General features: G+C 37.4%; 50 protein-coding genes, 2 tRNA genes and 1 riboswitch (2 of these 53 running past the window's edge). Of the genes, 41 read left to right on the top strand and 11 right to left on the bottom strand.

Features of this window, described 5'->3' with window-relative positions; translation table 11 throughout:
• The 3 genes from MF646_RS01045 to MF646_RS01035 form a co-directional block, all read left to right on the top strand.
• Positions 1-280 carry the final stretch of a carbohydrate ABC transporter permease gene (locus tag MF646_RS01045; RefSeq protein ID WP_250094625.1) on the top strand. The gene continues 572 nt to the left of window position 1, outside the view, so only the last 280 of its 852 coding nucleotides appear in the window; the start codon falls outside the window, past its left edge; the stop codon is at positions 278-280.
• A gap of 67 nt (positions 281-347) precedes the next feature.
• The gene (locus MF646_RS01040) at positions 348-1796 is read left to right on the top strand and encodes a glycoside hydrolase family 32 protein (protein ID WP_250094624.1); all 1449 of its coding nucleotides are present in this window, start codon (positions 348-350) and stop codon (positions 1794-1796) included.
• A 4-nt stretch (positions 1797-1800) separates the two neighbouring features.
• Complete coding sequence (locus MF646_RS01035) at positions 1801-2436, top strand: YesL family protein (RefSeq protein ID WP_250094623.1); 636 nt, start codon at positions 1801-1803, stop codon at positions 2434-2436.
• Between the two features lie 33 nt (positions 2437-2469).
• Here the strand turns inward: MF646_RS01035 and guaC are convergent, their stop codons facing one another.
• The gene (gene guaC, locus MF646_RS01030) at positions 2470-3453 is read right to left on the bottom strand and encodes a GMP reductase (RefSeq protein ID WP_250094622.1); all 984 of its coding nucleotides are present in this window, start codon (positions 3451-3453) and stop codon (positions 2470-2472) included.
• 444 nt (positions 3454-3897) lie between these two features.
• On the opposite strand from guaC, the gene MF646_RS01025 reads away from it, so the two are divergent.
• The 3 genes from MF646_RS01025 to pruA all read left to right on the top strand — a co-directional run bounded on the left by MF646_RS01025 (position 3898) and on the right by pruA (position 10857).
• On the top strand, positions 3898-6963 hold the full coding sequence (locus MF646_RS01025) for an efflux RND transporter permease subunit (protein ID WP_250094621.1): 3066 nt from the start codon (positions 3898-3900) through the stop codon (positions 6961-6963).
• 305 nt (positions 6964-7268) lie between these two features.
• Positions 7269-8837 carry a sigma-54 interaction domain-containing protein gene (locus MF646_RS01020; protein ID WP_338035461.1) on the top strand — a complete coding sequence of 523 codons (1569 nt, stop codon included), beginning with the start codon at positions 7269-7271 and terminating at the stop codon, positions 8835-8837.
• A gap of 388 nt (positions 8838-9225) precedes the next feature.
• The gene (gene pruA, locus MF646_RS01015; protein ID WP_250094620.1) at positions 9226-10857 is read left to right on the top strand and encodes an L-glutamate gamma-semialdehyde dehydrogenase; all 1632 of its coding nucleotides are present in this window, start codon (positions 9226-9228) and stop codon (positions 10855-10857) included.
• A 334-nt stretch (positions 10858-11191) separates the two neighbouring features.
• Here the strand turns inward: pruA and putP are convergent, their stop codons facing one another.
• Positions 11192-12718: a sodium/proline symporter PutP gene (gene putP / locus MF646_RS01010; RefSeq protein WP_250094619.1), complete on the bottom strand. Its 1527-nt coding sequence runs from the start codon at positions 12716-12718 to the stop codon at positions 11192-11194.
• Positions 12719-13220: 502 nt separating this feature from the next.
• On the opposite strand from putP, the gene MF646_RS01005 reads away from it, so the two are divergent.
• The 5 genes from MF646_RS01005 (at position 13221) to MF646_RS00985 (ending at position 17408) form a co-directional block, all read left to right on the top strand.
• Positions 13221-14138: a proline dehydrogenase family protein gene (locus MF646_RS01005; RefSeq protein WP_250094618.1), complete on the top strand. Its 918-nt coding sequence runs from the start codon at positions 13221-13223 to the stop codon at positions 14136-14138.
• A 126-nt stretch (positions 14139-14264) separates the two neighbouring features.
• The gene (locus MF646_RS01000) at positions 14265-14516 is read left to right on the top strand and encodes a biotin/lipoyl attachment domain-containing protein (protein ID WP_250094617.1); all 252 of its coding nucleotides are present in this window, start codon (positions 14265-14267) and stop codon (positions 14514-14516) included.
• A gap of 402 nt (positions 14517-14918) precedes the next feature.
• Entirely contained in the window at positions 14919-16001 is a 1083-nt protein-coding gene (locus MF646_RS00995; protein WP_250094616.1) for an acyltransferase family protein, read from the top strand.
• Between the two features lie 261 nt (positions 16002-16262).
• Entirely contained in the window at positions 16263-16439 is a 177-nt protein-coding gene (locus tag MF646_RS00990) for a hypothetical protein (protein WP_250094615.1), read from the top strand.
• 6 nt (positions 16440-16445) lie between these two features.
• Positions 16446-17408, top strand: a complete 963-nt coding sequence (locus MF646_RS00985; RefSeq protein WP_338035463.1) for an ATP-binding protein — start codon at positions 16446-16448, stop codon at positions 17406-17408.
• Positions 17409-17528: 120 nt separating this feature from the next.
• Here the strand turns inward: MF646_RS00985 and MF646_RS00980 are convergent, their stop codons facing one another.
• Positions 17529-17891, bottom strand: coding sequence for a hypothetical protein (locus MF646_RS00980; protein WP_250094614.1), 363 nt, complete (start codon positions 17889-17891; stop codon positions 17529-17531).
• A 320-nt stretch (positions 17892-18211) separates the two neighbouring features.
• Here MF646_RS00980 and MF646_RS00975 point away from each other — a divergent pair, with 320 nt between their 5' ends.
• From MF646_RS00975 to MF646_RS00930, 10 genes are all read left to right on the top strand, one after another.
• Positions 18212-19255 (top strand): ring-opening amidohydrolase, encoded by a 1044-nt coding sequence (locus MF646_RS00975; RefSeq protein WP_250094613.1) that lies wholly within the window; start codon positions 18212-18214, stop codon positions 19253-19255.
• On the top strand, positions 19252-20259 hold the full coding sequence (locus MF646_RS00970; protein ID WP_250094612.1) for an amidohydrolase family protein: 1008 nt from the start codon (positions 19252-19254) through the stop codon (positions 20257-20259). The genes MF646_RS00975 and MF646_RS00970 overlap by 4 nt, the downstream gene beginning before the upstream one ends.
• 230 nt (positions 20260-20489) lie before the next feature.
• Complete coding sequence (locus tag MF646_RS00965) at positions 20490-21248, top strand: carbon-nitrogen hydrolase family protein (protein WP_250094611.1); 759 nt, start codon at positions 20490-20492, stop codon at positions 21246-21248.
• 444 nt (positions 21249-21692) lie between these two features.
• Complete coding sequence (locus MF646_RS00960) at positions 21693-23333, top strand: PucR family transcriptional regulator (protein ID WP_250094610.1); 1641 nt, start codon at positions 21693-21695, stop codon at positions 23331-23333.
• A 24-nt stretch (positions 23334-23357) separates the two neighbouring features.
• Entirely contained in the window at positions 23358-24188 is an 831-nt protein-coding gene (locus MF646_RS00955; protein WP_250094609.1) for an ABC transporter permease, read from the top strand.
• Positions 24188-24982, top strand: coding sequence for an ABC transporter ATP-binding protein (locus MF646_RS00950; protein WP_250094608.1), 795 nt, complete (start codon positions 24188-24190; stop codon positions 24980-24982). The genes MF646_RS00955 and MF646_RS00950 overlap by 1 nt, the downstream gene beginning before the upstream one ends.
• A 26-nt stretch (positions 24983-25008) precedes the next feature.
• Positions 25009-26088: an ABC transporter substrate-binding protein gene (locus tag MF646_RS00945; protein ID WP_250094607.1), complete on the top strand. Its 1080-nt coding sequence runs from the start codon at positions 25009-25011 to the stop codon at positions 26086-26088.
• A 70-nt stretch (positions 26089-26158) separates the two neighbouring features.
• Complete coding sequence (locus MF646_RS00940; RefSeq protein WP_250094606.1) at positions 26159-26836, top strand: cysteine hydrolase family protein; 678 nt, start codon at positions 26159-26161, stop codon at positions 26834-26836.
• Complete coding sequence (locus tag MF646_RS00935) at positions 26811-28010, top strand: amidase (protein ID WP_250094605.1); 1200 nt, start codon at positions 26811-26813, stop codon at positions 28008-28010. The genes MF646_RS00940 and MF646_RS00935 overlap by 26 nt, the downstream gene beginning before the upstream one ends.
• Before the next feature lie 10 nt (positions 28011-28020).
• Positions 28021-28875, top strand: a complete 855-nt coding sequence (locus MF646_RS00930) for a fumarylacetoacetate hydrolase family protein (protein ID WP_250094604.1) — start codon at positions 28021-28023, stop codon at positions 28873-28875.
• A 320-nt stretch (positions 28876-29195) separates the two neighbouring features.
• On the opposite strand, the gene MF646_RS00925 is transcribed toward MF646_RS00930, so the two are convergent.
• Entirely contained in the window at positions 29196-30797 is a 1602-nt protein-coding gene (locus MF646_RS00925) for a PucR family transcriptional regulator (protein ID WP_250094603.1), read from the bottom strand.
• 184 nt (positions 30798-30981) lie between these two features.
• Between MF646_RS00925 and MF646_RS00920 the strand changes: the two genes are divergently transcribed.
• The 11 genes from MF646_RS00920 (at position 30982) to MF646_RS00870 (ending at position 44126) form a co-directional block, all read left to right on the top strand.
• Positions 30982-32442, top strand: a complete 1461-nt coding sequence (locus MF646_RS00920; protein ID WP_250094602.1) for a CoA-acylating methylmalonate-semialdehyde dehydrogenase — start codon at positions 30982-30984, stop codon at positions 32440-32442.
• A gap of 30 nt (positions 32443-32472) precedes the next feature.
• Positions 32473-33840, top strand: a complete 1368-nt coding sequence (locus MF646_RS00915) for an aminotransferase (protein ID WP_250094601.1) — start codon at positions 32473-32475, stop codon at positions 33838-33840.
• Between the two features lie 228 nt (positions 33841-34068).
• The gene (locus MF646_RS00910; RefSeq protein ID WP_250094600.1) at positions 34069-35343 is read left to right on the top strand and encodes a M20 family metallo-hydrolase; all 1275 of its coding nucleotides are present in this window, start codon (positions 34069-34071) and stop codon (positions 35341-35343) included.
• A 95-nt stretch (positions 35344-35438) separates the two neighbouring features.
• A complete protein-coding gene (locus MF646_RS00905) occupies positions 35439-35675 on the top strand; it encodes a DUF3311 domain-containing protein (RefSeq protein WP_250094599.1) in 237 nt (78 codons plus the stop codon).
• Between the two features lie 26 nt (positions 35676-35701).
• The gene (locus MF646_RS00900) at positions 35702-37216 is read left to right on the top strand and encodes a sodium:solute symporter family protein (protein ID WP_250094598.1); all 1515 of its coding nucleotides are present in this window, start codon (positions 35702-35704) and stop codon (positions 37214-37216) included.
• 107 nt (positions 37217-37323) lie between these two features.
• The gene (locus tag MF646_RS00895; RefSeq protein ID WP_250094597.1) at positions 37324-38505 is read left to right on the top strand and encodes a M20 family metallopeptidase; all 1182 of its coding nucleotides are present in this window, start codon (positions 37324-37326) and stop codon (positions 38503-38505) included.
• A 17-nt stretch (positions 38506-38522) separates the two neighbouring features.
• Positions 38523-39653, top strand: a complete 1131-nt coding sequence (ald, locus tag MF646_RS00890; RefSeq protein ID WP_250094596.1) for an alanine dehydrogenase — start codon at positions 38523-38525, stop codon at positions 39651-39653.
• 877 nt (positions 39654-40530) lie between these two features.
• Complete coding sequence (locus MF646_RS00885) at positions 40531-41457, top strand: S8 family peptidase (RefSeq protein ID WP_250094721.1); 927 nt, start codon at positions 40531-40533, stop codon at positions 41455-41457.
• A gap of 212 nt (positions 41458-41669) precedes the next feature.
• Positions 41670-42320 (top strand): YdeI/OmpD-associated family protein, encoded by a 651-nt coding sequence (locus tag MF646_RS00880; RefSeq protein ID WP_250094595.1) that lies wholly within the window; start codon positions 41670-41672, stop codon positions 42318-42320.
• 25 nt (positions 42321-42345) lie between these two features.
• Positions 42346-43101, top strand: a complete 756-nt coding sequence (locus tag MF646_RS00875; RefSeq protein ID WP_250094594.1) for a HEAT repeat domain-containing protein — start codon at positions 42346-42348, stop codon at positions 43099-43101.
• Positions 43102-43223: 122 nt separating this feature from the next.
• On the top strand, positions 43224-44126 hold the full coding sequence (locus tag MF646_RS00870; RefSeq protein ID WP_250094593.1) for an AEC family transporter: 903 nt from the start codon (positions 43224-43226) through the stop codon (positions 44124-44126).
• Between the two features lie 62 nt (positions 44127-44188).
• Here MF646_RS00870 and MF646_RS00865 read toward each other — a convergent pair.
• Positions 44189-44263, bottom strand: a tRNA-Gln gene (locus MF646_RS00865).
• A 179-nt stretch (positions 44264-44442) separates the two neighbouring features.
• On the opposite strand from MF646_RS00865, the gene MF646_RS00860 reads away from it, so the two are divergent.
• On the top strand, positions 44443-44595 hold the full coding sequence (locus tag MF646_RS00860) for a hypothetical protein (protein WP_250094592.1): 153 nt from the start codon (positions 44443-44445) through the stop codon (positions 44593-44595).
• A gap of 266 nt (positions 44596-44861) precedes the next feature.
• Here the strand turns inward: MF646_RS00860 and MF646_RS00855 are convergent, their stop codons facing one another.
• Positions 44862-46451, bottom strand: a complete 1590-nt coding sequence (locus tag MF646_RS00855) for a Na/Pi cotransporter family protein (RefSeq protein ID WP_250094591.1) — start codon at positions 46449-46451, stop codon at positions 44862-44864.
• Between the two features lie 836 nt (positions 46452-47287).
• Here MF646_RS00855 and MF646_RS00850 point away from each other — a divergent pair.
• The gene (locus tag MF646_RS00850) at positions 47288-47530 is read left to right on the top strand and encodes a hypothetical protein (RefSeq protein ID WP_250094590.1); all 243 of its coding nucleotides are present in this window, start codon (positions 47288-47290) and stop codon (positions 47528-47530) included.
• A gap of 198 nt (positions 47531-47728) precedes the next feature.
• Positions 47729-48754, top strand: coding sequence for a LacI family DNA-binding transcriptional regulator (locus tag MF646_RS00845; protein WP_250094589.1), 1026 nt, complete (start codon positions 47729-47731; stop codon positions 48752-48754).
• Positions 48755-48864: 110 nt separating this feature from the next.
• Here the strand turns inward: MF646_RS00845 and MF646_RS00840 are convergent, their stop codons facing one another.
• Positions 48865-49077 carry an ATP-binding cassette domain-containing protein gene (locus tag MF646_RS00840; protein WP_250094588.1) on the bottom strand — a complete coding sequence of 71 codons (213 nt, stop codon included), beginning with the start codon at positions 49075-49077 and terminating at the stop codon, positions 48865-48867.
• Positions 49078-49232: 155 nt separating this feature from the next.
• On the opposite strand from MF646_RS00840, the gene MF646_RS00835 reads away from it, so the two are divergent.
• The 5 genes from MF646_RS00835 to MF646_RS00815 all read left to right on the top strand — a co-directional run bounded on the left by MF646_RS00835 (position 49233) and on the right by MF646_RS00815 (position 53646).
• Positions 49233-49643: a hypothetical protein gene (locus MF646_RS00835; RefSeq protein ID WP_250094587.1), complete on the top strand. Its 411-nt coding sequence runs from the start codon at positions 49233-49235 to the stop codon at positions 49641-49643.
• A gap of 197 nt (positions 49644-49840) precedes the next feature.
• Positions 49841-50572 (top strand): hypothetical protein, encoded by a 732-nt coding sequence (locus MF646_RS00830; protein WP_250094586.1) that lies wholly within the window; start codon positions 49841-49843, stop codon positions 50570-50572.
• A gap of 254 nt (positions 50573-50826) precedes the next feature.
• A riboswitch (SAM riboswitch) is annotated at positions 50827-50940 on the top strand.
• Positions 50941-51080: 140 nt separating this feature from the next.
• Positions 51081-52106, top strand: a complete 1026-nt coding sequence (locus MF646_RS00825) for a methionine ABC transporter ATP-binding protein (RefSeq protein ID WP_250094585.1) — start codon at positions 51081-51083, stop codon at positions 52104-52106.
• Entirely contained in the window at positions 52099-52767 is a 669-nt protein-coding gene (locus MF646_RS00820; RefSeq protein WP_250094584.1) for a methionine ABC transporter permease, read from the top strand. The genes MF646_RS00825 and MF646_RS00820 overlap by 8 nt, the downstream gene beginning before the upstream one ends.
• Positions 52768-52785: 18 nt before the next feature.
• On the top strand, positions 52786-53646 hold the full coding sequence (locus MF646_RS00815; RefSeq protein ID WP_250094583.1) for a MetQ/NlpA family ABC transporter substrate-binding protein: 861 nt from the start codon (positions 52786-52788) through the stop codon (positions 53644-53646).
• A gap of 73 nt (positions 53647-53719) precedes the next feature.
• Here MF646_RS00815 and MF646_RS00810 read toward each other — a convergent pair.
• Positions 53720-53794: transfer RNA gene (locus MF646_RS00810), tRNA-Gln, on the bottom strand.
• A gap of 632 nt (positions 53795-54426) precedes the next feature.
• Here MF646_RS00810 and MF646_RS00805 point away from each other — a divergent pair.
• A complete protein-coding gene (locus MF646_RS00805; protein ID WP_250094582.1) occupies positions 54427-55071 on the top strand; it encodes a phosphatase PAP2 family protein in 645 nt (214 codons plus the stop codon).
• Between the two features lie 204 nt (positions 55072-55275).
• Here MF646_RS00805 and MF646_RS00800 read toward each other — a convergent pair whose 3' ends face one another.
• The 3 genes from MF646_RS00800 to nspC all read right to left on the bottom strand — a co-directional run.
• The gene (locus tag MF646_RS00800) at positions 55276-55923 is read right to left on the bottom strand and encodes a ThuA domain-containing protein (protein ID WP_250094581.1); all 648 of its coding nucleotides are present in this window, start codon (positions 55921-55923) and stop codon (positions 55276-55278) included.
• A 12-nt stretch (positions 55924-55935) separates the two neighbouring features.
• Complete coding sequence (locus tag MF646_RS00795; protein WP_250094580.1) at positions 55936-56649, bottom strand: SDR family oxidoreductase; 714 nt, start codon at positions 56647-56649, stop codon at positions 55936-55938.
• Between the two features lie 351 nt (positions 56650-57000).
• A protein-coding gene (gene nspC, locus MF646_RS00790) for a carboxynorspermidine decarboxylase (RefSeq protein ID WP_250094579.1) crosses the window boundary here: on the bottom strand, positions 57001-57671 show its 3' portion. The gene runs 457 nt beyond the window's last position; the window shows 671 of its 1128 coding nt (coding positions 458-1128); its start codon lies beyond the right edge, outside the window; it ends in the stop codon at positions 57001-57003.

Genomic DNA, 57671 nt, shown 5'->3' with positions numbered 1-57671 from the left:
GCGCATTATCGTTCCAAATGCCAAGCCGGTATTTGCAACATCAGCGATATTGACCTTTGTTACTCATTGGAGCGATTTTATGTGGCCATTAATTGTGACAACCGGTGCATCAAAGAGAACGGTGCAAGTAGGGATTCAATATCTATTTACGGATAACAACATACAGTACGGAGAAATCATGGCTGCCCTATCGTTAACAACGATCCCTGTCATTCTAATCTTCTTATTTTTCCAACGCTATTATGTTCAAGGCATTACATCGAGTGGTGTAAAAGGATAAAAGTTGTTCTAAGAGGCGGTAGGAAAGTGGTTTACCGCCTCTTTAAAAAAAAGGAGAGGTATCTGACATGTACAACGAACGTTATAGACCGCAATTTCATTTTTCGCCGAAGGAAAATTGGATGAATGACCCGAATGGCTTAGTTTATTTTAAAGGAGAATATCATTTATTCTATCAGTATCATCCAGATGGCACAAAGTGGGGGCCCATGCATTGGGGTCATGCAGTAAGTAAAGATTTGATTCATTGGGATCACTTGCCGATTGCTTTGTTTCCTGATGAGCTTGGGACGATATTTTCCGGGTGTGCGGTTGTTGACTATGGCAATACGAGTGGCTTAAAAGACGGTGATGAGGATGTTATGGTTGCGATTTTTACGCAACATGAGGAGGGGAACCAAAAGCAGAGTATTGCTTACTCTCATGATAGGGGACGGACGTGGACGAAGTATCATAATAATCCGGTGATTGCTAATCCGGGGTTAAAGGATATCCGTGACCCAAAGGTGTTTTGGCATGAAGATGCAAACAAATGGATCATGTCACTTGCTTGCGGGAATCATATACGGTTTTATGGATCTTCTAATTTACTAGAATGGGAGCATATGTCCTCATTTGGAGAAGGGTATGGTGCACACGGGGGAGTTTGGGAATGTCCAGATCTAATTGAAGTACCCGTTAAAGGAAGCGAAGAAAAGAAATGGGTTTTAATTGTAAGTATTAATCCAGGTGCTCCAAATGGGGGTTCTGGGATGCAATATTTTGTAGGAGAATTTAATGGAAAGAGCTTCCTCCCTGATGAAAGCCCTGAAACGACGCACTGGGCAGATTATGGTCGTGACTTTTATGCTGCGGTTTCATGGCTTGATACACCAACGCAAGAACAGATCTGGATTGGTTGGATGAGCAACTGGCAATACGCTAATGAAGTCCCGACTCATCCGTGGAGAAGTGCGATGTCAATTCCACGTGTCGTCACATTAATGAAAACGGAAAATGGGTACAATTTAGTTCAAACGCCTGTTAAAGAAATAGAACAATTAAGAACACGCAAAACGATAGAAGAACATGATGTAATCACCCATAAAGAAAAACCATTAAAGTTATCAGGTGTTGGCCCTCTATTAGAAATGGATATAGAAGTGAAAGAGGCCCAAGCTGATACTTGGGGGATTCATGTTCGACACGGGGAATCTCAAACCACCATTGCTTTTCATTTGAAGAAAGGTCAGTGGTCTATTGATAGAACACAAAGTGGAGAGGTTGACTTCTCAACCGAGTTCCCAAGTAAAGACATCGCTCCATTCGAAAAAGAAGTAAATAAGGTCCAATTTTACCTAGATACCTCTTCGCTAGAAGTATTTTTGAATGATGGAGAAAGTGTAATAACGGAGCTCATTTTCCCATCACAAGAGGATGTAGAAATGGAATTGTTTGCTAGAAATGGTGAAGTAGCATTTGACCGTGTGAAAGTAACCAATTTAAAAGGAATCTGGGAAAAGGAAAGAGAGTTGTAGTGAAATGAATGTATGGGATGGAAAGACAGCAAAGACATTAAATAAGCTAACGAATATTGTTATTTTAAATCTGCTTTGGATTTTGTTTTCTATTCCAATCGTTACCATTGTACCAGCTACGGTGGCAATGGTTGGAGTTGTAAAAAAGTGGCACCTTGAGAAAGAAGAGCGAGTCTTAAAGCCTTTTTTACAGATTTTCCGAATGAAGTTGAGACAAAGCTTATTAATCGGTGTTCCATGGCTTATGATTGGTGCGTTGTTATTATTCGATTTGACTGTCTTTTTCAATATCCCACACGGGTTCGTTCGAATGGCACTTATTGTTATAACTAGTTTTGTCGTTTTATTATACCTTTTTACAAGTGTTTATCTAATCCCGGTTATGCTTAATGAAAATAACCTGAAAATAAAACCAATGATAAAACAAGCATTTGCACTGTCTTTTTATGATTTGCCTGTTTCGTTTTCAGTAGTAGTCATTACAGTATCGGCTATTTTTGTTGTCTCATTATTTCCAGTAACGATCATCTTCATAGGTGCTTTAACAGCTATGATTAACTATCGCTTTTGTCATAGGACGTTTCAAAAGGTTGAATCGCATAACATGACTAAAGCACACGTAAAGAAACACTGTTTTTAATGAACAGTGTTTCTTTACGTGTATTTCTAATACTTAGTACGTTTTGTCACCGTTAAAAATAGAATTCTTAACAATAACATAATCTACGTGACGGATTGAGTCTAATTTCGTTCCGCCTGCATAAGAGATAGAAGATTGAAGGTCTTGCTCCATTTCAGTCAATGTATCTTGTAAAGCTCCTTTATGCTCAACAACGATCTTTTTCCCTTCTACATTCTTCTTCTCACCTTTTTGGAACTCAGAAGCTGAACCAAAGTATTCTTTATAAAGCTTTCCATCTTTCTCGATTGTTTCTCCTGGTGATTCTTCATGTCCAGCAAATAGGGAACCGATCATCACCATCGTTGCACCAAAGCGAACGGATTTAGCGATGTCGCCATTTGTACGGATTCCACCGTCTGCAATAATTGGCTTACTTGCTGCCTTTGCACACCATCGAAGAGCTGCTAATTGCCAGCCTCCCGTACCAAAACCTGTTTTAATCTTCGTAATACATACTTTTCCTGGTCCGATTCCAACTTTTGTTGCATCTGCACCAGCATTTTCCAATTCTCTTACTGCTTCTGGTGTTCCTACATTTCCTGCAATGACAAAGCTTTCAGGTAAAAGTTTCTTAATATGTTGAATCATTTCGATAACTGCATTGGAATGACCATGTGCGATATCGATCGTAATGTATTCTGGTGTAAGCTTTTCATCGGCAAGTTGTTGAACAAAGCTATATTCTTCGTCCTTGACTCCAACACTAATAGAAGCAAACAAACCACGTGCATGCATATCTTTAATAAAATCAAGGCGCTTTTCTGGCTCAAAACGGTGCAACACGTAGAAGTAACCATTTTCAGCTAAGTAAAGAGCGATCTTCTCATCTATAATTGTTTGCATATTTGCAGGTACGACAGGTAATTTGAAAGAACGTCCACCTAACGTTGTCGTTGTATCACACTCTGAACGACTGTTAACAATACATTTTGCAGGGATTAATTGAATATCTTCGTAATCAAATACATTTTCCATAGGTATCCACCTCTAAATACGAATATTGTGGTTTGGGTCAAACGTAAATGTTCGACCCTTAGGTACTTTACAATAGTTTGAGGTGTATGTCAATGAATTAATGAAAATAGGCTTTCTTTAATAGAAAAGGCTTTCATTCAGGAGTGAAATAGGCTTCGATCATTCGACCTTATCATCCTTATCAACAACAGGGAAATTTTGTAAAAAGTAATATTGATTTAATTTCTGAAAGCTAATTATCGATACTGATTAGATTAGGTTGAATTGAAAGGTTCGAACATGTAAAGACAGGTCATCCTGTCTTTTTTTCATTGTGGTTAACTAAAGTCCTATGTATTATGTAAATTTTTTCTAAAAAGTCCTTTAATTATGAAAAAAGTAATATATTTTCTTAGAATTGCTCCTATAATAAAAAGGTATGTTAATAGATAAGGAGTGAAAGCTATGTCCTTTATTAAATTCCTTTTGGACAGAAAAATTGTGGTTGGGCTCATGGTCGTCTTTATATTTTTCATTGGTTTATTCTCAGTAACAAAATTAGATCGAGAACTGTTTCCTCCGATTTCCTTTGATATGGCATTGATTCAAGTGGATGCAGGAGAACTTGCAACAATGGATGTTGAACAACAAGTCACCGAGCCTATGGAACAAGTATTAAGTACTGTTGACGGTGTTGAGTCGTATGAATCCTCTTCCTATATTGGGCAAAGTGCAATAACGGTATATATAGAAGAGGGGAGAGGAGATGAAGTTTTTAAGGATATAGAAGCTCAAATGGCCTCACTTCAAACACAGCTGCCAGCTATCCACCAACTAGAAACATTTCAGTTTTCCACGGAACAGCCATTTGATTTCTTTATGTCAATTTCAAATGGATCGATGGAAGAAATGACGGAATTCGCAAAAAATGTAGTGAAGCCACGGCTGGAGGAATTGTCAGAAGTTCGCGAGGTAAAGTTTGATGGGCTAGAAAACTACGAAGTTTCCATACAATTTAATCAAGATACAATGGAAGAACTGAATATAGATGTAAACCAAGTCATTCCAATGATTCAACAGTCTAATCTCATTACTTCATTAGGAACATTTACGGAAGAAGAGAATGAGCCAACCATAAGGTGGGACACGACTTATGAAGGGATTGAGCACATTGAAAACTTGTTGATTCATACGGCCGATGGCATAAAGAATTTATCTGAAATAGCAGACGTTTCACTAGTAAGAAGTGATGGAAGTTCAGCAGTTTGGAAGGATGGCAGCAAAGATTTTATCTTTACACAAGTTGGACGTGTATCGAATGTGACACAAATTGAAATGGCAGAAGCGGTACGAAGTGAAGTCGAAAAAATTAAAGAAGAAGGTCTAGTAAGTGGTTTCGACTTTGAGTACATTGTGTCACAAGCCGACTATATAGAAGATGCCATTGATGGGGTAACTTATAATATTTTGCTCGGTGGACTACTCTCTATCTTAACACTCATCTTATTTCTAAGAAACATAAGAGCGACATTCATCATTGGAATTTCTATACCCGCTTCGATTTTACTAACTTTTTCAAGTATGTGGATTCTTGGATATAGCTTTAATATCATCTCTTTAATTGCATTAGGGTTAGGGATTGGGATGATGGTCGATGCTTCCATTGTCATTATGGAATCTATCTATAGAAAGAAAGAACAAGGGTTAGGTAATAGGGAGGCTGTCCTGAAAGGAATCAAAGAAGTAGCGACCGCAGTACTCGCTTCGATGCTTACGACTGTTGTAGTCTTTTTACCTATTGGGCTGTTAGGTGGAGAGACCGGTAAGTTCATGATGATCTTATCTGTCGTTGTTATTGTTACGTTAGTAAGTTCAGTCATTGTTTCTTTTACTCTGATTCCTTCGTTATCGGAAAACTTTTTAAAAGTTCGTACCACACAAAATGAAAAAAGGGAAAACCGAACAATTCGTGCGTATGGATCGATTCTTTCTTGGATGACGGAAAAGAAACGAAGAAGATATGGAGTCATAAGTTTGTTTGTGGCCATATTTATCGGTTCCCTTTTTTTAACAACAAAGATACCAATGACGATCATGCCTGATGTATTTAACCGTTATTCTGAGATTATGGTTACTCTTGAAAATGGGGTAACCCCAGCTGAAAAAGAGGAAATTGTTAGCGAAATGAACAATAGGCTGGCAACCATTACGGATGTAAAAGAGAATTTTGTCTTAGATCACGTCGAATATCTCTACGTTTTAATTAATATGACAACAGGTGATGACGTGACCGTTGAACAAAAAGAAGTCAATGAGCAAATTTTTAACGAACTAAGGCAGTTAGAAGAGTCTCATCCTATTCTCAGTGTGAACTCCGCGTTAGATGAAGGTGGGGGCGGTTTCCCAGTACAAGTAGAGATTGTAGGGGAAAACGTAGACCAACTATCCGAACTAGCTGAAGATTTAAAAGTCGAGATTAATCAAATCGATGGAATTGTTGGAGCGAAACGAACATTGGATAAGCAAGTTGAAGAGCAGCTCATTGTTTTAAACGAAGATCAAATGAAAGAAGACGGTGTAACAGCTATACAACTTTTTCATGAGATTCATGCTAGTCAAGCAAAACAACCAATTGGTCACCTATCTAATACTGATGCATCCCCTATTTATGTTGAAACAAAAAATTCAATCGAGAAAAAGTCAGATTTACTGGCTCTTGAAATAAACACACCACAAGGTCAGAAGCCTTTATCTGACTATATGGAGTTAGAGACGATTATGGCTCCGACGCAAATTGATCGAAAAGATGGGGAGCGCGTTGTAAAAGTTTTAGCAGATATTTCTGGGCGTGATTTAGGTTCCATTAATCGTGATGTTCAAGCGCTTATACAGCAGTTTGAAACCGCAGAGGGTTACACGATTTCCATTAGTGGGGATTTAGAGGCGCAGCAGGAAGCCATTCAAGAGATACTTCTTATTTTAGGAATTGCTATTTTCTTAGTATATGTTGTCATGGCTGTTCAATTTAATCATCTCGTTCACCCAATCATTGTCATGACGATCATTCCTATGACAATAACTGGTGTCATTCTTGGGCTGTTTATTACGCAAAGAGAGTTAAGCATCATGTCAGCCATGGGGGTAATCATGTTAATCGGAATTGTTCTAAACAATGCTATTCTTCTTATTGACCGAACGAAGCAATTGCGTTTTGAAGATAAGTCTGTTCATGAAGCGGTTATAGAAGCAGGGAAGAATCGAATTCGTCCAATTTTCTTAACAACATTAACGACGGTTGCCGGAATGTTTCCATTGGCTGTTTCTACAGGGGTTGCAAGTAATTATCAAGCACCGCTTGCAACGGTGGTTATTACTGGACTATTGTTTGCTACTTTGATCACGTTATTGCTGATTCCAGCTGTTTATATGTTATTTGATGATGTGGCAAGAGGGGTGAAGAGGGTTTTCCGGAGAGATAATAAAGAAAGGATAACGGAGCTAGTAGATAGAAATAAAGAGACTAAAGTTTGAGGAATAATTTTAGTTCGTTATGGAGGAATAGCCAAGGAAATTAATGGTTATTCCTTATTGAGGTTATAGTCATAAGCCACAAACTCACACATTAAGATCGTATTCAATAGAAATTATCAATTAGGATGATTTGCAATTTTAAAAAAACTTGTCGAAGGAGGTAGGATTACAACTACTTGATGAAGAAAAGTATAAAAACTTAGTAGAATTAAATATTTAAAGGCCTAAACAATTTAATGAATTAGGTTAATTATTTTTATGTTACCTTTTACAAAATCTTTGATTTTATTGGGGAGGTCTTCAATTTGCAAAATCATATGACTCTTGAAGCAATAGCACTACAATGGAATTGCGATTTGGAATATGAAAAAATGGATGTATATAGCCATACGACTCTCTTATCCGAAATTGATATGAGCGATGAAGGTAGAGATATTGCTTTAAAAGGGGCAGATGGTGACTATTGTGGATGGATTCCTTATTCAGTAATAATGAAAGAAGTTTGGAAACAATGGAAGTTAACAAAAGCATTTTATGAAACGTTTCTTAACTCGGTTGAATCTGCTGTTACAACTGTTGATTCTAATGGAAATATCATATACTTGAATCCTACCTCTGAAGCAATGTACGGGATTTTCCTTAATGAGGTGTGTGGCCAGTCTATTACAAATTACTTCGAAAAAGAGGCAATTGTTCTAATGTCGACGATGAAAGAACGACAAGGTGTTATGAGTAAATACAACCAGCCGCACCCTAATGTTCACGTACTAATTACTACATCTCCTGTCTATGTTGGTGAAGAAGTCGTTGGGGGAATATCAATAGAAAGAGATATTACCGAGATGGTTAAATTAAATGATAAATTATCTTCAACAACTGCATATTTGCATAACCTAGAAAGTGCAACTCAAAAGCAACAGAACCTATCGCCATTTAACAAAATTAAAGGGAGAAGTCCTGTTTTAAAAGAGGCTATTAATCTATCTAATAAAGTGGCTAAAACGGATGCCGCTGTGTTAATAACTGGGGAAAGTGGAGTCGGAAAAGAGTTGTTTGCTGAAGGAATACATAAAGCTGGAAATCGATCTAATAAGCCTTTTGTAGCAATTAACTGTGGTGCCATCCCCAACGCTTTATTTGAAAGTGAACTTTTTGGGTATGAACAAGGGGCGTTCACAGGGGCGATCAAAGGAGGGAAGAAAGGAAAATTTGATGCCGCAAAAGGAGGTACCATTTTCCTTGATGAAGTTGGTGAAATGCCACTTGAATTACAAGTTAAACTATTACGTGTATTACAAGAAAAGCATTATTACCGAGTTAGTGGAAATGAAGCCATTCCAACTGATGTCCGTATTATCGCTGCTACAAATCGAGATTTAGAAAAGATGATAGATGAAGGAAGTTTTCGGGAGGATTTGTATTACCGTTTAAATGTTATTTCAATATCTATACCACCATTACGGGAGCGGATTGAAGATGTACCTGAATTGATTCAATTATTCTTGACTGAATTCTCTCTCAAATACGCTATGCCGATTCCTGAAGTTAGCCCTGAGGTAATGTATAGTTTTATACAACACCCATGGCAGGGAAATATACGGCAGCTTCGTAATATTATCGAACGTGTTATTATTTTGGCTAACGACAATGAGGTAATTAAGCCCCATCATCTACCTAAGAATTTCATGAAGGAACATAAGCCTCCTGCTTTACAGAGACAATTTGAGAACATAGAAAAAATAAACGGGCAAGGTGAAGAAGAGATTCAATACGCATTACAAAAAACATATGGAAACAAAGCGGCTGCAGCGAAGTTATTGGGGATTTCACGTGCGACTTTATATAACAAACTAAAGAAGTATGAATTGCTGTAAGAGTAAAGGTGAGAACCGCGGGGTCTCACTTTTTTTGTGTGTAACAAGTTGCTTGTAAGTACGCACGTTTGTTTCTATTCAGATCCTATAACACTGCCATTTATGTAGGATAGTAAAGGGATTAAACGTAAAGCTTTATCAGTACATATCGTCAAGACTTCTTTGAAGGGGCAAACAGGGAACCCGATCTCTTAATCTTTTATACATAAGTGTAAAACGTTTACACTTATGTAAATGAACTGTATAGATTTCCCCAGTGATTTTGTGTGAATAATGGTTTTGGAAAGCCACTTTAGAGAAATTAAACTCTTTTTTACCTTTTGGCACAGATATTGCATTGTTTATAGGTGTATACAAGATAAACCACTCAGGAAGGAATGTGAAATGAATGAGTAACGGAATTTTCAAAATCCCAACACCGAAAAACGAGCCTGGCAATACATATGCTCCAGGTACAAAAGAAAGGGAAACATTAAAGAAAGAATTAAAACGCCAATCTGAAATCGTAGTCGATATCCCTGTGATTATCAATGGAGAAAATATAAAAACAGATACAGTGAAGCAAGTGGTTATGCCGCATGATCATCAACATGTTTTGGCAAACTTTTCACAAGCTGGAGAAAAAGAGTTGCGAGATGCTGTAGAAGCGGCAATGGCTGCAAAAGAATCATGGGCGAATATGCCATGGGAACACCGTGCATCCATTTTCTTAAAAGCTGCTGATTTAATCTCTGGACCATACCGTGACGTAATGAATGCTGCTACGATGTTAGGACAATCCAAAACAGCTTTTCAAACTGAAATTGATGCTGCACAAGAATTAGCAGATTTCTTACGTTTTGGCGTTGATTATGCTAATCAAATTTATCAAATTCAACCAGAAAGTGTGAAGAATATATGGAACCGTTTAGAATACCGCCCATTAGATGGTTTTGTATTGGCAATTTCTCCATTTAACTTCACAGCAATTGGTGGGAACTTACCATCAGCTCCTGCAATGATGGGGAACGTAGTCGTTTGGAAACCAGCAACAACTGCTTTATTATCAAACTACTACTTTATGCGTATATTAGAAGAAGCGGGATTGCCAAAAGGCGTAATTAACTTCGTACCTTCCAGTGGTTCACTAGTATCGGAAGTAGTATTAACAGACCCTCGTATGTCTGGATTCCATTTTACAGGATCAACTAGTACGTTCCAAACAATTTGGAAAACTGTAGGCGAAAACATTACAAATTATAAATCATATCCTCGTTTGGTTGGGGAAACTGGTGGAAAAGACTTTGTATTTGCTCATGAAACTGCACAACGAGATAAAGTAGTAGCTGGCCTTGTTCGTGGTGCTTTTGAATACCAAGGTCAAAAATGTTCAGCAGCTTCTCGTGCTTACATCCCTGCAAACATATGGGAGGAAGTGAAAGGTGGTTTAGTGGAAGAAACTGCTAAGCTTAAAGTAGGAGATATCCGAGACTTTACAAACTTCATGGGTGCGGTAATTGATAAAGCAGCTTTTGATTCAATCACAAGCTACATCGACTATGCTGCAGCTTCTGAAGAAGCAGAGATTATTGCTGGTGGTACTTATGATGATTCTGAAGGATATTTCGTTCAACCGACAATCATTGTGACAACTAATCCAAACTTCAAAACAATGGTAGAAGAAATTTTTGGACCAGTATTAACGATTTATGTGTATGAAAATAATCAATTAGAAGAAACATTGACTGCCGTAGATACAGCGTCTATGTATGCATTAACAGGCGCGATCTTTGCACAAGATCGTCAAGCAATTATGCACTTAGAACGCCGCTTATCTGGTGCAGCTGGAAACTTCTATATTAATGATAAACCAACTGGTGCGGTGATTAATCAACAACCATTTGGCGGTTCTCGTGGTTCTGGTACAAACGATAAAGCAGGTTCTGTATTTAACATGATTCGTTGGACGAGTCCGCGTATTATCAAAGAAAACTTTGCTCCAACTACAGAAATTGCATATCCATTTATGGATGCAGAATAAATTAAAATGAAGTGTCCTCGTTAAGTAGACATGGGAAATAATAAAATGACCTAATCGGCTTTAGCTCTATATTCCATAGGGCTGAGGCCTTTTAGGTGTTTTTGGTATCTGTCATTAATTATATTAATGGATATAACCCTCTATCCGCATCTGATAGGTTCTCAAATGTTGTTTATCTCACTTTTGATGATTTCCAGCGCTTCACACTTAAACAGACTAGGATAATATTTATTGGATACAAAAAAAAGCTCCCCCTTAAGTAAGACAACCTGTCTACCTTAAGGAGAGAAGTTCACTATGGAGCCGTCTACCTTTTTATCTTGCATAGTAGCCGTTATAAAGATTTATTATGTTCATGTTGCTGGTCACTAGGCTGATTAACTACCCGGTTAAATTCCTCTTTAATTTCAAAAGACGGGGCTTTATCAATAAGACTAACGATGACAATAGCAATCCATGCTAGGATGAACCCGGGAACAAGTTCATATAAGCCTATGTTATTTAATATTTCAATCTTTCCCCATAGTATAATCGTTAAAGCACCAGTTATCATACCGGCAAGAGCTCCATTTTTTGTCATTCGTCTCCAGAAAAGAGAGAGGATAATTACTGGACCAAATGCTGCTCCAAAACCTGCCCAAGCATAAGAGACAAGCTCTAATACATTTCCTCCGCTTTTAGCTAATATAACAGCAACAATCGAAATGAAAATGACAGACCCACGACTGACCCAAACAAGCTCTTTTTCACTAGCATTCTTTCTAAAAATCTGCTTGTAAAAATCTTCAGCAACTGCACTTGAGGAAACTAACAATTGTGAGTCAATCGTACTCATAATAGCTGCTAAAATTGCAGCGAGTAAGATACCAGCTATCCAAGGATTAAACAAATTTTGGACGAGGAGTATGAATACGCTTTCGGGGTTTTCTATTGGCACATCAAATTGTGTGATTGCGACGATTCCTACCAATCCAGCACCAACAAGGGAAAGGACAACCCATACTACAGCAATAAGCCTAGCTTTTGGAATTTCAGCAGCGCTTCTTATACTCATGAAACGAGTTAAAATATGAGGTTGCCCAAAGTATCCAACTCCCCACGCAAGCAATGAAACGGTTCCAATTATACTGAATGAAGTAGCGTTTGTTATCCATGAGTTCTCTTCAATTCCAACGGATTTCATAATATCGAGTAGGTCAACATTAACTTGTCCGATATTATTCCATAGTCCAGGCAAACCTCCGAGTGAAACAATGATTAATGCTGGGACAAATAATAACGCACATAACATTAAAATACCTTGAACGAAATCTGTTAGACTAACTGCAAGGAACCCACCGAGAAAGGTATAAGATACAATGACGATAGCTCCTATAAATAATGCCATGTTATAGTCAATACCAAATGCTTGCTCAAACAAGACAGCTCCCGCAACCATCCCAGAGGATGCGTAGAATAAAAAGAAGACTATAATTGTCACCGCAGAAATGATACGTAACATCTTTGTAGAATCTTTAAATCTATTTTCAAAATAATTTGGTATGGTAATTGAATTTACAACCTCGGTGTATTTGCGTAATCGTTTAGCTACGAACTGCCAATTGAGATATGTACCGACCGCTAATCCGATGGCGATCCACATTCCATTTAACCCTGATACATAGATCACACCAGGAAGACCTAAAAGTAACCAACCACTCATATCAGAAGCTTGTGCACTCATGGCAGCTACCCAACTATTTAAACTTCTTCCTCCTAAGAAATAATCGGAAATGGTATTTGTTCTCTTGTAAGTCCATAAACCAATACCTAACATTCCTATTAAATATACAGTAAATGTAATCATAGTGGCTGTATTCATTCAGTTCCTCACTCCTTTTCAAAAATTAAGGTTAAAATAGATAGACCGATAATTCCGATAAAAGGAACACAGACCCAAAGCCATGTCACTGATGAAAGACTATAATCCATTAGTACTCACTCCTTTCCTTTGAAAAATTTTATTTAATGAGTTTACTTTTTATATGCAATAACTATGCCAAAACTAATAATGGGTGTTCTATCATGTTTAACTATAGAATGCCTAATCTGTTTAGATGGTTGAAAATAACGATAGAAGGTGAGAACAACTAGTTTTTCACCTTCTATCGTTTTTTTAATAGTCATGTACAAGGTTCTTAGGTGAAAAGTGAATGATGGCGTTTACACATATGTATAAATTAGACGGTATTAAACAGATGTGTATGGATAGATGGTGGTATTTTAAAGAAATAGCCTGAATAATGCTGTTAAAAAAATGGCATGGGTTTTGCATAAGGGAAGGTAGCAAGCAAAAATTCTAATCTGATACTGGAGGGATCAAAATGATTTTACAACAACCAATGAAACTTTTCTTTATGTTTCTTTCACAAAATAAAGCACTGAATGTTGCTGCGAAAAGGTGGGGATTAAAAGTAGGGGCATCTCAAGTGGTAGCGGGGAAAAATATCGAAAGTGCAATAGCAAAAGTGAAAGAATTAAATAAACAAGGTTTAACGTGTACACTTGACCATTTGGGTGAGTTTGTAGATAGCAAGGAAGAAGCTACAGCAGCAACAGAATATTGTCTAAAGACACTAGATGCCATGGCATCTACAGGTGTTGACTGCAATCTATCACTTAAAATGACACAGCTTGGTTTAGATATAAGTGAAGACTTTTGTTTGGAAAATATGAGGCGAATTGTCGGAACGGCCAAACAGTATAACAACTTTGTAAGGATTGATATGGAGGACTACTCACATTGCCAGCAGACTTTAGAAATTTTAAAAGAGTTAAGGAAAGATTATGACAATGTTGGAACGGTTATTCAAGCTTATCTAATTAGAGCCGAAGAAGATATTAGAAGCTTAAAAGGGATTTCACTAAGATTAGTAAAAGGTGCATATAAAGAATCGCCTGAAGTAGCCTTTCAAGATAAAGCGAAAATCGATGAAAATTACTTTAATATTATCAAAAACCATTTACTAAGTGGAAGTTATACGGCCATAGCAACACATGATCATCATATTATTGAAAAAGTAATAAGCTTTGCAAAAGAGAACGGAATCAAAAACAGCCAATTTGAATTTCAGATGCTTTACGGTTTTCGGACAGATTTACAATTAGAGTTAGTGAAAAAAGGCTACACGATGCGTGTTTATGTACCGTTTGGACAGGATTGGTTTGGATATTTTATGAGGCGTTTGGCTGAACGTCCTCAAAATGTAGCATTCGCATTAAGAGGTTTATTTTCAAAATAGACAGTCAGAAAAGTTTTGGGAGAGGAATTTCTAGTAATCTTAATTTCTCGAGGTGACTAAATTTAGGCTGTTCATGGTTGAAGCTTCAAAATTTGGAGGATAGATTTATGAAGGAGGAAGCTACTTGTGAATACTTACCGTACAGTTGTTAGTGTTTGTAATGGTACGATTGATGAGATCTATGTAAATGAAGGGGCCTATGTACATGAATGGGAGCCTTTATTTCTACTTAAGACGAACGAGGGTGTACTGAAAAAAATAGAAATAGGGGGAGGTGGGAACATATCTTCTTTGAATGTGAAACAAGGTGATAGAGTCATACATGATATGACTCTGGCTATACTAAAAGAAGATGATTTTCCTAGTGGTTGTGATTAAAAATTACTTAGGTTAAAGAATGAATTTATCCTAGACAGAATGAAATGAAACTGAGTAATGGACACTTTTTTAAAGCTGTCCATTACCGTGTTCCTCTAATCCTCGCATTAAAAATTAGTTAACTGATTATCTTGATGCTATTTGAAGTCGTAATAAATGAAGCAAGCACATTAGTTGAACAGTACGACAAATAATGTTGTTCTCTTTTTCGATAGTGGTCTTTAACCATGTAGCGAAGCCCTTTGCATGTGCAGGAGGGCTTCGCTACAATGTTTTTTTCTGAACATAATTTAGATCATTTATCCTCAATTTTACATTTTAGGATGGTTTTATAAATTGAGAAATAGAAAGAAATCAAAGAAAATAGTAGAGTTCATAAATTTGAAAAGGAGCGTGAATGATGTGAGAGCGAAACAGATGAACGAAGTGTATTGGCTCCGGATCATTGCTTGTTTAAGTGTTGTCCTCATTCACGCTGTGAGTAGAGTTCTCGCAGATTTTTCTGTGACTGGGGATGATCGGGTTGTTTACCGGACGCTTCAAATGATCTTACTGTACGGAACACCGATGTTTGTATTGATCTCAACCATTGTTATGACGCATGCGTATAAAGATAACGTTCCGAAAGGTTTTTTGATAAAGAGAATCAAGTATATTCTCATACCTTATCTTGTTATGGCGGTGTTTTATGCTGGTGATAAATATTATCGATTTAACTGGACATTCAATGACTTTGCTAAAGAGGTCGGATATAACTTTATTGGGCAATGGCATGGGTATTTTGTTTTAATCATCTTTCAATTTTATTTCATACATTTGCTTTTCGTAAAATATATAAATAGGTTCAAACCAGCACTTGTGTTAATGGTAAGTTTTTTTGTTAGTGTGGTGTATTGGATTAGTTTATATTTTTATTTTATAGATTATGTCAATCATTCGAGTTATTTAACTTTATTCTTTTCACGAGTTTTGTTTGTAGGTTGGTTTTTCTATTATGTGGTTGCCTATTATTGTGGACGAAACTATGAGCATTTTATTGAAATGGTGAATAAAAATTGGAAGCTTATTGCTTATGGAGTAATTGCTTCACTAGGACTTGTTCAATATATATATCATACAGGAGTTTTGATGCGAGTGACATCGGCTCGATTTGATCTGATTCCTTATACGGTTTTGTTGTTTTTTCTCTTAGTCTTATTCATATCAAAAGTGAAACAAATTCCGTCGTGGGTAGTTTCATTTAGTGGGTATTCGTTTGGAATCTATTTGCTTCATCCATTTGTTCAAACAGTTATAAGCAGGAGATTTCCATTAGCAGAAACAACAGAATTCAATTATTTAATGATCCAATTTGTTGTTGGAATAGTGATTCCAATACTTTTAATCTACATCATTTCTAAATTGCCTTTCGGGGAGTTTGTGGTGGGAAAAACTCCAGTAAGAAAGAAGGTAATCAGAGAAACGAAAATGTCAAATGCTGCATAAGTTATAGTAATTGATCTACATGTTCATGCCTGTGGCTCGTGAGATTTTTCGAGTGACAGGCATCTTTTTTAGACTAGGATCTTTCATAACATAACGTTAATTGAGAATTCCAAAAAAAGGTTTCTTAATTGGTAGTATTAGCTCTTGATATAATCCGATTTTTAATGCTAATTTGTATATGGGCATAGACTTTTATGCTTTATTCTTATAATGTTGTTACATAGAAGAAAAGAGAAGTTTGTTTAGTAAGGGGGGATATGGATGAACCGGTACGAGCAGGCATTAGAGGATATGCTATGGTTTGCAAGCCAATCAATTGGGACAAGAACCCATTTTGTGAGTCATATAGAAGAGACGTTTAAAGTCATTAAGGTTTTTAACCAAAAGGGCTGTTCCTTGGAAGAAGGAGTAGAATTGCCGAAAGACCATGCTATATGAAGTCTTATTCCTTGTGATGGTCGGGAACCATTAATTATAAATGATACAAAAAAAGATGACAGAGCAAGTGTATTTGATGCGATTTATGAAGCGAGAATAGGTTCTTATTTAGGGATGCCTGTTTACCTTTCAAATGGGAAGTTGTTTGGTACCGTTTGTGCGATCGATCCTGAACCTTATGCTTTTACAGAGCAGGAGATCGAAACGATTAAGCGTTTATCATCTGTCGTTTCAGTTATTATAGAAAACGCAGGGAAATCAAGCTATGATGAATTCGATGATAAATTAATGAGACTTGAAAAATTATCATTGCTTGGTCAATTGTCTGCTGGCTTGGCACATGAATTACGCAATCCGATGCAATCGGTGAGAGGATTTGTTCAGTTTTTATTTGAAGACCAAAAACATAATCACTTTAGAGATATTGTATTAAGTGAAATGGACCGGATGAATCAACTAATTAATGATTTTCTTATGGCAACTCAACCAACGGCACCTAAAAGAGATTATTATAATATAAATGATCTTGTAAGTGAGACTGTTGATTTTATGAAAAATGAAGCAACGCTGCATAACGTAGATGTAGCGCTATCATTTGAAGTTAAAAAAGCGAATGTACATGTAGACAAATCACAGATAAAACAAGTTTTGATCAATTTAATGAAAAATGCGATTGAAGCTGCTGGAGCTGAAGGTGGAAAAGTAAAAGTTACCGTAAACGTCCAGAATCAACAAGAGGTCTTTATTGAAATTGTCGATAATGGGCCAGGTATACCCGTTTCAATTATTGGGAGAATCGGTGAACCATTCTTTTCAACGAAAGATGAGGGAACGGGGTTAGGGTTATCAATTTCTCAACGAATCATACAAGAGCATAACGGAGCAATTCAGTTTGAGAATTTGGTCGCTGGGACAAAGGTATTAGTAATACTGCCGTTGGTGGAGGAAGAAGAAGGGCTTAAATATTAGGAGAGGTGCCTGTCAATGACAGGCATTTTTCTGTAGTGGCATCCTTCCAACATAAATATTAGCGTAAAAAATTTTTTTCAGTTTAGACATCGGGGGGGGCTTTTATTAATATGTAATCAATTACTCATCATTCATGACGTCGTATTCATCTTCTAAATCAAAGCCAAAGCCTTCATACAAATAATTCAATACATCGATCAGACTGTTCCAAGAAGTATCACATGTGATGATTTTTTTGTTTCTATAGCAAACTACTCGAAAAGGTTCATCCTCGAATTCTTGGTATGTATAGATAAAGTAAATATGTTGATATTTTAATCCGAGTTCCTTCACTTTTATTTTCGAGATCGGTTTCTCAACCATGGCAATCAAGTACTCATCGTCATTTCTTCTTAACACTTGAATACCATCTAATTCCTCTTCGACAGTTATATTATATTCAATTCCTTGCCAAACCACGTTTAAATTGTCTTTATTTAACATTGCTTTCACTCCTAATATTACTTACACTTTTTTTCTTTCTTTACCCGAAATATCAAAGTTTGAAACGTTAAATTAATAAAGTTTTTTTAGTAAAGTCAATAAGTGCGTTTGAATGAAACAATAAGCTTAAAAGTAGCCGGTGTAAGAAAACCTCCAATGTTGTTGTGGTTTTTTAACAAGAGGCAATAAAAATAGTAAAAATTCATAATACATAATAACAAATATTATGAATTTCACACAATTACTCTTTTTTTCGTAAATGCTACCATTAAATCATGCTAAGAAAGTGCATTACGAATTCAAAAAAGAGGTGTGTAAATATGAACTTTCAATTAATTCGTTGTGATATGGATCATCCTGGAGATGTTTCTGCATTAAAGGAACTACTCGAAAAAGAAGAAGTGAAAGCCGAATCGATTAAGGCTATCATTGCTCAAACAGAAGGTGATGGGTATGCAAGAGGGTATTCGACATTAGCTTTTCAAGTGCTTTTATCTGAATATCTTGATATGAATCATCAAGAAGTTTTTGATACGATTCCGATGATGATGATCGGAAAGACGGGTGGGCTTATGACGCCGCACTATACATTATTCATTAAAGAAGAGTCGAGCGAAGGAATGCCATTTAATGAGAAGCGATTTGCATTTGGTGTTTCATCGACCCCGGTATTAGAAAAAGAACAAATTGGAACGCTAGCACAAGTAGATTTAGTTGCAGAGGCAGTTGCTAAAGCAATGGAAGAGGCAGGAATTGAATCGTTAGATGATGTGAAATGCGTAGAAGTAAAATGTCCGTGGGGTGAAGGTGGAGCTCTTGCAAAAGCTTCTTCGGCTCTTGGGGTGGCGGTTGCTCTAAAAGAAGTGAACCGAGAAGAGGTTCATGAAGGAAGTATCAACAACGATCATTCACTTTACTCAACAAAAGCATCTGTCTCAGCTGGTCAAGAACAAGTGGCAGCTAGAGTTATCGTAATGGGTAACTCAAAAAAATCTTCTAGTAATCTATATATTGGAGCTGGAGTAATGGAGGATGCACTTGATCTTCAAGGGTTGAAGAGTGCTTTCCTTGACGCAGGAATTGAAGAGGAAGCCTTTTTAACGGAAGATCAGCAGCAACAAATTGTAAATGTCTTTGTTAATGCAGGTGCCGATGCGATCGGTAAAGTAAGAGGCAGGAGGCATACAATGCATACAGATGCGCTTTCAATGCATTCTGGAATTCTAGCAAAAGCGGTAGCTAATGCAGTAGTAGGAAGTTATGTAGGTGAAACGAGAATCTTATGTTCGGCAGGATCGGAGCATCAAGGACCACAAGGATCTAATTTAATTGCGCCAGTCGTTCGTATAGGAGGGATTCGATGAACTATTCAGGATGGAAGAACTACCACGCACATATTGATAAAGGATTTTTGATTCCACCAAGAAAGTACGTTGATGCCCCGGCACCTAAAAGGGCTGAGTGGACGAGGAAAGCAAAGAAAGAAATGACTATATTTGAAATAAAAGAATCAGCAACAAAAGCACTCGAAAAGATGTATTTATACGGAACTACCTATGTCCGTACACATGTTGATATTGATCCATTGTTTGAGTTAAGAGCACTAGAGGCTCTTTTAGAATTGAAGGAGGAATGGAAAGACCGCCTCGTTCTTGACCTAATTGCTTTTAATCAAGAAGGGTTTGACCGATTCCCTGAAACAGAGTATATGCTAAAAGAGGCTTTGGAAATGGGTGTATCTGGAATTGGTGGTCACACAAGTATGGATAACAAAGGAAAAGAACATATAGATAAAATTATGAACTTAGCTGAGGAATATGATGTTGATTGGATTGAATTTCATACGGATGAAACAGGTAGAGTTGATGACTTTCATTTACCTTATTTAGCACAAGTTACGAAGGAAAGAGAGCTAAAAGATAAGGTGTCAGCCATTCATTGTTGTTCCTTAACCAATGTGGATGATAAGATCGCTCAGGAAACGATTGAAGCTGTGGCAGAGTCTGGTATGACAGTAACAACATGCCCGACGGCTATTGCTACCCGTTCTCTGACAAGAGTAAAAGATTTGGCTAAGGCAGGAGTAACCATTCAGTTAGGTTCTGATAACTTACGGGATTTCTTTAATCCATTAGGTAGTGGAAATATGTTGCAATATGCTCAGCTATTAGCTTATGTTTCACGTTTTTACGAGGCTGATGAACTAGAGCAACTGTTAATGTGGATTAGTAGAACTCCAAATAATCAGAGAGTTCAAAGTGAGTTGACGAAAGTGACGTTAGATCTTCAATATGATTGTAAGTCTTTCTCTGAATTAATAGCGGAGGCACCTGCTCCTGCACCTCTTAAAATTGAGGTGGTGAAGTAAAGACGGATATGTATCAGTTGGTTGTTTAATTGAAAACTAAAAAAGTAAGCAAAAGGGAGACCAATTCATTTAAACGGACTCCCTTTTTGGGTTGCCTTAAGGCATTCAATTAGGAAGAAATACAAAGATAATTCTACCTAAAATGAATAAAGGAAATTCACACAAAGTTCTAAAAGTTTAGTAGTATTATCTAAGGTATAAAAGTACGAGGATGAAGTGGGAGGAATTTCATGAGGGAAGTAAAGATTGCTTTATTGCACTTATTACCAATTGCTGGCGATATTACATATAATCAAAATCTTATAGAAAAAGCAGTTAATCAAGCAGCAGAAAGAGGGGTGGATTGGATTATTACACCAGAATTAGCTACTAGTGGATTACAATTTACTCATATCGTTGGGACTGATTGGATTAACCACCAACCAGATAAATGGATGAAGGATTTTTATCAAAAGGTTAAGTCGCTAAAAACAACTGTATTTTTAGGTTGTGCGGAAAAACAGAACAACCGATTATACAATTCAGTTTTTGTTATTAATCAAAATGGTGAATTGCTTGGAAAACAACATAAAATTGCAAGGGTAGATAATTGGTCTACATCAGGTGAACTCATTGAACCGATAGATTTAGAGGATATAAAAGTTGGAGTGTTAATATGTGCAGATGCTTACACAAAAAATATTGCAGATATATTAGTCACAAAAGGGGCAGAAGTTCTAGTTGCTCCTGCGTCTTGGGGGCCAGGTTTACACGGACCGAATGGTGAGTGGGAACAAAGGTCTATTGATACTGGGTTACCTATATTTGTGTGTAATCGAACGGGGGAAGATAAAACTGTTTCGTTTTGGAACGCGGAAAGTTTGGTTATTAAGAATGGTGAAAGACTACTTTCGTACAAATCTAATCAATCTGCTATTTTAATTTTCAACTGGGATTTAGATGACATGAATTTATTATCTTCTGACTTTGAAGTGATTAAGATGGATTGACCTTTTGTTTCATATTTCAGGTAAGTGTATTAAAAAACGTATTGGATATTAGAGGGCACTAAAAAAGGGACGATTTTACCTTTTTAGTGCCCTCTATGCTTTTTGTGATCAGGAGATAGTTAGTGAAATCAAACAAAATTAGGACAATTAGTTTCTGGAAGTTTCACAAAACCACGAAAGAGAATTTGATGAAAAATAAAAACGTTCAGAAAGATAATCTAACCAGTTTGTTGTTTAAATTTAACAATTGCTTTTAAAATTAGGAAAGATTCACAATATCTTATTTTAAATGTTGTGACGAGGCCACAATTAATCAGCTCAGGTGCAGTGATAAAATGAATCGTATAGAAAAGCAACTAACCGAGTTGATGAACAAATAAAAAATAGGAGGTGTTCAGTCTGGAAGGCAATTTTGAAAAACGAGGTCTAACCATTGAAGGGCTGTTGCAACTAGATCCTTTGGCTGATTCTATACTTGCTGCGGGCCATGCAAGCAAAAATAACATCATTGATCGAATTAATATAGTAGGGAGTCCGGAAATTGTTGAATTTGTAAGACCAAAAGAATTCATCATGACGACTGGTTATCCTTTTCGTGAAAACTTAGAAGAATTCGCTGATTTGATTCCGCAATTGGTAGATAAGCAAGTGGCAGGAATGGGGATAAAGGTGAAACGGTTTATCCCAAATATTCCAGAAAGTTTAATAAAAAAGGCGAATGAGTATAACTTTCCAATCGTAGAAATTCCCCCAACAACAGCCTTTTCTGATATTGTTCGGGTCGCAATGGAAGAAGTGTTTTATAAGGAATCGGAACATTTAATAACGTTGTATGACCGAATTCAGAAATTTACAATCGATTTGTCGCAAGGGCAAGACTTAAATAAGGTGATATATAAATTAGAGAAACTTATCGGAAATCCAATTATCATGTATGACCATGATGGAAATATCATAGCTCCACTCTTTTATGAGGTATTAGATTCAGTTGAAATGGTGAAAGTGACACAGGATCTTGAGTCGACCGCTGGTAATGGCTTACGTTCAATCAAAATTCGCGAAGAAGAATTTCAATGTTACGCGATTCCATTAATAGGAGAGGAGCAGCAATTACTTGATCACATTCCGTTTATTGCTTGTATCGAAAGCAACTATGAACTGACTGAGGTAGATTGCTTAACCATTGAAAAAATAGGCAGCATGCTAAGTATGGAGCTTGCCAATCGAATTGCTAGAAAGAATATTGAAAAGAAATACCTTAATCAGTTTATTCAAGACATCTTATTAGGACATTTCACCTCTATAAATGATGTAGAAATGCGAACAAGTTCTTTTGGTATAGATGTGAGGAATAAATGGTTTGATGTTCTGATCTTGCACTCACCAGAACAAGCCATCCGTAATTTAGAAGAGTGTACGTATTTAATTAAAAATCTAACAAATACGATCAAAGGAGAGATATTAGCAACGACCTTACAGGGAGAATATGTATTTCTCGTCATTGAAGATTCAGAGTTAGCCTTAAGACGAAGTGTGAAGATAATCAATAGCGAGTTAGAACGATTTTATCATTACAAAAAAATGGGTCCTTCCTACTTTTTATGTGCAGGTGTCCCTGTCAATCGTCTTGAGGACATTGTTATAAGCTATAAACGGGCTCAAAAAGTAAAAGAGATCAGTGACCAATACGAGTATAAGGAACGGTTAATTTCATTTAATGATTTACACATATATCGGTTGCTGTATTTGCTTCCAAACAATATGGAAGTAAATCAATATATTGATGATCTGCTAGGGAATTTAACTGAATATGAAAACAAAGGGTTAACGTATATTGAGACACTCGAAGTTTACTTTCAATCGAATCGGAACATTCGGGTAACCGCAGAAAAGCTATTCACTCATTATAATACCGTTGTTTACAGAATGGAGAAGATTGCTTCGATATTAGGAGTAGAACTCGAGGATCCAGAAGTTTGTTTAGAATTGCAAATCGCTTTAAAGCTGCGGAAAATGAAGGGAGATTCGTCGCCTCTTTTAAGGGAACAATTAGGAATCGAGATAAAAGGAGAAATGGTCAAATAATAAAATTAATAGGAGGCGTCAAACATGCAATCAAATGAAATGAAAATAACGAATCAAAAGGTCCATAATAAAGTAGAGAGAAAACCTATTCACGTTCCTCAATTTGTTTGGGCGCTCTTAACGATTGTTGGGTTTGGTGTTATATGGCAGACGTTAACGGTTTTACTAGATGTTCCCAGGTATTTACTACCTTCACCAGTTGATATTCTTTCTAGGATGGCTGCAGACTCTCAATTGTTATTTAGTCATTCTCTTACCACGCTAACAGAAGTAGCTTTAGGATTTCTATTAAGTTTATGCATTGGTATACCACTAGCTATTTCAATCGTTTATTCGAAATATCTAGCAAACTCGCTTTACCCGGTATTAATTGGGATTCAGTGTATCCCGATGGTCTCAATTGCTCCGATTTTAGTCATTTGGTTTGGCTATGGATTAACAACAAAAGTACTTCTAGCTTGTTTGATTTCATTTTTTCCAGTTGTCATCAATGCTGTTAATGGATTTCGTTCCCTTGATAAAGATATGCATGATTTAGGACGTTCAATCGGAATTTCAGAATGGAAAATCTTCTACTACTTACGCTTGCCTAATGCATTGCCACATCTTTTTGGTGGATTTAAAGTAGGTGTCACTTTAGCTGTAGTCGGAGCAATTGTTGGTGAGTTTGTAGCTTCAGAACGTGGACTAGGTTACTTGCAATTAACGGCGAATGCTAGACTTGATACGGTACTGGTTTTTGCCACATTATTCGCTTTAGCCATTATGGGAATGCTTTTATTCCTGCTTGTACATGTTTTAGAAAGGCTTGTTATGCCATGGTATCACGCAAATAAAGCAGGAGGGGATCGATAATGTCGACAAAACTAAATTTGACAAACGTAGAAAAAGTTTTTCGAACAAAGACAGGTGATGTAAAAGCATTAAGTAATATCTTCCTTACCATAGATCCAGGGCAATTTTTAGCTGTAGTCGGGCCAAGTGGTTGTGGGAAAAGTACGATTATGAGAATTATTGCAGGTCTTGACAAACCTTCAACTGGAGTCGTAGAGATCAATGACGAACCTTTAAAGAGAATAGCAGATGGTGCTGCAGTTGTGTTCCAAAAAGATGTTCTTCTTGCTTGGAGAACGGTAATAGATAACGTGTTATTTCCGTTAGAGCTTAAAGGAATTACATGGTTAGACCGTAAAAACAAACAAACGAATCGATCCAAAGCATTAGAATTATTGGAGTCTGTCGGTTTAAAAGGGTTTGAAGATAAGTATCCACATGAGTTGTCAGGTGGAATGAGGCAGCGAGTTTCGATTTGCAGAGCATTGATTCAGGATCCAAAATTATTGCTGATGGATGAACCGTTTGGAGCGTTAGATGCCTTAACAAGAGAACAAATGATGTATGACTTGTTGAAGCTTTCTGATAAATATGGATTTACAACTGTTTTTATTACTCATAGCATTGAGGAGGCTGTATTCTTATCAGATAAAGTCATTGTGATGTCTGAGAGGCCAGGAACCATCTTAAAAGAAATCCCGATTAGCTTGCAAAGACCACGACATAGCGCAACGAGAGAAGAGCCCGAGTTCAACAAACAAGTTCAGAATATTCGATCTATATTTAAGTCACAGGGAATACTCGCAGAGATTTAATCAAAAAAATAGCTGGAGGAATGACAATGAAGCAATTAATCAAAATGTTGGTGTTAAGTATACTCATACTGGTAGGGCTAGCAGCTTGTGGAGGAAGTGAAGAATCAGTGGCTCCTGAATCTAATGATGGTGCAGAAGTAGATGAAACTCAAGAAGGAACGGATGAAGCGGTAGAGGGTGAAATAATGGGCGAGCCGGAAGTGACAGATATTAGCTTGCGATTAAACTGGAGAATCAAAGGTGAGTTTGCGCCATTTTTTGTAACGAAGGAAAAAGGTTTCTTCGAGGAATTTGGATTGAATGTTGAAGTACTAGAAGGAAATGGATCAACGAATACGATGCAAGCAGTAGCAGGTTTGCAAGACCATTTCGGAGTTACATCAACAGTTGAACCATCTCAAGGGATTGTCGAAGGCATGCCAATTAAAATGATTGCGTCTTATATGAACCGTTCACCAATTATGATTGCATCACACCCAGACACACCGGTTGAAACTCCAAAAGATTTAGAAGGAAAAAGCATTGCGATGTCAATTGCATCTACGTTTACGAACGTTTTTCCTTACTTCCTTGAAACAAATGGTGTTGATGAATCTTTAGTAGACGCAGTCCAAGTAGAATCATCAGCGCGAAATGGGTTGTTTTTGAATAAAGAAGTAGACGCAGTTGCGATCTTTTCAACGAATGAATATCCCGTTTTTGAACAGGAATTAGGTACAGAGTTAACACCATTATACTTAGCTGACTTTGGCTATGACCTTTCGGGTTTAACGCTGATTGGGAATGAGAGATTCCTTGAGGAAAATCCAAACACGGTTAAGAGATTCCTAGCAGCAATTGACAAAGGGTTTCAATATACATTAGAAAACCAAGAGGAAGCAGCTGAGATTGTTACAGAGTTATTCCCAGATGGAATTGATGTTGAAACAGCTACAAGCCAATTGACATTGTTAGAAGAAATTGCGTTATTCGATGGTGTGCCATATGGATATATGACTGAAGATAACATGAACAATACATTAGATATTATGGAAGTTAGTGGTTTAATTAGTGAGCGTTTTGATCTTGATCGATACTACACGAATGAGTTTTTACCTAGTGAATAAGAAGTAAGCTCAATTCTCTGAGGCAGGGGATCAACTTTTGAACCCCTGATTCTCTAATGAGGTGAAGAACATGACATATGACCCGAACGTACTTTGCCAGTCGCTGCAATCAGCTCTTGTTGTGATTGATATGCAAAACGACTTTGTAGCAAATGGCGGTGCATTTTCACAAGCGGGATTCGATGTGAAACGCTATCAAGCCTTAGAGCCTGTTATTTACCGCATGATTGTTACTGCCAGGGAAAATAAGATTCCGATCATTTTTGTAGCCATGACACACAATGATGGAAATGATGGCAATGGGGCATGGAAAAAGAGAAGAATTGCAAGAAAACACCCAAATAGCTGTCGAGAAGGGACATGGGGTGTAGAACCATATGGACGATTGCACCCAACGAAAGATGATGTGTTGTTCTACAAACATCGCTATAGTGCGTTTACTAATGACCATTTTAATAACTATTTAAGTGCGGAAGGAATTGAAACACTAGTTTTCACTGGTATCAATACGAATACATGTGTCGAGTCAACAATCAGAGACGCTCACATGAAAGACTATCATGTTGTTCTAGTAAAGGATGCAACAACGTGTGCATTTAAAGACGCATACTTACCGTCTATAACAAATATAGAACGACATTTTGGTGCAGTGATTTCAAGTGGGGATTGGCTGGCTTATTATTCTGAAACAGGGATGCAGAAAAAGTACGAGGAGGGATTTGATGAAGGATCAGTGGAAAGCTTTTAACCGCGACCCTTTCTATTTGAATGAGAATGAAGATGGGGCATTAAAAGGATTATCGTTTGCAGTGAAAGACGTATTTCATGTGAAAGGAATTGTCGCTACTGCAGGCAACCCTGATTGGGAGAGAACACACACTGCTGCACCAACTCATGCAGAAGCAGTTGAGGACCTATTAAAAGAAGGATCGACATTAGTTGGAACAACCCATACGGATGAACTAATGTTTAGTTTAAATGGAGAAAATGCACAATTAGGAACACCAGTGAATCCGAAAGCCCCTGAACGTATACCAGGTGGCTCTTCAAGTGGATCGGCGGTAGCCGTTGCATCTGGACTAGTTGATTTTGCATTAGGAACGGACACAGGTGGTTCTGTACGTATCCCTTCTAGCTACTGCGGCGTTTATGGGTTTCGACCTACTCATGGTGCGGTCGCGCTTAAGGGGGTTATTCCACTAGCACCAAGCTTCGATACAGTTGGATGGATGGCAAATGATACGAGCACTTTAAGTGAAGTGGGAGAAGTTTTATTAAACAATCAAAAAAAAATAAACATGCCTTTTATAAAAATGCTGATTCCGGAAGATATTATGAACTTATTAGATCAAGAAAATAGAGACATATATTCTGAGCACATTGACCAATTTACTGAAGTGGTTACTCGTTCTGAAAACATAACACTTGCAAGTGATGGATTAGCTGAATGGTTTCAAGCATTTCGTACGATACAAGGCTATGAAGTATGGGAAGCTCATGGAGAGTGGATTACAGAAGAAAATCCTTATTTCGGACCAGGGATTTCGGAAAGGTTTGAGTGGTCAAGTACGATTAGCCTGAAAGAAAAAGAAAAAGCGAGTGTGAAAAGGGCTGAAGTTACGGAGCATATGAAAGATTTATTAGGGGTGGATGGGGTGATTCTGATGCCTACCGCACCAGGAGTGGCACCCTTATTAAATACGAGTGGAAAAGATCTAGAAGATCAAAGAATGAAAACATTACAAATGACTTGTATTAGTGGATTAACAGGGTTTCCGCAAATCTCGCTTCCATTAACAGAAATTGACGGTCTGCCTATAGGGCTATCAATTATTGCTGGACCAAATCAAGACAGACGATTGTTAGAGTGGATTAATAACATTAGCAGTGTCGTGAAGAAAAAAACGGCTGCAAAGGTGTAAGGAGGCAATTATGAAAATTGCTACGTTAAAATACAATGGAACAGAACAAGCTGCCATCTTTTCAATTGAAGGTTATGTATTAATAGAAACAATTAATAAAGTTGAGAACAAACAATGGAGTACGGATTTATTAGAGATTCTTACTAGTGGCCAATTGGAGCAAATAAATAGTTGGTTCAAGGGAAGCGGAAAAGAGTCTTTGTTACAAATGGAGAAGATCTCAGCAGAAGAAGCAGTCATTGGACCATTATATCGAGCTCCTAAGAAGATTTGGGGGATTGGAATAAATTATGTTGATGATTCAACGGACTTGATGAATGTTCCTTATACTGATCCTGTTAGTTTTATGAAGCCAGATACTAGTATTATCGGACCAAATGATGCTATTCAAATTCCCGTTGGTTCTATGAATACGACCGCAGAAGCAGAACTAGGAATCATTATTGGAAAGGAATGCACCAATATAAGCAAGGAAGATGCAAGAGGGTATGTAGCCGGATTTACAACAGCGTTAGATATGACGGAAGCAGATATTCATAGCAAAAATCCGCGTTACCTTACTAGAGCGAAAAGCTTTAATACATTTTTTAGTTTTGGACCGCACTTACTAACTACAGATGAAATCACTAATGTTAAAGATTTGAAAGTATCTACTGTTTTAAATAAAGAAGTTCAATTTAGCAATTCAGTATCAAACATGCGTTACAATCCTTGGTTTGTTGTTGCTTTTCACTCACAAGTTATGACATTACTTCCTGGAGATATTTTAATAACTGGGACTCCAGGACCGGTCGTAATTAGAGAAGGGGATGTGGTTGAGTGTAGAGTCAGTGGATTTGAAGATCTTAGGAATACGGTGATGTAGTAATAGGGGTAATGAATAATATAGAAGTGAGATTAGTAGTAGTTAAATTTTTTGTATAATGTAACAAAAGGAAAAGTCTAGACTAGTAGTAAATAGATAGCGAAAATAAAGATTTTCGCTAAAAGGATAGATAGACAGGTAGTTCAAAACCCTATTATGAAAAGGTAAAGTAAGAAATGCCAACTCCTCTTTTATAGCCTCTTAGAAGTTCCCGCGGATTTAAAAGAGGAGTTATATGGTTAGGTTTTACAATGTAGTTATTTACCACTGTTTCAGGTGGCTTTTAGTCTAAGTATGCTTAACTGCTGAACCTATGAAACTTAATTTTCTAATGTACCATATAAGTATTCATATCCTAAAATTGCAAGTTCAATAGCAAGCCTTTTTTCATGGGAAGAATAAATGTCACCGATAATTCCTTCAATTTTTTCTAGTCTATGATATAACGTTTGCCTTACTATAAATAAAGAGTTTGCAGTATCATTCTTTTTACCGCTATGAAGCAAATAGTACTTTAATGTCTGGAGTAAGTGTTTATCTTTCTCTTTTGGACTATCTTCTAAGTCACCTAAATAAAAATGTACATACTCTTCAAGTGTTCCGGCTTCATCCATCAATGCTATTGTGCGGTAACTATGTAAGTATTCATAAGCAGGAATTACTAAGTTACCAAGTCGTTGTTGCACACGGAGAACGGTCTTGGCGCTTTTGTAACTTTTGTTAACATTTAAATTGTTAATGAATTGTCCAATTCCATATGAACCAAAGTAGGATCCAGTTCCTTTTTGTAATAGTTTGAATACGTCGGTGATCTCATGATGAATTTCATCTTGGATAAGGTTAGGAGGAAATAGCACAAAAACGATCTGATTATGAAATTTTGAGATAATTACCTTAAAATGACGATCTTCGAATAATGAACGAGCAATCATAATGTTACTTAAAAAATGGCTATCATCTTTCGTATTTTTTGAATCGTTAATTTCGCATACGATCGTTACGGTTATCTTTGGGATTCTTACTCCAACTACCCCTTTAAGTCCTGCTTTCAGTTCTTCTTCACTAATATCCCCTGTTAACCACTTTTGTACCCAAGTATCATCCTTATGTCTTCTTTGTTCTTCGTAATACATCGTTCGCATGACTTCCTGAGCGACAGCAGTTGCCCCGCGATCTAATGCGAGCGTTTCAAATTCAGTTAACTCTAAACCTTCTTTTGGGCGTACGAATAAATACGCAAAGGTTTGTCCTAATAAATAGATACATCTATATGTATTTGTATGAAAATTTTGAATAAAACCATTATTATCTGCTTGCCACTGCTGAATATAACCATCTCTTACTTCTTTTGGACAAGAAGGCACGAAAATCGGCTTACCTTGTATTGGAAATAATATTAACTCTAGTGAAGTAAATTGATGAAAATCGTTCATTAATTTTCCGATGCCGTGACCAGATAATAATGATTCATTAAGAACTACCGAAAGCTTTTCAAGCTTAGAGACCATTTGATGATGTTGATGTAAGAAGATAGCATGAAGATCTTGAGTAATATCAATGTATCGCACTTCGTCATAAAACAAAATGAGTGGAAAATCATGAGCTTTTGCCAAGTGAAGGGCGGCATTAGGAATTTTTTTTGTGTAGTTTACGAGCTCAATAACGAGTCCAGCTGCCTTTTTTTCAATTAATTGTTCGAGAAAAGAGATAAGCACTTCCTCGTTATCTTTCCAAGCGATTCCAGTCGATAATATTAATTCATTTCCATTTAATAATTTACCAACATTCGTAACTTCCATGATGTGAACCCATGTCACTGTTCGATCCAAAGCCTGATCACTAGCTATTACTTTAGCTTGTTGGAAAAAGGGGCGTTCAAGTATATCGCTTATTAAAAGTCGTTGCACCATAGGTTTTGACAAAGTGTAACACCTCCATTATTTTCTAAAAGCAGAAAAGGTAAGTATGTCAGTAAATAAAAGGATGAATTCGAATGATTTTTCAAAATGTTCAATAATTTATGAATCTATTTTACACTTTGTTAAATGAATAGCCAACACCATTCCTATATAATTAAAGTAATTAATCAGATAGGGGGAATTACCAATGCCAACACAGCCAGTTACTAAATTGCTGAAAAATTATATTAACGGGCAATGGATTGAATCGTTAGGGACTGCTTTTGAAGAAGTTCCTAATCCGGCAACGGGTGAGGTTTTAGCAAGTGTTCCTTTATCAACAAAGAAAGATGTTGATCATGCGACAAGAGTGGCAAAGGAAGCTTTTAAAACATGGAGCACAACACCAGTACCGCAAAGGGCGAGGGTATTGTTTTCCTATCATCATCTTCTAAAGGAACATTACGATGAATTAGCTGAGCTTATTACACTTGAAAACGGAAAGACGAAAGAAGATGCAAGAGGTGAAGTACAAAGAGGAATAGAGTGTGTTGAATTTGCAGCAGGTGCTCCAACACATATGATGGGCGAAGTACTTCCGGAAATTGCAAATGGTATCGAATCTGCTATGTATCGATATCCTGTAGGTGTTGTTGGCGGAATTACCCCTTTTAATTTTCCTATGATGGTTCCTCTTTGGATGTTTCCGCTCGCCATAGCGCTTGGTAATACTTTTGTTTTAAAACCTTCTGAACGTACGCCGTTATTGGCTGAGAGACTAGTAGAATTGATGACTGAAGCTGGGTTGCCAAATGGAGTATTGAACTTGGTTCATGGAGCTCATGATGTTGTAAATGGGATCATTGAACATCCTGACATTAGAGCCGTTTCATTTGTAGGTTCTCAACCAGTAGCAGAGTATGTGTATAAACAGTCCGCGGCTAACGGAAAACGAGTTCAAGCACTTGCTGGGGCAAAAAATCATGCAATTGTTCTTCCAGATGCAGATTTGGACAAAACAGTACAAGGAATTATTGGAGCCGCTTTTGGTAGTGCGGGAGAAAGGTGTATGGCTTGTTCTGTTGTGGTTGCTCTCGAAGAAGTAGCGGAAGAATTAATTTCTAAGCTAAAAGAAGCAGCTGATCAAATAGTAATTGGGAATGGATTGGATGATAATACGTCGTTAGGACCTTTAATTAGAGAATCTCATTTACAAAATGTTAATAAATACATTGAGTATGGTGAAAATGAAAATGCTCTGTTAATTAGGGATGGAAGGGAAGATAAATCATCTCAAGATGGCTACTTTCTAGGAGCTACAATCTTTGACAAGGTGACACCAGAAATGAAAATTTGGAAAGAAGAGATCTTTGCACCGGTGTTAAGTATTGTACGTGTGAAAACGCTAGAAGATGCAATTGAATTGACAAACCAATCAGAGTTTGCGAATGGAGCTGTTATTTATACAAATAATGGAAAGGCAATTAGGCAGTTTAGGGAAACGATCGATGCAGGAATGTTAGGTGTAAATGTAAATGTACCAGCACCGATGGCGTTCTTTCCATTCTCGGGTTGGAAGAAGTCATTCTATGGTGATTTGCATGCTAATGGAAAGGACGGCATCCAATTTTATACTCGTAAGAAAGTAATGACGTCACGCTTTTTCTAATCATGATTTCAAAAGAAAGTTGGTGGCCTTATGACTACTAAAGGAACAGAAACAAATAAAAAAGAGGACTTGTTAATAAAAGATCGAAAATATATGTGGCACCATATGTCGAAGCATAATGAAAATCCAATGATTTTTGTTTCTGGGAAAGACAGTTGGATTGAAGATGTTGATGGGGAAAACTATATAGATGGTATGAGTGGTTTGTGGTGTGTAAATGTTGGCCATGGACGGAAAGAAATTGCGGAAGTAGCAGCAAGTCAAATGGGAACGTTGGCATACTCCCCAATGTCTCAAAGTCATATACCTGGCATTGAACTCGCTGATAAAATTAATGAATGGCTAGAAGGAGAGTATCGCATTTTCTACTCCAATTCCGGATCCGATGCGAATGAAGTTGCTTTTAAAATTGCTCGTCAATACTTTGCTCAGAATGGGCAATCAACACGCTATAAGTTTATTTCTAGGTACAGAGGATACCACGGGAATTCAATCGGTGCGATGGCAGCAACAGGGCAGGCGATTCGTAAGTCATTGTATGGCCCTGCTCCAGATGGATTCAAACATGTCCCACCGCCATACTGTTACCGCTGTCCTTTTGGAAAAGAGCCGTCTAGTTGTCAGCTAGAATGCGTATCAACCATTCGCGATACGATTGAGTGGGAAGGGGCTGAAACAGTCGCGGGAATTATTTTGGAACCAACTATTACTGGTGGTGGCCTAATTATTCCTCCGAAAGAATATGTGACAAAGGTTCGTGAACTATGTGATGAGTATGGCATTCTGATGATTGTTGATGAAGTAATATGTGGGTTTGGACGTTCTGGAGAAAAATTTGGACATCAAAATTTTCAAGTTAAGCCAGATATCGTAACGATGGCTAAAGGCTTGACAAGTGCATATGCACCTTTATCTATTACGGCTGTTCGAGCGGACCTTTATAATTCTTTTAAAGACAACAGTGGCCAGAACCATTTCCGTCATGTGAACACCTTTGGTGGCAATCCCGTTTCTTGTGCGGTTGCTCTTAAAAATATTGAAATCCTTGAAAATGAAAACCTCGTCGAACGTGCAAGAGAGTTAGGCCGACAGATTGAGAGAAAACTACAGCGCTTGGAACATTATAAAGTAGTAGGGGATATTCGTGTCTTTGGATTTGCTGCTGGTATCGAATTGGTTGAAGATAAACGATCTAAAAAGCCTCTTTCTGATGAGAAAATGATGAAAGTCCTTTCTGTATGTAAGGAGAATCACGTAATACTTGGGAAAAATGGCGATACTGTTCCAGGGCATAATAATATTATTACGATCTCCCCACCATTTGTACTGACGGACGAAGAGCTAGAAAAGGTGGTTGCTTCATTAGAATGTGGGCTGATGGCGATTGAATCCGAATAATAGAAAACGAGAATGATAGCTTATTTGGAGTTCTATCATTCTCATATATAGTTTTTATTGTAAGCGCTTTAATATTGTGTTTAAGGATAACGGAGGTGAGGCACATAATTTAGAATTTTACATTATGTAAAATACAAACCATATATTAGGGACAATATGTTAGACAAAAAATGGGACTAGGTCAAATACAATAGAGTGAACCTGTATTATATAGAGCGGAGGAAAGTAATGACTAGTATAAAGATAAATAAACCTATTCAAATTAATCATGATCGATTACAGAAAAGATTAATAGAGTTAGCGCAAATTGGTAAAATTCAAGAAACAGGAGTATGTCGACTAACCCTATCTAAAGAAGATAAACAAGCAGTACTTCTAGTTGAGAAATGGATGGGGGAGGCCGGATTAAGTACTAGAATTGATGCAGTCGGAAATTTAATTGGGCAGTGGACGGGAAGTGATGACTCTCTTCCAATCCTTGTTGTAGGTTCACATATTGATAGCCAACCGTATGGTGGACGATTTGATGGAACAATTGGTGTAATTGGCGCCATTGAAGCAATTCAAACAATGAACGAACAAGGATATAATCCGGAGCGGACGATTGAGGTAATTGCATTTTCCGATGAAGAAGGTTGTCGTTTCGATAAAGGTTTATTTGGTGCTAGAGGAATTATTGGTCAACTCGAGGAAGGTGAATTAGAAAGAAAAGATATAAATGGGATAACGCGCAGAGAGGCATTAGTTGAATTTGGGTGTAATCCAAACGAAGTTGAGAACGCTGTTTACCCTAAAGGTAGAATTGGTTCTTTCCTAGAAATGCATATTGAACAAGGGCCAATTTTAGATAAAACTGAGAAACCAGTAGGTCTTGTGACAGGGATTTCGGGCCCATTATGGTTAACGGTTGAACTTAAAGGGTTTGCAGGTCATGCAGGTTCTGTTCCTATTCCTTATAGACAAGATGCGTTAGTAGCAGCAGCGGAAATTACGACCAAGCTCAGAGAACTAGCGTCTGAAGAACCGGAGGCTCCAACTGTAGCGACCGTTGGAAAATTAGAGGTCTTTCCGAACTCGAGAAATATTATACCAGAACATGTTCGATTCACGATTGATCTCCGAGATATTGATATTAAGCGCCGCGATAGGATTGAAAACAAACTTTATGAAGCAATAGATGAGATTTGTGATCGTCATAAAGTAACAAAAACAATAACGGTAGATACAAAAAGTGATCCGCGCTATTGTTCAGATGAAATATTAGAAGAGATGCGAACAGCTGCAAGAACTTTGTTTGATGAGTCACTTCCAGAAATGATGAGTGGTCCATTTCATGATGCATTAGCCATGTCATCTATTTGTGATTTTGGGATGATCTTTGTCCGGTGTAAGGACGGAATCAGTCATAATCCGAAAGAGAGTGCTAACTATACAGACATTTCCTTAGGAACAGAGCTATTATATCGAACAATAATCTTGAGAAGTAATGCAAAGGAGGAATAGGATGCGTCATCTGCCATTTATCCTATGGAAACCAACATAAAACGAACAGTGCTTCTTTCTGAACAATAATAGAATAAAAAAGGAGGACTTTTCTTATGTTATCAAGGTATCCACGTAAAAAAGTATTGTTGTATAGCCTCATTATTCTTGTTTTCGTTGTTTTGGAAACACCTTTAATTATGTTGGCAAATACTAGTGATCCTTTTGTTTTTGGACTTCCATTTTTTCTGTTTTGGAATTTATTATGGTGGTTTATCGGAACGGCTCTCTTTTTAATTGCCTATCTAACTGATTGGGGAAGTAAACCTATTAAATCTGAGTCATCTAAATAAAGGAAAACAGGGAGGAGGATGTACAAATGACGATTGGTGTTTTAATTATTGCAGCATTTATGCTTATCCCGTTAGCTGTTGGTTTTTTTGCGGCTACTAAATCAACGCAAACGAGTGAAGATTTCTTTATTCAAGGTAGAGGAATGGGGGCTATTGCCGTATTTTTTACGGTAGCAGCAACATGGTGGAGCTCGTTTGCATTTTTAGGATCAAATGCTACTTTCTATACGAGTGGTCCGGTTTATCTAACGGCTATGGCTTGGAATCTATTATTTGGTTTTATGTATTATTGGATCGGAAAACGAGTTTGGTACTTGGGAAAAAGATTCAATTATATTACGCCATCTGATTTATTAGGTGATTTTTATAATAACGAAAAATTACGGATGGTCGTTGCGGGTATTTTACTGATTTTTACTATACCATATTTGCAAATTCAACTGACTGGAGGAGCATATTTAATTGAGGTTGCTTCAGGAGGGATTATTCCTTTTTGGTTCGCTGCTCTAATCTTTTACTTCATTATAGTTGTTTATGTTTGGGTCGGTGGAATTCGTGCGGTTGCTTGGACTGACATTATTTATGGTGCGCTCCTTTTCTTTGGAATGATGTTTGCTGGTCTTTACATTTCCCAAAACCTTGGTGGGCCTACTGGACTTTTTAATAGTTTATTAGAGTCGAGTCCAGATCATCTAACATTACCAGGGCCTGAAGGGACAATGGGATTCCCAATGTGGTTCTCGCTTTGTGTAGTTACAGCGGTTGGGGCATTTATGGGACCACAACTATGGTTACGTATGTACGCAGTTAAAAGTGGCAAGCTCTTCAATCTAATGCCTTTCTTACTAGGATTAGCAGCAATTGCTTATATGGGTTCTCTATTAACAGGATTCTCTGGTGTTCTCTTAGAACCCAATGTAGCAAATGCCGATCAAATTTTACCAATCATGCTCACCAATTATGCACCGTTTGCTTTAGCATCATTGATTTTGGCAGCAGGTGCAGCGGCAGCCATGTCTACGGCTAACTCACAAATCCATGCAATGTCTACGATTGTGACCTTGGATATTTATAAACGATACGGCAATCCCAATGCTAGTCAACAAAGTATTGTTAAAGTGGGACGCTGGTCTCTTGTCATCTTTTCCTTAATTGCTTATGTTATGGCCTTAACAGTACCTGGTGTTCTTGTGACTGTTGGTATTGCAGCTTTAGCAGGAACAGCTCAGTTAGTTGTTCCAACAATTGGAGCAATTACTTGGCGCCGAGCTCATCCAATGGGTGCGATGTGGGGACTTTTAGGTGGGATCACAACCGTTCTTTTAATTACATTTATTCCCGCATTTTCTGCTCCATTTGGCTATCATGCAGGGGTTTGGGGACTACTTGTCAATGCAATTTTATTTATTTCGATTAGTTTAATGTTAAAAAGAACAGACAATAAAGTGGTTAAGAGATTTGAAGATGCTAGGTATGACTATAACAAGGAATACCATCCGGAATTGATTGAAGAGTCTGAAGAAAAAAGAAAAACGGTATAAAAATTTGCTCTAAAAGGTGGGTTATACTTTTTTAGATTAATTCAATTAGTGAAAAAAATGTAACCTTAAACGTTTTTGATCACTTATTTCGCAAGGGGGATTTAATGATGTCTGGCCATTCAGAAGCTATCCAATTAACACAGAAGCTAGTTCAAATACCAACGGAAAATCCAAATGGTATTGAGCTTGAATGCTCTACATTTGTAGAAACGTGGCTTAGAAAACTAAATAACGTAAAGGTAACAACACAAGTAGTAGAAGAAGGGAGAGTTAATGTTATTGCTAAGTATGAGGGGAGTTCATCGAATTTGCCTCCTCTTGTTATCATTGCTCACATGGATACGGTTCCAGTAGAAGGAACGTGGTCTGTCGATCCTTTTGGGGGTGAGATCATCGATGGCAAACTATATGGACGTGGGGCATGTGATATGAAGAGTGGATTGGCTGCTGCATTAATGACAATTAAGGAAATCAGTGAACAAAACATTCAATTAAGTAGAGATTTATATGTGATTGCTAGTATCGATGAGGAAGGTCCGTATATGAAGGGAGCGGTCGCTCTTGTTGATGAACAACTAATTCCAGATGATGCTCTGTTAATTGCAACAGAGCCAACCAATGCAACGCTAGCTACTGTTCATAAAGGAACGATTTGGTATGAGGTGATGGTAGAGGGGAAAAGCTCTCATGGTGGAAATGCTCATTTAGGAGCAGATGCAGCTCATGCTGCCGCTGAGATCATTGTTTCTATTAAAGAGAAAGTACAAAAATTGCCTTATCATCATGAAATCTTCGGTGCACCAGCTGTCTCAGTTGGGACGATCGGAGGTGGGAATAAAACGAATATGGTAGCAGGGTCATGTCGCATGGAATTAGACTTTCGTCTTGTCCCTCCAATGACTAAGGAAGAGGCAAATCAATTAGTTGCAGATGCAGTTCAACAAGGGTGTGCTAAAGTAAAGGGAACAAAGGCAAGGACGGAGCATTACGGTTGGGAACGTCCTCCTGTGGAAACTGGGGATCATAGTCCACTGATTGATTGCTTCAACAAGGCTTATTCCAATGTAACTGGGACCGAATTACAACAGAGTGGATTTCCTGCTTACACAGATGTTAGTATGATCGGTTTAAAAACAGGAAATCGTAATTTAGTTGTTTTTGGTCCAGGGCATTTGGATCAAGCCCATGCCATTGATGAATACGTAGAAGTTGAACAGATTGATTTATGTACGAAAGTACTAATTGAGACTGCTAAAACATTAGAAGTTTCGGCTCTATCAAAATCGTAGTGGTAGGAGGAAGCATCGTGATAATTGGAGTGCCTAAAGAAATTAAAAACAACGAAAACCGTGTAGCCATAACCCCTGCGGGTGTCTTGGCTTTTACCCAAGCAGGACATACAGTTTTAATTGAAAGTGGAGCAGGAAGAGGAAGTGGCTTTACTGATGACGACTATAAAGAAGCAGGGGCTATGCTAAGACCACATGCAGCACAAGTGTGGAAGGAAGCGGAAATGGTTATGAAAGTCAAAGAACCTATGCGAGAAGAATATTGTTTTTTTAGAAAAGGGTTAATCCTCTTCACGTATCTGCATTTGGCCGCAGAACCATTCTTGACGGAGGCACTTGTGAAAAATGAAGTAGTAGCAATAGCGTATGAAACAGTTGAAGTCAATGGGACCTTACCATTACTAACACCGATGAGTGAAGTAGCAGGACGGATGGCCTCTCAAATTGGAGCACAACTTTTAGAAAAGACAAAGGGTGGAAAGGGGATTCTTCTAAGCGGTGTACCAGGAGTAAAACGTGGGAAAGTCACGATCATTGGTGGAGGGATTGTTGGGACGAATGCAGCCAAAATAGCTATAGGTCTTGGAGCAGAGGTGACCATGATCGATGTTAATCCTGATCGACTACGTCAATTAGACGATACGTATAAAAGTGACATTACAACATTGATGTCAAACTCTCTCAACATTACCGAAGCAGTAGCAGATGCTGATTTAGTTATTGGAGCCGTTCTGATCCCAGGTGCTAAAGCTCCAAAGCTAGTAACAGATGAAATGGTTCAGAGAATGGCTCCAGGTTCTGTGGTGGTAGATGTAGCCATTGATCAAGGGGGGATCGTTGCTACGGCTGACCGGGTGACGACACATGATCAACCGACTTATGAAAAGTATGGTGTTGTTCACTATGCCGTTGGGAATATGCCTGGTGCTGTTCCACGAACATCAACGATTGCATTAACCAATGTAACAATTCCTTACGCTTTGCAGATAGCGAATAAAGGATTAAAAAAAGCACTCTTAGAAAATGAAGCATTAAAAAAAGGTTTAAATGTAGCTGAGCGATATGTTATATATGAAGCCGTTGCGCGAGACCTAGGTTATGAAGTTGCAAGCTTTGAGCAAGTATTCTGCATGGAAAAAGTTATGTGAATAATATAATCAAAAAGATTGTGCAAATGAAAGCTAGAAGAGACATTTTGGGAAGTAAACGTCTCTTCTAGCTTATTTTATGTTTTTTTTGCTGATTTTTTAAAGAGTTTGGGCAAAGAATGCTAGTGAAGCGTAAGGTAGATATATTTCTAATAACATGTGGGCTTCTTGTGTGGGTTTCTTCTAATCTGATAGAGCTAAATATGAAGGTCCTATATGACATCTTTATAAGAAAAATAGCCGATAAGTCGACCTTTGTCATAACTCTAATCCATTCCTCCTTCTTCTAGTCAATAAAGGTGCTTGACCTAGGGATTAAGTAATAAATAATGATTTTAGGATAGAAATCTAACCAGTATAAACGAACGAATATTCGTATTTTTCCACCTTGACGCCTCTGATCATGATAGAATAATAAGTGACATATATTCCATAATTATCCTAAAGTGCTAAGCCACTTTATGAATTACCTCGAACAAGCCTTGCCAGTCATCTAAATACTGTGTAGGGCTTGTTTTGTAAACAAGGAGGTGATAGTCGTGTTGGAGTGGCTGGAGCTTTTTCTAAAATTGTCAGTGCTTGCTGCCACAGTTTTCTCTTCCATCACTCTCGGATTAAAAAATGTGAAAGAACTCAGAAAAAAGTCCAAAAAGAAAAGACGCTTCCCTTAAGGAAACGTCTATACAAAATGAAAACCTTCTTATCGATTATTATAATACGAGCTTAGTCGAATGATGCATGAAAATTTAAAATGATACAAAATGTTTATATTTGAAGTGGCGTAATGAGGATAAATGGAATATATGTCGCCATTATTCAAAAAGGGGGAATCGCATTGAGTAAAGTAAGCTTAATCCCTTATACTGTTCAAACTGTCATGAAAAATACAAAAGTTATTCCACCAGGGATAGAGTTAATCGAGGCTCCTTCTGTTTGGGAGCAAGGGTATTCTGGTGAAGGAATTGTTATTGCTGTTCTGGACACAGGTTGTGATTCCGATCATTTTGAACTAAAGGATCAAATCATTGATGGGTATAATTTTACAACAGATGACAACGGTGATAGAACCATTTTTGAAGACTATAACGGCCATGGTACTCATGTTTGTGGGACGATTTGCGCTGCTAAGAATGACGAGGGTGTAATTGGTGTAGCACCAAAAGCAAGGCTTCTTGTCCTAAAAGTTTTGTCAGGACAAGGGTATGGAGATACAAAGTGGGTAACAGAAGGTGTCCGACATGCGAAAAATTGGCGAGGAGAAAACGGTGAACGAGTACGCGTTATCTCTATGTCTTTAGGAGGTAGGGAAAATAATCCTGAATTGCATCAGGCCATTCAAGAAGCGATACAGCAGGATATCCTTGTTGTTTGTGCTGCTGGTAATGAAGGGGACGGAAAAGATGAAACAGACGAGTATGCCTATCCGGGTGCCTTTCCAGAAGTAGTACAAGTCGGGTCGGTGAATTTAAGAGGAGAGATTTCTAAATTTAGTAATACCAATTGTAAGATTGATTTAGTTGCCCCAGGTGAAGAGATCCTTTCTACCTACCTTAATAATGAATTTGCGGTATTATCAGGAACATCGATGGCAGCTCCGCATATATCAGGAGCGGCCGCGCTTATTATTGAACAGAGTGAGAAAGAGTTTGATTGTCTGTTATCAGAACCGGAACTATATGCTCAGCTTATTAAAAGAACGGTTTCATTGAATTATAGTCGCCGCTTTCAAGGGAATGGTATTTTGAAACTAGCATCTAGTTTAGTTACAGCGAAAGAAGATCATAAGATTACTGCCGCGAAATAAAGAATAAGAATTAGAATAAGCTGCTGATTTCTCTTTGAGATCGCAGCTTCTTTGTCTTAGTAGCACCAAAGTGGGGAGTGTTTGAGGCGTTATGGAAAGTAAGGAAAAAGTTACGGTGAGTAAAGGGACGTAATAAGAAAAAAATTGCAATGTACTAAGAAAAGCTCGTATAGTTGAATTAAATAAAGACTATTTTAAAAAGGAGCCTACTAATGACGATCATTAATAAACTAAATCTTAATAAATATACAAACATGGCCGTTATTAATCAACCGCATGACTATGATTTATTCAATGAGTTCAAGACGACATTATCTAATGACCATGATGCGATTTTTGTCTTTGTAGAAACAGTTAACGAAATGATTGAGCATACTCAGCGTATCATCCAAGATCAGTGCTTACTTGAAAAAGGATACGTATTTTTTGCTTATCCGAAAAAAGGCAACAAAAGATATACAACCTACATTCACAGAGATGAGATTTTTCCAGCGATGCAAGTAGGGGAAGATGGATATGTAGAGAACAGCGATTTGAAGTTTTCACGTATGGTTAGCATGGATGACATCTTCACTGTCGTTGGATTAAAGCGTGAGAAAAAGAAGGAAAAAAAATCATCCGCTGCAAGCCAGTGCGTTGCAGATTATGAAGGCCATGTACCAGATGTTGAAAAACTACTAGCTGATTATCCAACTGAGCTTAGTTTTTTCCAAAATCTCACACCAGGTTATCAAAGAGATTGGGCTCGTTTTATTTTTTCTGCTAAGCAACAGAAAACACGTGACAAGCGGCGAGAAAAAATGGTTGAAGTCTTATCCCAAGAATATAAATCGATTGATTTATACCGACAAATGAAGAAATAGGCTTGTATGATAAAGGAGAAGCATTATGGGATATTATGATCTCTCAAAAGAAGAAAGAGTACATGTCTACAAAACTATGGAAGGCAATATTACTTTCGATGTAAAACAAAATAAAATTGATTATCTACTTCAATATGCGGCGGATCAAGATACATACATTCGAAAAAATGCTTATCTTATTATGGGGCGTCTGTATCATTCCAATCCACCTTTGCAAGAAGCGGTTCTTCAAATAGCGGAAAAGTTGCTAGCACATGACGACGAGAAGATTAGACAGACAATCGTGAATGCGCTTGGGGAAATAGGAAAAAAAGATGCAAGTAGTGTGATGGCTTTTTTTGAAAAGGCTTTATTCGATGAACATCATTCTGTTCGAAATGCAGTGATTGGTTCGTTCAAAAAAATGGGAAAGGTCAATCCAAAGCCGGTCCTGTCTATTTCAAAAAAATACTTACATCACCCCGATCCAGAAATTCGAAGAGAAGTCATTCATGGTATTGAATTAAGAGGGAGGACCCATCCTGAAGAAGTGTTGCCATTACTGAAAGAGGTTCAATTTGAAACCGTAAAAAGGGTACGAAATATGATCATTCATGTAATTGGTCAAATTAGTTATAAAGAAGGTTGTTTAGAAAAAGTTGTACAAGCTCTGCGTGAATGGGAAAATAAAGAGTTAGTACAAGGAGCAATCATTGAAATAATAGACGTTCACCATAGGTACATGGATTTCAGTGATAAAACCGCTGAGGAGGCCAAAATTTATATTTCTAGACATTTATAATTCTGGTTCGTAGTCTTAATTATATGAATTTTTTTGTATTTCAAGCTATAGTGGGAGGAGTAGCTTTTTTACTCAAACTCTTTCTTATGAAAATACAAATACTCTGAGGAGCGTATGTTTTTATGAACCAGGAATTTCTTTATATTATTTTAATTATTGGTCTTGGGTACCTATTAAAACGTTTCAATATATTAAAAGAAAAAGATGGGGAAGTTATCTCAAAAATTATTTTTAAAATTACCCTTCCTGCTTTAGTAATTGTTACATTTCATTCAGTGGATATCGATACTACTTTAATTTATTTACCATTTATCGTGTTCATTTTTGGACTAATAACAGTGTTTCTCGGTTTGTTAGTTTTTAAAAATGAGGAAAGAGAACTGAAAGGCTCTTTTCTAATGCTCTCCGGATTTAATGTTGGATTATTTGCATTTCCTCTCGTTTATGCAATGTGGGGAATGGAGGGGTTAACACATTTTAGTATGTTTGATGTTGGAACATCATTTATTGTCTTTGGACTTGCCTATATTTTTGGAAGTTACTTTTCAAAAGAAGGACTACGTCTTAAGCCATTAGATATATTTAAGAAGCTTGGCAAGTCTATCCCTTTAATGACCTATATAATTGCGAGTGCATTAAATTTTAGTAATGTTCAATTGCCTGATACACTGATTCATGTAGCAAGTACAATTTCAGCAGCCAATATTCCTTTATCTTTATTATTATTGGGACTTTATTTGAACTTTAAAGTTGAAAAACAATTTATAAAACCAATATTGAAATATTTAACTTTTCGCTATAGCTTAGGTTTAATAGTTGGTGTAGCTTTGTATTTTATCCTTCCATACGATCAGATGTTTCGATATACAATCATGATTGGGTTATTACTACCTGTTGCAACATCTGCCTTAGTATTTGCGGTCGAATTTAAATATAGTACTACTCGTCTAGTTGCTACTATATCTAACATAACGATTGTCATTAGTATCGTAATTTTGTATGTTTTTGCTAATTTTATTATTTAGATGCACTTTGTATTGGGTGAGGGGATTATGCTTGGTTGAAAGAAGCTCCTGTGGAAAGAAAATGGCTGGGCTAGCAGGATTCGAACCTACGCATGACGGAGTCAAAGTCCGTTGCCTTACCGCTTGGCTATAGCCCAGCGAAGCGACATTTATATAATATGCTTTTTCAGAAAGGTTATACGGTTTGAATAAAAAATTTTTTGAACGTTGATTCCAAACTTCTCCTTTTGAAAAGCTGCCTTAGTATGATAACCATGCATAACTACAACAAATATGAAAAAACTATGTAAGAACAACTTAAAAAGGGGGTATCGTATTGGCAACTGGAAAAAGCTTTAATCATAAGAGAAAAAGTCATCCCGGTGCATTTCCAAAAGGTAGTGAAATGAAGAAGCCGAAAAATAATATTGAAGAAGATGGATACTTGGTTACAAAAGAGGCATTTAGAAATCGAGTTACTGAGGAGTAAAAAAAGTGTCTGTCCCTAATCGAGTCGAAGGGACAGACACTTTATGTTATATATTAGTGGTAGCTATTTCGTCCATTTGCACTGCTACTTGTTTTATGCTTAGGTCTGCTTCCTTTTTTCTGTTTCGTACCACCGCTTTTATTACTATTTTTCGTCATAATCAAACCTCCCCTGGTCATTTTAATGAAATACGTGTTGCCTTATTATTTTTAACATATAGATGACAGTCATGAGCAACAATTTTTGGAAGGGAGATAATTAGTCGATTACTTATTTTTTCGCTTCATCAACTTTATCTCTTCTTGGCTTTTTAAATGATGTACGGCTCTCCATAAATGATAAGCGAGACGATCTATCCAATGAATCGTTTGTACAATTTTTATTACCGATTGAATGTTTGTTTGATCGGTGACGGTAGATTCGAATAGCTTCTGACGGTCCTGTTTTCGCAGCTCTGCAATTGCAAAAGAGTGATGCTCTGTTACTTCTACTAAATGATCCCAATTGTTTTTTTCGATATTATCAATGGTTTCTTCAAAAATATCTGCTAGTTGTCCTACTAATTCATTTACCCTCTGATCAGTTTTTACAGCATCCATATAATCCTCTGATTCCTTTAAAGCTCTGATCAGTCTTTCTCCGTGATCTAAACTATGAATCATTCCGACATGTTCTTCGTATTGCTGATGAGTATTAGGGTTGGCAATCGCCGTTAAAAACTCTTGCACCTCTTGTAATCCTTTTTCTTCCTTACTAAAGTCTACAGCGTTTTTCTTGAGTAGTAAGTTTTGGGCTTTTACAGAAATAGACGATAGAATTTGAATCATTGCTCTTTTAGATGCCTCTATTCCAATGGGTCCAACAGATGCAACAGTTGGATCTAAAAACTGATGATAATTCTCATCTTGATCTGGAACAATTCGTTTGATCAATATCTTAAACCAAGGAAGAATGCTTAAAACTACGACGACACCAATCATATTAAATAATGTATGAAAAATAGCTAATGCGACTGCTAGATCCGTAATATGCAATCCTTCTGTAATTAGAGAGACGATTTGTAACAACCAATGGAGAAAAAGCAAGGCAACAACCCCTGTTATTAAATTAAACAAAATATGAGCCGTTGCCGTTCGTTTAGCGGCGATTGTTCCACCCATTGCGGCTAAAAAGGCCTTTACAGTTGTCCCAACATTTTGTCCAATAACCAAAATGGCCGCTTGGTGAAAATCGATCGCCCCAGTATGCAACGCTGTAAGAGTCGTTACCACTGCAGCGCTAGAGGATTGCAATACGACCGTCAAAATGATTCCAACAATAACTAAAACAATCGTCCACCACCACTGGACTCCACCAAAATTATGAAAATCTATAAAAGCAGGTAAGTTACCCATCCCATTTTGCAGGACATCAATACCTAGAAACAATAAGCCAAACCCAGCTAATGCTATACCGTGAGCTTCAAACTTATTTTTAAATAAAAACTTCAATAATACCCCAATGCCTATCAAGGGCAAAGTTAGTACAGACATCTTAATTTGAAACCCAATAGCAGAAACAATCCATCCCGTACTAGTGCTCCCCACATTAGCTCCAATAATGACACCTATCGACTGACTAAAGGTTAACAAACCGGCACTTACAAATCCAATCGTCATAAAGGTCGTAGCACTTGAGGACTGAATTAAAGCTGTAATAAATGCTCCTGATAAAACGGAAGAAAAGGTCCCTCCCGTAAATTTTCTCAGTAAATCTTTTAATGCGTTTCCTGCTAGTGCCTTTAAGCCCTCGGTCATTAAATGCATTCCGAGTAGAAAAAGCCCAACCCCGCCAAGTATCATGCCTAACATCTCCATAGGACCGCCCCCTCACCCCTCTTTCCTTAATTTTATCGTTGATGTTGAATAGTTTACAATGATGATAGCGGGGAAAATACAATAGCTTGAAGATAATTCAAAGAATCTTCACACATTTCAATTTAATCATTATGGTATAATTACATTAGAAAGAGATAACAAGAAATACAACAGTTAACACACTAGGAGGCTCAACCATCTACGTTGGTTCCGTTAAGAAGAATTATTAACGAAAGACCAAACAAGCTAACAGTTGTTAGAGGGATGGGGCAAGAATCCAATCTAACCACGATTAGTACGGGAAACAAATCCATGGATGAATGAGCAAGCGATCTTAGATGTGAAGCAATTAAGTGTATCGTGCTGTATGGATGAAATTTTTGAGTAAGTGAGAGTAAATAACTGAAAGGAATTTCTATGAACCTACGGAACGAACAAACATCACAGTTCCATCTCAGAAGCATTGATTTCTATAAGACAAGTATGAGTGATGTTAGACAGGTTGGGTCTCCTAAGGTGTTAACGGTATGAAAATCTAGCTGATGATAGCTAGGTTTTTTTGTGTTTTCTTTAAATTGATACTAATGAAACCTGAGTGATATTGAATTAGTAACGACAGTTGACCTAGGGAGTGACACAGGGGAAGTGTAATTATAGAATAGTAATGGGGAAACATGCAAAATGAGCTATTGAATTAGAGTGCGAATGTCTCGAGGCACAAATGGGGGAAGATACGAAGATAACTCTTATCTCTACCTATGTCTGTTGGGACATTAAAAAATGTCCTAGTTGATAAAGGGATTATAAATTATTAGAAAGCAATTGGAGGATTCATTATGGAACAACAGCACGTACTAAGAGTAATTGACTTTAGAAATACTGAACATAAAACAACGTTTGTGAAATTATCTGGATACGATTACGTTTGTGGAAAAGAATTTGAAGGAGAGGTTAAATTTGTTGGCGGCAGGCCATATGGCGATATCATTCACTCTGAAAGGTCTACTTTATCTCCTGAATGCATTCAATTTGTTCAAGAGCTACTGTTAGATAAGTACAACGCCGGGGAGTTTCATTGATTGTACATAAATAAAAGGGTTGTTGATAGCATTAGTAAGCGCCTTGAAATCGTTTTCACGTAAGTATATAATTAAAGTAGGAGTATTATGTCTAAACTAAAAAATAATGATTCTGTAACATAACGAAAGTAGAAGAAATGCTGGTAACGCTATGACTCTTATTGAATAGGGATATCAGACATGGAAAGGTAAATTATTATGCAACCAACTATCTATGATGTTGCGAAGAAGGCAGGAGTATCTATTGCAACTGTATCAAAAGTGATTAATAATAATGGACGAATTGGTAAAGAAACAAGAAAAAAAGTTTTGAAGATTATGGAGGAATTAAACTATCAACCTAGCGTTCTCGCTTCTGCTCTGACAGGGAAGAGGACGGAAACAATAGGGGTATTAATTCCGGATTTAACTAATCCTTTTTTCGCAGAAATTACAGCTAGTATGGAAGAACGTGCTCATGAACGTGGCTTTAGTGTAGTCATATGCAGTACAAAAGATAGTGAAGAGAAAGAAGCGAAATACATTTCCTTACTATTGAGAAAAAAAGTGGATGGCTGTATACTAGCATCCCGTTTTAAGCAAGTTGGTTTAATTGAAAATATGGTGAAGCAAGGGATCCCAGTTGCATTAACTAGTCAGGATATCCCTGCTCTTAATTTAAATACCGTTTCTGTTGATGATTACAAAGGTGGTTATAAAGCTACTGCTTATCTTGGTTCTCTTGGCCATAAAAAAATAGCAATGATTGCTGAAAAAAATGTTCGAAGCAGTCACGAGAGAATAAAAGGGTATGTTGATGCAATGATTGAAATGGACTTACCTTTTGATGACACACTCATCCGAGAAGTAGAACCAACAGTGACAGGAGGAGAACAGGCAACCGAAGAATTATTGTCTTTGAAAGAACCTCCTACGGCCATTTTTGCAGGAAATGAGATTTTAGCAATAGGAGTATCACGTGCGGCAAGATCATTCCAGCTAGATATCCCAAACGATTTCTCTGTCATTGGATTTGATAATACATTACTAGCAACGATTTGCGATCCGCCATTAACAACCATTGCTCAACCAATTGAACAAATAGGTAAGCAGATTGTTGATATATTGATTAGTGAAATTAATGGGGAATTAGGAAACAAGCAACGCATTATGCTTCCGCCAGAGTTAGTGATCCGTAAATCCACAAAGGAATTGTCCATAGGTAAGCGTTTGGATGAAGGGTGAATGACGATTTAGGAGAGGGGGTGTCTTAAAAGGTCCGTTTTTGACCTTTTGAGATACCCCCATTTTGTTCGTATACAAATACTTACCTCGTTGCTACAATTGATTTTCTTTTAGTTCAACTCACCAAAGTGTATTTCTCCATGATCCGGTGTAACCAACCCTTCAATCATTTCAAGAGTGGTTGTTTTTCCTGCTCCATTTGGACCAATGATCGTAAATACTTCTCCAGCTTTTACTGAAAAGTTGATGTCCTGCACAGCATGAATGGTTCCAAATGATTTTTTTACACTGTTAATACAGCCATTTACTCTCCTCACTTTCATGGAAATTTCAGCATGTAATAATACGAAATAATTTGCAGAATAGTTTCACGATATCTGAACCATTTATATTTTATTAACTTAAATTGGGAATTAGTGTTAAAATTTAAAACAAAGTAGTAGATTTGAATAGGGTAGTGTGAGATAAGTGAAGGGGGATGGTCACAATCGATTTTTCTATATTTGTTTTATTTGCTGTGGTTGGTGGGTTTTTGTTAATTGGTATGACAAAACAAGAAAAGAAATGGTTTGGTGGAATTGGGGGAATAATGGCCGTCATTTTTATTGTTGTTAGTCAAATAATTAAACTCCAATCGGGGTTCTTTGTAGAACGAAGTGTAGAAACTTCAGAACCTGTCGGGCAATGGGTCGTACCTTGTTTTATTGTTCTAGCACTCTATTTACTTGGTATGATTAATTACCGCTGGATCAATGCTGCGTTAAAGAAACAGTCTTGGCAAAAATGGGGATTAATTAGTTTGGATATATTATTCAGTCTTATTTATTTATGTTTCGGAGCATTTGCACTTTTTGTCGTTACTTTCACATACTTTCCGTTTGCACCATAACAGAAAGGTAAGGGCGAACAGTTCTAGCACTGTTCGCTTTACTTGTGGTTGGACAGCTGTAATAGACTTTGAATTGGTTGTGAATGAGTAGTGCTTATATGGATGGGACAAAGGTTTTATGTTTACCCCAACTTAAGGAGATTAATGTTAAGATAGAAAATAACACAATTGAGCAGAAAAGTTGAGGTTTTTAAACTATGAAACACTTATTATTTGTAGTTACGTTGCTCTTTCTTTTTGTTGGCTGTAGTGAAACAGAGAAGGCGCTAGAAAAAGAACCAGATTTTCAAGGGATGATTCACTATGAAGATGAACTAAATTCATTATTCTTTGTGTATGTTGATGATGATTTAACTCCTAGAGAAAAACAGGACTTTTATATTCCAGACTATATATATGGTTATTGGGTTGAATTAACGAATAGCACTATACTTTTAAATGATGAAGGAGAAGAGATCACCATCGGTGAAGCAGAATCAGGCAATGTGAGGGTTTGGGTTGAAGGGAACTTTAAAGAAACAAGAACGGCAATTAATAGTGATAGGAAAACGTTCTTTGAAATGATGAAAGAACAAAAGGGGTTTCCATATTATAAAGCGGAACAAGTTACTTTTTTCACAGTTGAATTGACGAGAGATGATGTGATTGCCAATTTAAAGTCGTATGATAATGGTAAGTATACAGTTCATGGTTATTTTGAAAGTTCAAGAACATATGAAGAGAATATTGATCATGTTCACAAGTTGATGGCTTTAATGGATGACTTAGAAGAAATTGAAACCGGTAGTGTGAACATAGGTGGTTCTAACCTACCAAGTGGTGCGAAAGAATTAGGCATAGAAGAATATCCTTTCTATATTATTTTTGACACTGAAGAGATTGTATTGGAAACTAGTAGTATAGAAGAGGTTTATAAATTCTTTGATTAACTCTCTTAATGCGCGGTGCACGATCATCGGTCTAACTGAGACGAGTGATCGTGCTTTTTTGTTCTTTTCTGTACATGGCGAGTTAATGCGGAGTTATGGCGAGTAAAAAAGTAAAAGGGAGTACCGCTACTTTATTTTCCGATAAATCTGAATAAAAAAACTATATCGATGTAATATTATTTGTTGACAATCATTTTTTGATTGTGCTATCATTCTCTCATTGCTAATATAAACAAATAACTGAATGTCATAGACTCTTATCCAGAGTGGCGGAGGGACTGGCCCGACGATGCCCGGCAACCGTTGGATCGAATGCGATCTAAGAAGGTGCTAAATCCTGCAAAGTGTAATGCTTTGAAAGATGAGAGAAAGGGATGTAAAAAAACCTTTCTGCTCATTATGCAGAAAGGTTTTTTTACATCTATGTGGCAATAATAAATCAGAATAATGTTGTGATAAATTTGAGTATTCTTATAGGAATTGCTTCTATAGGGGAAAGGAGAAGCGGATGATTTCATTAACAGAAATTCGAAAAATATTTCAAACAAAAAATGGTCCAGTTACAGCAGTTGATGGGATTAACCTTACCATCAATGAAGGTGAAATCTATGGTGTTATTGGATATAGCGGTGCGGGAAAAAGTACATTAATTCGAATGCTAAACATGCTTGAGAGACCAAGCGAGGGTGATGTTGTAGTTGCTGGTAGAAATCTTTCAAAACTAAAACCAACAGAGCTTCGAAAAGCTAGACAAGAAATTGGGATGATTTTTCAGCACTTTAATCTGCTTTGGTCACGAACTGTACGGGATAACATTGCGTTTCCACTGGAAATTGCCGGTGTGAAGAAGACCGAGCGAATGAAGCGAGTGGATGAATTAATTAAGCTCGTTGGCTTAGAGGGCCGTGAAGAAAGTTATCCATCCCAATTGAGTGGGGGACAAAAGCAGCGTGTCGGTATTGCACGTGCATTGGCCAATAACCCGAAAGTTCTTCTTTGTGATGAAGCAACGTCGGCATTAGATCCAAAAACGACGGATTCAATTTTGGACTTGCTTGTAGATATTAACGAGCGTTTAGGATTGACCATTATATTAATTACGCACGAAATGCATGTCATTCGAAAGATTTGTCATCAAGTTGCGGTAATGGAAGCTGGAAAGATTGTTGAGCAAGGGCCTGTACGAGAAGTGTTCCGTAAACCAAAAGAGAAGATGACAAAGGAATTCGTTAAGCAAATTACAGAGACTGATGAAACAGTCGAAGCAGTTGATCATATGCTTGCTGATTATCCAGACGGCCAGCTGGTACAGTTGACTTTTGTCGGGGAAGAAGCAGAACGTCCATTGATCACCCAGTTGATCAGACACTTTGATGTCGAGGTCAACATTATCCAAGGAAAACTAACAAAAATCCAAGAGGGTTCGTACGGAACATTATTTGTGGCCTTAACGGGCGACAAAGAAGAAATCGGCAAAGCTATTGCCTTTATCCGCGAAAAAGAAGTGGAAGTGGAGGTGATCGCCCATGCTTGATCAATGGTTTGGAAGGGTAAGGTGGGATCGGTTATGGGACGCCACACTCGAGACTCTTTATATGACGGGAATTTCCGTCGCGGCGACATTTATCATTGGGTTAATCTTAGGCCTCGTATTGTATTTAACGAGTAAAGGAAACCTTTGGGAAAACAAGTGGATTAATACGATTTTTAGTTTGATTGTAAATGTGTTTCGCTCGATTCCGTTCATTATCTTAATTGTTTTATTAATCCCATTTACACGTATGCTCGTTGGTTCGATGCTTGGAGCCAATGCAGCCTTACCAGCCTTAATCATTGGAGCAGCTCCGTTTTATGCTCGGATGGTCGAGATGGCACTAAGGGAAATTGACAAAGGTGTGATAGAAGCCTCTCAAGCAATGGGCGCAACTAAATGGGATATCATTCGAAAAGTCCTTATTCCTGAGTCGCTGCCTGCACTCATTTCTGGTATTACCGTCACGGCCATTTCATTAGTTAGCTTCACGGCTATGGCTGGTGTAATTGGAGCAGGTGGACTTGGACATTTTGCCTATCTTGAGGGTTTTCAACGTAACAATAGTCAAATTACATTAGTTGCAACAGTGGTCATTTTAATCATTGTCTTTCTTATTCAGTGGATCGGTGACTACTTTACAAATAAAACAGATAAACGATAACAAGGGGGATTTTTAATTATGAAAAAGTTTTTACGCTTACTTGGTGTAGCGGCATTATCCGCATCTTTAGTAGCTTGCGGTGCTGCAGAAGAAGAAACAACAGAAAATGCAGCTGGTGAAGAGGGAGAACAAGCTGAAACATCAACGCTAGTAGTCGGGGCATCTGCTGTGCCACATACAGAAGTACTTGAATATGTTCAACCACTTTTAGCTGAAGAAGGCATTGAGCTTGAGATTGTAACATTCCAAGATTATATCTTGCCAAACCAAGCATTACGTGATGGCGATATTGACGCTAACTATTTCCAAACACCTGGTTACTTAGCGATGCAATTAGATGAAAATCCTGATTTTGATTTTGTTAGCATTGGTGCCATCCATGCTGAGCCAATCGGTGTGTATTCTAAAGAATTTAGCAGCTTAGATGAGCTTCCAGAAGGCGCAACAATTATCATGAGTGATTCAATTAGTGACCATGGACGTATTCTTCCAATTTTTGAAGAAGCTGGCTTAATTGAGCTTGATATTGAAGAAGGTGCTTTAGCTACAGTTGAGGATATCGTATCTAATCCTAAAAACTTACAGTTTGATAAGTTGCAAGTAGAAGCAAGAATGCTAGCTCCTTCATTTGAAGCAGGAGAAGGAGAGGCAGTTGTTATTAACACAAACTATGCACTTGAAGGTGGAGTAGACATCGAGCAATACGGTATTGCGTTTGAAGGAGCAGATGTTCTTCAGCCAAACCTAGTTGTTGTTCGTTCAGAAGACGAAAATCGTGCTGAGATCTTAAAATTAGTTGAAATCCTTCAATCTGAAGAAGTTCAACAGTTCATTATCGACACGTATGATGGTGCGGTTATTCCTTTAACAGGTGAGTAATAGAATATGATTTAAAAAGCTGCTGAGTATTGATATGATACTCGGCAGCTTTTTTTCGGTTATGTAATAAATGTGGCTGGGCTAGCAGGATTCGAACCTACGCATGACGGAGTCAAAGTCCGTTGCCTTACCGCTTGGCTATAGCCCAACGAAGCGACAACCTTATAATATGTGTTTAGAGAGATATTATTCGTCTTTCTCAAAAAAAGATGAAGAAAATCATTTTGTGAGAGGATGAAGACTTAAACTTTGGAATAGGAGTTATGAAAAGTGCATCATGAGGAGGATGAAGCCCGAAACAACGTAGGAGGAGTTGGGAACAGTGCAACATGAGGAGGATGAAGCCCGAAACAGCGTAGGAGGAGTTGGGAAGAGTGCAACATGAGGAGGATGAAGCCCCGAACAGAGTAGGAGGAGTAGTGAAAAGTGCATCATGATCAGGATGAAGACCTAAACAGTGTAGGAGAAGTTGGGAAAAGTGCATCATGGGGAGGATGAAGACCCAAATTGCAGAATAACGAGGAAAAGACCTTCATCAGAGTTACGAAGATCCAATTTTTTTATTAAAGCCAGAAGAGGAATCTTTATGAAAGTTCAAGCAAAACGATTATCGGATTAATTTAAGAAAGTGGTGAAAAGGCCCCAATGCAGAAAGCTAAAGTGCTGGGCAGAAATACCTTAAATTCAAATAAATTGGTAGCCAACTTTACTTCAAGTGCATAAACCTAAAAAAGTATCTAACAATACATAGATACCTTTTCTTTTGGCAGGTGTTTATTATTGAATGTAAAGTTATTTTTAAAGCTTCTTTTTTTAGGTGTTGTACCATTAATCAGCTTTATTGTCCTTACATATTTTGTTATGACCGAAAAAACCCTTCGAATAGATGTAAAAGTCATAACCTATGTTCGTACACTTGAGCACCCTATTGTAACAAAAGGAATGAAAGCATTAAGCTTTGTTGGAAATACATGGCCTGTTATTATAATCTCCATCTTATTGCTCTTACTTATTTATAAGCTATATCGAAAACGAGATGAAGTCATTTTGTTCATTATTGTATCGCTCGGGTCAACTGGAATGAATCAACTATTTAAATATTCGTTTAAAAGAGAGCGACCTTTATTCGAGCAACTCGTAATGGAATCAGGTTATAGCTATCCAAGTGGACATTCTATGGCTGCCTTTACTTTGTATGGAATTGTTACGTTTTTATTTTGGAGGCATATTAAAAGCGCGCTTGGGCGAACATTGTTAGTCACCTTTTGTACAGTTATGATCCTTGCTATTGGGACAAGCAGGGTTTATCTCGGGGTGCATTTTCCAAGCGATGTGGTAGGAGCTTATTTATTAAGTGGGTTTTGGCTCTTTTTGACAATTTGGGTTTATCAATATATAAAAGAAAGACAACCAATCGAAAAATAAAGAGGGATTTTGTATAATCAGTGAATAAGGTTCTGTATGTTTAGAGGAGGACCAATTTATTAGTCAGGATATGTGGCTTAATTAAATTCTGAATCCTCCTAGAAAAAGAGCAAAGATGAATTTCATCCTTACTCTTTTCTTAGCTAAGTTTTTTAGTTAATTAAAAAGGAGAGAATTGGAAGAACCCAATTTCATCCTAATAACCTATTTTGATAACGTCCAAAGTATTTTTTCTACTAACAAATTCGAGACATTTTTGTTCAACATTCCTTCCTTTGTATGGGCTGGAGTAAAGCAGCAAACCCTCCCTTTTTCATAGGAATGCTTCCAACCTGCGATCGAATCGCCATCAACACCTGTGCTCCAAAGGTCGACTTCTGTGTTATCTACATCACAGTGGACAAAGTACTGCTCATCGGTAAGGAGGAATGTATTTTCTCCGCTTTTTTCATTTTCCTTCAACATGTATGTAACCTCTTGAAGTCCCGGTGGGTGATAGTCAAAAGATCCTCGTAACATTTGAATATATTTGCTTTCCCGTTTATATCCAGCCATCCCAGCATGCCAAGCTAGCACGCTGCCTCCTTCCTTAACATAGGTGGCAAGCTTTTGGTCCAATTCTTCTGTTAACCAAGTAATGACGTGTTCATCCTTAGGGTTTAGTTGATCCATTTTTGCATTGATCAATAAGTCTGGTTTCTCATCTAGAGCTTTGGAAACTTCCTCGTGAGTAATGTACTGAAGGTGAACGTCTTTTTTGTTTGGCATTCTGTCAATTGCAGATTCCAAACCAACTTTGGCATCATCTCCAGCATGCCAGTAATCGCCTACTAGTGCTATGATCCTAATCAATCTTATCTCTCCTTACCAGTTTAGTTTATTTCCTTGATAGTCAATGTACATGTGTTCATCGATCGCCGGGGATTTTAAAATTTGCTCCATAATCCCAGTCGCTGATTCGATCGCATCAATCGTTGCATCAGGATTAAAGTCACCAAAAATATACGTCTTCACATAACCTGGATGGAAAGCTAATACTTTGATTCCATATTCCTCTAATTGGTTTTGTAAGATCGTTAATTGCATATTTAATGCAGTTTTTGACATGCAATAGCCATACTCTTTCTTTCTCCAAGAATCTGCTAAACTCGCAGCTTCTGAAGAAATATTTGCGAGGATCTTACTATCACCTTTCATTAATAATGGAACGACAGATTTGGATACACGTAACGGCCCTAAGGCATTGGTGTTATAATGAGCCATCATATCGTCATAATTAAACTCTCCAAATAAATCCTCAGAGCGATCCTTATAAATAGCTGCATTGTTAATCAAAATATCTAATTGGCCGGCTTGCTCTTTAATATAGTCCGCAGCATGATCCACAGATTGCTGATCGGTAACATCTAATGTAATAATGTGTAAATCATCACCATGCTCCTTCTTTAATTCGTCAAGCTCAGCCCACTCCGTCATGTAGCGACCAGCAAAAACTTTGAAATTAGATTTCAAGAAAACCTTTGACAGAGCTAAACCTAATCCTCTATCTGCGCCTGTTATGAAAATTGTTTTTTTCATTGATTATGAATCCTCCTGTATTTTAAGTAAGTGCTTTCATCTATATAAAATTCTCCATTGGTTACGGTAATTCCTTGTGGTTTTTAAGAATAGGAAGTGGAGTAGAAGGTGACTTGACATATTTTCATGTAGCTATACGAGGTAATAAACAAAGCAGGGTGTCCGTTTTGTTACATATGTAGATAAAGAAAGTCGGCTCCCTTTCAAAAAACGTCTGTTTTCTTTCTATATCGATTTTTGTATTTAACATAACCAAAAGAAAAAGAACCAAATTCTCTTATAAGAATCTGGTTCTTTCAAATTTAATCTTTGAGAGGAGAGCGACCATTTTGAGATCGTGCTTCCAATTGATTACGCAAGTCTCACCTTAAAGTCCTCATAACCAAACTCACGTACAATACGGTAATCTCCATCTTTATCTTTCAGAGCTATCGCTGGTAATGGCATTCCGTTAAATGTTGTGTTTTTCACCATTGTGTAGATCGCCATATCTCCAAACACTAATCGATCTCCGCTTTTTAATGGCTCGTCAAATGAATATTCTCCAATGACATCACCAGCAAGACATGTTTGTCCACCTAGTCGATATGTAAATGACTTTTCGCCTTTTTCACCTGATCCTAGAAGAGGAGGGCGATAAGGCATTTCAAGTACATCTGGCATATGACATGTTGCAGACGTATCAAGGATGGCAATATCCATACCGTTTTGAAGGGTATCAAGAACCGTTGTAACTAGAAATCCGGCGTTTAGCGCAATTGCTTCTCCTGGCTCAAGATATACTTCTAAATCGTATTTCGTTTGCATTCTCTTAATACATTCTTCTAATAATGAAATGTCATAATCTTCTCTAGTAATGTGATGGCCGCCGCCGAAATTGATCCATTCCATTTGTGATAGCCAAGGGCCGAATTTTTCTTCGACTGCATTAAGTGTTGTTTCTAAGTCGTCAGAATTTTGTTCACAAAGGGTGTGGAAATGAAACCCAGATACACCATCAAGAAGCTCTGGACGGAAGTTCT

Origin of the sequence: Halalkalibacter alkaliphilus, from assembly GCF_023555415.1 — a bacterium.
GTDB classification, from domain to species: domain Bacteria; phylum Bacillota; class Bacilli; order Bacillales; family Bacillaceae_D; genus Halalkalibacter; species Halalkalibacter alkaliphilus.
The sequence above is the reverse complement of the archived record's forward strand: the minus strand, read 5'-3'. Positions and strand labels throughout refer to the sequence as shown.

What these genes read in the sequence shown, in the direction of transcription:
- MF646_RS00915 (WP_250094601.1), top strand. Translation starts at nt 32,473, where the DNA reads ATGACTACTAAAGGAACAGAAACAAATAAAAAAGAGGACTTGTTAATA.
- MF646_RS00815 (WP_250094583.1), top strand. Translation starts at nt 52,786, where the DNA reads ATGAAAAAGTTTTTACGCTTACTTGGTGTAGCGGCATTATCCGCATCT.
- MF646_RS00955 (WP_250094609.1), top strand. Translation starts at nt 23,358, where the DNA reads ATGCAATCAAATGAAATGAAAATAACGAATCAAAAGGTCCATAATAAA.
- MF646_RS01040 (WP_250094624.1), top strand. Translation starts at nt 348, where the DNA reads ATGTACAACGAACGTTATAGACCGCAATTTCATTTTTCGCCGAAGGAA.
- MF646_RS00920 (WP_250094602.1), top strand. Translation starts at nt 30,982, where the DNA reads ATGCCAACACAGCCAGTTACTAAATTGCTGAAAAATTATATTAACGGG.
- MF646_RS01025 (WP_250094621.1), top strand. Translation starts at nt 3,898, where the DNA reads ATGTCCTTTATTAAATTCCTTTTGGACAGAAAAATTGTGGTTGGGCTC.
- MF646_RS00855 (WP_250094591.1), bottom strand. Translation starts at nt 46,451, where the DNA reads ATGGAGATGTTAGGCATGATACTTGGCGGGGTTGGGCTTTTTCTACTC.
- putP (WP_250094619.1), bottom strand. Translation starts at nt 12,718, where the DNA reads ATGAATACAGCCACTATGATTACATTTACTGTATATTTAATAGGAATG.
- MF646_RS00885 (WP_250094721.1), top strand. Translation starts at nt 40,531, where the DNA reads ATGAAAAATACAAAAGTTATTCCACCAGGGATAGAGTTAATCGAGGCT.
- MF646_RS00830 (WP_250094586.1), top strand. Translation starts at nt 49,841, where the DNA reads ATGAAACACTTATTATTTGTAGTTACGTTGCTCTTTCTTTTTGTTGGC.
- MF646_RS00825 (WP_250094585.1), top strand. Translation starts at nt 51,081, where the DNA reads ATGATTTCATTAACAGAAATTCGAAAAATATTTCAAACAAAAAATGGT.
- MF646_RS00850 (WP_250094590.1), top strand. Translation starts at nt 47,288, where the DNA reads ATGGAACAACAGCACGTACTAAGAGTAATTGACTTTAGAAATACTGAA.
- MF646_RS00990 (WP_250094615.1), top strand. Translation starts at nt 16,263, where the DNA reads ATGAACCGGTACGAGCAGGCATTAGAGGATATGCTATGGTTTGCAAGC.
- MF646_RS00820 (WP_250094584.1), top strand. Translation starts at nt 52,099, where the DNA reads ATGCTTGATCAATGGTTTGGAAGGGTAAGGTGGGATCGGTTATGGGAC.
- MF646_RS00940 (WP_250094606.1), top strand. Translation starts at nt 26,159, where the DNA reads ATGACATATGACCCGAACGTACTTTGCCAGTCGCTGCAATCAGCTCTT.
- MF646_RS00975 (WP_250094613.1), top strand. Translation starts at nt 18,212, where the DNA reads ATGAACTTTCAATTAATTCGTTGTGATATGGATCATCCTGGAGATGTT.
- MF646_RS00895 (WP_250094597.1), top strand. Translation starts at nt 37,324, where the DNA reads ATGTCTGGCCATTCAGAAGCTATCCAATTAACACAGAAGCTAGTTCAA.
- MF646_RS00870 (WP_250094593.1), top strand. Translation starts at nt 43,224, where the DNA reads ATGAACCAGGAATTTCTTTATATTATTTTAATTATTGGTCTTGGGTAC.
- MF646_RS00945 (WP_250094607.1), top strand. Translation starts at nt 25,009, where the DNA reads ATGAAGCAATTAATCAAAATGTTGGTGTTAAGTATACTCATACTGGTA.
- MF646_RS00880 (WP_250094595.1), top strand. Translation starts at nt 41,670, where the DNA reads ATGACGATCATTAATAAACTAAATCTTAATAAATATACAAACATGGCC.
- MF646_RS00845 (WP_250094589.1), top strand. Translation starts at nt 47,729, where the DNA reads ATGCAACCAACTATCTATGATGTTGCGAAGAAGGCAGGAGTATCTATT.
- guaC (WP_250094622.1), bottom strand. Translation starts at nt 3,453, where the DNA reads ATGGAAAATGTATTTGATTACGAAGATATTCAATTAATCCCTGCAAAA.
- MF646_RS00950 (WP_250094608.1), top strand. Translation starts at nt 24,188, where the DNA reads ATGTCGACAAAACTAAATTTGACAAACGTAGAAAAAGTTTTTCGAACA.
- pruA (WP_250094620.1), top strand. Translation starts at nt 9,226, where the DNA reads ATGAGTAACGGAATTTTCAAAATCCCAACACCGAAAAACGAGCCTGGC.
- MF646_RS00900 (WP_250094598.1), top strand. Translation starts at nt 35,702, where the DNA reads ATGACGATTGGTGTTTTAATTATTGCAGCATTTATGCTTATCCCGTTA.
- MF646_RS00935 (WP_250094605.1), top strand. Translation starts at nt 26,811, where the DNA reads ATGAAGGATCAGTGGAAAGCTTTTAACCGCGACCCTTTCTATTTGAAT.
- MF646_RS00835 (WP_250094587.1), top strand. Translation starts at nt 49,233, where the DNA reads ATGGTCACAATCGATTTTTCTATATTTGTTTTATTTGCTGTGGTTGGT.
- MF646_RS00875 (WP_250094594.1), top strand. Translation starts at nt 42,346, where the DNA reads ATGGGATATTATGATCTCTCAAAAGAAGAAAGAGTACATGTCTACAAA.
- MF646_RS00965 (WP_250094611.1), top strand. Translation starts at nt 20,490, where the DNA reads ATGAGGGAAGTAAAGATTGCTTTATTGCACTTATTACCAATTGCTGGC.
- MF646_RS00930 (WP_250094604.1), top strand. Translation starts at nt 28,021, where the DNA reads ATGAAAATTGCTACGTTAAAATACAATGGAACAGAACAAGCTGCCATC.
- MF646_RS00970 (WP_250094612.1), top strand. Translation starts at nt 19,252, where the DNA reads ATGAACTATTCAGGATGGAAGAACTACCACGCACATATTGATAAAGGA.
- MF646_RS00980 (WP_250094614.1), bottom strand. Translation starts at nt 17,891, where the DNA reads ATGTTAAATAAAGACAATTTAAACGTGGTTTGGCAAGGAATTGAATAT.
- MF646_RS00910 (WP_250094600.1), top strand. Translation starts at nt 34,069, where the DNA reads ATGACTAGTATAAAGATAAATAAACCTATTCAAATTAATCATGATCGA.
- MF646_RS00795 (WP_250094580.1), bottom strand. Translation starts at nt 56,649, where the DNA reads ATGAAAAAAACAATTTTCATAACAGGCGCAGATAGAGGATTAGGTTTA.
- MF646_RS00905 (WP_250094599.1), top strand. Translation starts at nt 35,439, where the DNA reads ATGTTATCAAGGTATCCACGTAAAAAAGTATTGTTGTATAGCCTCATT.
- MF646_RS01035 (WP_250094623.1), top strand. Translation starts at nt 1,801, where the DNA reads ATGAATGTATGGGATGGAAAGACAGCAAAGACATTAAATAAGCTAACG.
- MF646_RS01005 (WP_250094618.1), top strand. Translation starts at nt 13,221, where the DNA reads ATGATTTTACAACAACCAATGAAACTTTTCTTTATGTTTCTTTCACAA.
- MF646_RS00840 (WP_250094588.1), bottom strand. Translation starts at nt 49,077, where the DNA reads ATGAAAGTGAGGAGAGTAAATGGCTGTATTAACAGTGTAAAAAAATCA.